The 54,371-nt window shown below is 30.4% G+C and carries 40 protein-coding genes (1 of these 40 running past the window's edge); 8 read left to right on the top strand and 32 right to left on the bottom strand.

Annotated features, from left to right (window positions below; translation table 11 throughout):
• Positions 1 to 26 precede the first annotated feature (26 nt).
• From fusA to rpsL, 3 genes are all read right to left on the bottom strand, one after another.
• Positions 27 to 2,102, bottom strand: a complete 2,076-nt coding sequence (gene fusA, locus HMPREF3045_RS07555) for an elongation factor G (RefSeq protein ID WP_070738364.1) — start codon at positions 2,100 to 2,102, stop codon at positions 27 to 29.
• 8 nt (positions 2,103 to 2,110) lie between these two features.
• On the bottom strand, positions 2,111 to 2,581 hold the full coding sequence (gene rpsG, locus HMPREF3045_RS07550) for a 30S ribosomal protein S7 (protein ID WP_004818603.1): 471 nt from the start codon (positions 2,579 to 2,581) through the stop codon (positions 2,111 to 2,113).
• Positions 2,582 to 2,719: 138 nt separating this feature from the next.
• The gene (rpsL, locus tag HMPREF3045_RS07545; RefSeq protein ID WP_004838162.1) at positions 2,720 to 3,130 is read right to left on the bottom strand and encodes a 30S ribosomal protein S12; all 411 of its coding nucleotides are present in this window, start codon (positions 3,128 to 3,130) and stop codon (positions 2,720 to 2,722) included.
• Between the two features lie 194 nt (positions 3,131 to 3,324).
• Here rpsL and HMPREF3045_RS07540 point away from each other — a divergent pair, with 194 nt between their 5' ends.
• Positions 3,325 to 4,491, top strand: coding sequence for an aldehyde ferredoxin oxidoreductase N-terminal domain-containing protein (locus HMPREF3045_RS07540; protein ID WP_083316597.1), 1,167 nt, complete (start codon positions 3,325 to 3,327; stop codon positions 4,489 to 4,491).
• On the opposite strand, the gene HMPREF3045_RS07535 is transcribed toward HMPREF3045_RS07540, so the two are convergent.
• The 14 genes from HMPREF3045_RS07535 to HMPREF3045_RS09340 all read right to left on the bottom strand — a co-directional run bounded on the left by HMPREF3045_RS07535 (position 4,483) and on the right by HMPREF3045_RS09340 (position 20,212).
• A complete protein-coding gene (locus HMPREF3045_RS07535; protein ID WP_257244390.1) occupies positions 4,483 to 5,064 on the bottom strand; it encodes an ATP-binding cassette domain-containing protein in 582 nt (193 codons plus the stop codon). The genes HMPREF3045_RS07540 and HMPREF3045_RS07535 overlap by 9 nt on opposite strands.
• Positions 5,036 to 5,698, bottom strand: coding sequence for an ABC transporter permease (locus HMPREF3045_RS07530; RefSeq protein ID WP_070738362.1), 663 nt, complete (start codon positions 5,696 to 5,698; stop codon positions 5,036 to 5,038). The genes HMPREF3045_RS07535 and HMPREF3045_RS07530 overlap by 29 nt, the downstream gene beginning before the upstream one ends.
• A 1-nt stretch (position 5,699) precedes the next feature.
• Positions 5,700 to 6,599 (bottom strand): ABC transporter substrate-binding protein, encoded by a 900-nt coding sequence (locus HMPREF3045_RS07525; RefSeq protein ID WP_070738360.1) that lies wholly within the window; start codon positions 6,597 to 6,599, stop codon positions 5,700 to 5,702.
• A gap of 9 nt (positions 6,600 to 6,608) precedes the next feature.
• Positions 6,609 to 8,504 carry a molybdopterin biosynthesis protein gene (locus tag HMPREF3045_RS07520; protein WP_070738358.1) on the bottom strand — a complete coding sequence of 632 codons (1,896 nt, stop codon included), beginning with the start codon at positions 8,502 to 8,504 and terminating at the stop codon, positions 6,609 to 6,611.
• On the bottom strand, positions 8,501 to 9,718 hold the full coding sequence (locus tag HMPREF3045_RS07515) for a molybdopterin molybdotransferase MoeA (protein WP_070738356.1): 1,218 nt from the start codon (positions 9,716 to 9,718) through the stop codon (positions 8,501 to 8,503). The genes HMPREF3045_RS07520 and HMPREF3045_RS07515 overlap by 4 nt, the downstream gene beginning before the upstream one ends.
• A 7-nt stretch (positions 9,719 to 9,725) precedes the next feature.
• Positions 9,726 to 10,424, bottom strand: coding sequence for a formate dehydrogenase accessory sulfurtransferase FdhD (locus HMPREF3045_RS07510; RefSeq protein WP_070738349.1), 699 nt, complete (start codon positions 10,422 to 10,424; stop codon positions 9,726 to 9,728).
• On the bottom strand, positions 10,411 to 11,031 hold the full coding sequence (locus HMPREF3045_RS07505) for a molybdenum cofactor guanylyltransferase (RefSeq protein WP_070738347.1): 621 nt from the start codon (positions 11,029 to 11,031) through the stop codon (positions 10,411 to 10,413). The genes HMPREF3045_RS07510 and HMPREF3045_RS07505 overlap by 14 nt, the downstream gene beginning before the upstream one ends.
• Positions 11,031 to 11,531: a ferritin family protein gene (locus tag HMPREF3045_RS07500; protein ID WP_070738345.1), complete on the bottom strand. Its 501-nt coding sequence runs from the start codon at positions 11,529 to 11,531 to the stop codon at positions 11,031 to 11,033. The genes HMPREF3045_RS07505 and HMPREF3045_RS07500 overlap by 1 nt, the downstream gene beginning before the upstream one ends.
• Positions 11,524 to 14,220 carry a formate dehydrogenase subunit alpha gene (gene fdhF / locus HMPREF3045_RS07495; RefSeq protein WP_070738343.1) on the bottom strand — a complete coding sequence of 899 codons (2,697 nt, stop codon included), beginning with the start codon at positions 14,218 to 14,220 and terminating at the stop codon, positions 11,524 to 11,526. The genes HMPREF3045_RS07500 and fdhF overlap by 8 nt, the downstream gene beginning before the upstream one ends.
• Position 14,221: 1 nt before the next feature.
• Entirely contained in the window at positions 14,222 to 15,166 is a 945-nt protein-coding gene (locus HMPREF3045_RS07490; protein ID WP_070738341.1) for a 2Fe-2S iron-sulfur cluster-binding protein, read from the bottom strand.
• Positions 15,167 to 15,170: 4 nt separating this feature from the next.
• Entirely contained in the window at positions 15,171 to 16,709 is a 1,539-nt protein-coding gene (locus tag HMPREF3045_RS07485; RefSeq protein WP_070738339.1) for an NADH-ubiquinone oxidoreductase-F iron-sulfur binding region domain-containing protein, read from the bottom strand.
• 7 nt (positions 16,710 to 16,716) lie between these two features.
• Positions 16,717 to 17,217: an NADH-quinone oxidoreductase subunit NuoE gene (gene nuoE / locus HMPREF3045_RS07480; protein ID WP_070640638.1), complete on the bottom strand. Its 501-nt coding sequence runs from the start codon at positions 17,215 to 17,217 to the stop codon at positions 16,717 to 16,719.
• A 2-nt stretch (positions 17,218 to 17,219) separates the two neighbouring features.
• Complete coding sequence (locus HMPREF3045_RS07475; protein WP_070738337.1) at positions 17,220 to 18,053, bottom strand: formate/nitrite transporter family protein; 834 nt, start codon at positions 18,051 to 18,053, stop codon at positions 17,220 to 17,222.
• A 350-nt stretch (positions 18,054 to 18,403) separates the two neighbouring features.
• Entirely contained in the window at positions 18,404 to 20,212 is a 1,809-nt protein-coding gene (locus HMPREF3045_RS09340; protein ID WP_070738334.1) for a G5 domain-containing protein, read from the bottom strand.
• A gap of 436 nt (positions 20,213 to 20,648) precedes the next feature.
• Between HMPREF3045_RS09340 and HMPREF3045_RS07465 the strand changes: the two genes are divergently transcribed.
• Positions 20,649 to 20,930 (top strand): hypothetical protein, encoded by a 282-nt coding sequence (locus HMPREF3045_RS07465; RefSeq protein ID WP_070738332.1) that lies wholly within the window; start codon positions 20,649 to 20,651, stop codon positions 20,928 to 20,930.
• Between the two features lie 29 nt (positions 20,931 to 20,959).
• Here the strand turns inward: HMPREF3045_RS07465 and rpoC are convergent, their stop codons facing one another.
• The 3 genes from rpoC to HMPREF3045_RS07450 all read right to left on the bottom strand — a co-directional run bounded on the left by rpoC (position 20,960) and on the right by HMPREF3045_RS07450 (position 29,010).
• Complete coding sequence (gene rpoC / locus HMPREF3045_RS07460; protein WP_070738330.1) at positions 20,960 to 24,520, bottom strand: DNA-directed RNA polymerase subunit beta'; 3,561 nt, start codon at positions 24,518 to 24,520, stop codon at positions 20,960 to 20,962.
• Positions 24,521 to 24,530: 10 nt separating this feature from the next.
• A complete protein-coding gene (locus tag HMPREF3045_RS07455; protein WP_070738328.1) occupies positions 24,531 to 28,241 on the bottom strand; it encodes a DNA-directed RNA polymerase subunit beta in 3,711 nt (1,236 codons plus the stop codon).
• A 340-nt stretch (positions 28,242 to 28,581) separates the two neighbouring features.
• Positions 28,582 to 29,010 carry a nitroreductase family protein gene (locus HMPREF3045_RS07450; protein WP_257244389.1) on the bottom strand — a complete coding sequence of 143 codons (429 nt, stop codon included), beginning with the start codon at positions 29,008 to 29,010 and terminating at the stop codon, positions 28,582 to 28,584.
• A 116-nt stretch (positions 29,011 to 29,126) separates the two neighbouring features.
• On the opposite strand from HMPREF3045_RS07450, the gene HMPREF3045_RS07445 reads away from it, so the two are divergent.
• Together HMPREF3045_RS07445 and HMPREF3045_RS07440 are read left to right on the top strand one after the other, a co-directional pair.
• Positions 29,127 to 29,753: a hypothetical protein gene (locus HMPREF3045_RS07445; RefSeq protein ID WP_070738326.1), complete on the top strand. Its 627-nt coding sequence runs from the start codon at positions 29,127 to 29,129 to the stop codon at positions 29,751 to 29,753.
• 87 nt (positions 29,754 to 29,840) lie between these two features.
• Positions 29,841 to 31,769 (top strand): fructose-bisphosphatase class III, encoded by a 1,929-nt coding sequence (locus tag HMPREF3045_RS07440; RefSeq protein WP_070738324.1) that lies wholly within the window; start codon positions 29,841 to 29,843, stop codon positions 31,767 to 31,769.
• Positions 31,770 to 31,816: 47 nt separating this feature from the next.
• Here the strand turns inward: HMPREF3045_RS07440 and HMPREF3045_RS07435 are convergent, their stop codons facing one another.
• Complete coding sequence (locus tag HMPREF3045_RS07435; RefSeq protein WP_070738322.1) at positions 31,817 to 33,055, bottom strand: synaptonemal complex protein 1; 1,239 nt, start codon at positions 33,053 to 33,055, stop codon at positions 31,817 to 31,819.
• A gap of 147 nt (positions 33,056 to 33,202) precedes the next feature.
• On the opposite strand from HMPREF3045_RS07435, the gene HMPREF3045_RS07430 reads away from it, so the two are divergent.
• Positions 33,203 to 33,997, top strand: coding sequence for a histidinol-phosphatase HisJ family protein (locus HMPREF3045_RS07430; protein WP_070738320.1), 795 nt, complete (start codon positions 33,203 to 33,205; stop codon positions 33,995 to 33,997).
• Between the two features lie 17 nt (positions 33,998 to 34,014).
• Here HMPREF3045_RS07430 and hydE read toward each other — a convergent pair whose 3' ends face one another.
• On the bottom strand, positions 34,015 to 35,049 hold the full coding sequence (hydE, locus tag HMPREF3045_RS07425) for a [FeFe] hydrogenase H-cluster radical SAM maturase HydE (RefSeq protein ID WP_070738318.1): 1,035 nt from the start codon (positions 35,047 to 35,049) through the stop codon (positions 34,015 to 34,017).
• A gap of 237 nt (positions 35,050 to 35,286) precedes the next feature.
• On the opposite strand from hydE, the gene HMPREF3045_RS07420 reads away from it, so the two are divergent.
• The 3 genes from HMPREF3045_RS07420 to HMPREF3045_RS07410 all read left to right on the top strand — a co-directional run bounded on the left by HMPREF3045_RS07420 (position 35,287) and on the right by HMPREF3045_RS07410 (position 36,997).
• Positions 35,287 to 36,105, top strand: coding sequence for an aggregation-promoting factor C-terminal-like domain-containing protein (locus HMPREF3045_RS07420; protein WP_070738316.1), 819 nt, complete (start codon positions 35,287 to 35,289; stop codon positions 36,103 to 36,105).
• A gap of 167 nt (positions 36,106 to 36,272) precedes the next feature.
• Complete coding sequence (locus HMPREF3045_RS07415) at positions 36,273 to 36,761, top strand: dihydrofolate reductase (RefSeq protein WP_070738314.1); 489 nt, start codon at positions 36,273 to 36,275, stop codon at positions 36,759 to 36,761.
• Complete coding sequence (locus tag HMPREF3045_RS07410) at positions 36,758 to 36,997, top strand: hypothetical protein (protein ID WP_070738312.1); 240 nt, start codon at positions 36,758 to 36,760, stop codon at positions 36,995 to 36,997. Before HMPREF3045_RS07415 ends, HMPREF3045_RS07410 begins: the two co-directional genes overlap by 4 nt.
• Positions 36,998 to 37,447: 450 nt before the next feature.
• On the opposite strand, the gene HMPREF3045_RS07405 is transcribed toward HMPREF3045_RS07410, so the two are convergent.
• The 10 genes from HMPREF3045_RS07405 to rpsD all read right to left on the bottom strand — a co-directional run.
• Positions 37,448 to 45,691 (bottom strand): InlB B-repeat-containing protein, encoded by an 8,244-nt coding sequence (locus tag HMPREF3045_RS07405; protein WP_070738310.1) that lies wholly within the window; start codon positions 45,689 to 45,691, stop codon positions 37,448 to 37,450.
• Positions 45,692 to 45,859: 168 nt separating this feature from the next.
• Positions 45,860 to 47,086: a diphosphate--fructose-6-phosphate 1-phosphotransferase gene (locus tag HMPREF3045_RS07400; RefSeq protein WP_070738308.1), complete on the bottom strand. Its 1,227-nt coding sequence runs from the start codon at positions 47,084 to 47,086 to the stop codon at positions 45,860 to 45,862.
• Positions 47,087 to 47,186: 100 nt separating this feature from the next.
• Entirely contained in the window at positions 47,187 to 48,086 is a 900-nt protein-coding gene (locus tag HMPREF3045_RS07395) for a DMT family transporter (protein WP_070738306.1), read from the bottom strand.
• Between the two features lie 29 nt (positions 48,087 to 48,115).
• The gene (locus tag HMPREF3045_RS07390) at positions 48,116 to 48,703 is read right to left on the bottom strand and encodes a ribonuclease H1 domain-containing protein (protein WP_070738304.1); all 588 of its coding nucleotides are present in this window, start codon (positions 48,701 to 48,703) and stop codon (positions 48,116 to 48,118) included.
• 5 nt (positions 48,704 to 48,708) lie between these two features.
• On the bottom strand, positions 48,709 to 50,154 hold the full coding sequence (locus HMPREF3045_RS07385; protein WP_070738302.1) for an alpha-amylase: 1,446 nt from the start codon (positions 50,152 to 50,154) through the stop codon (positions 48,709 to 48,711).
• Positions 50,155 to 50,796: a deoxyribose-phosphate aldolase gene (gene deoC, locus HMPREF3045_RS07380; RefSeq protein WP_070738300.1), complete on the bottom strand. Its 642-nt coding sequence runs from the start codon at positions 50,794 to 50,796 to the stop codon at positions 50,155 to 50,157.
• Positions 50,786 to 51,886, bottom strand: coding sequence for a PP2C family protein-serine/threonine phosphatase (locus HMPREF3045_RS07375; protein ID WP_070607409.1), 1,101 nt, complete (start codon positions 51,884 to 51,886; stop codon positions 50,786 to 50,788). The genes deoC and HMPREF3045_RS07375 overlap by 11 nt, the downstream gene beginning before the upstream one ends.
• Before the next feature lie 667 nt (positions 51,887 to 52,553).
• Entirely contained in the window at positions 52,554 to 52,895 is a 342-nt protein-coding gene (gene rplQ / locus HMPREF3045_RS07370; RefSeq protein ID WP_004838127.1) for a 50S ribosomal protein L17, read from the bottom strand.
• 9 nt (positions 52,896 to 52,904) lie between these two features.
• Complete coding sequence (locus HMPREF3045_RS07365; protein WP_019118177.1) at positions 52,905 to 53,861, bottom strand: DNA-directed RNA polymerase subunit alpha; 957 nt, start codon at positions 53,859 to 53,861, stop codon at positions 52,905 to 52,907.
• A 33-nt stretch (positions 53,862 to 53,894) separates the two neighbouring features.
• Positions 53,895 to 54,371, bottom strand: partial view of a 30S ribosomal protein S4 gene (gene rpsD, locus HMPREF3045_RS07360; RefSeq protein WP_004838125.1) — the 3' portion only. It continues 117 nt past the right edge of the window; 477 of the gene's 594 nt are visible here — the last part of the coding sequence; its start codon lies off the right edge, out of view; it ends in the stop codon at positions 53,895 to 53,897.

The following is a 54,371-nucleotide window of genomic DNA, read 5'->3' as shown; positions in this document are numbered from 1 at the left end:
AATTGTGCTTTACTCATTATTTCCTCCTAATTTTTATTTAATACTTCTTCTTTTACACTTTCAGGTACTTGAGCATAGTGATCAAATTGCATTGCATATGTTGCTCTACCTTGAGTTTTACTTCTTAGATCTGTTGCATATCCAAACATTTCTGAAAGTGGTATGAAAGCATTTAATACATGAATTCCATCTTTTGGATTCATTCCATCAATCTTACCTCTTCTTGATGAAACATCTCCCATTACATCTCCTAGATATTCATCTGGTGTAGTAATTTCAACTTTTTCCATTGGCTCAAGTAAAATTGGTTTAGCTTTTGCTACTGCGTTTTTAAGAGCCATAGATCCTGCTACGTGGAAGGCAACTTCTGATGAGTCTACTTCGTGGTATGAACCATCGAATACTTCAACGTGCATATCAACCATTGGATATCCACCAAGTATACCTTGAGTAGCTGCTTCTCTAACACCTTCTTCAACTGGTTTGATGTATTCTTTTGGAATTGCTCCTCCGACGATTTTGGATTCGAATGTGATTCCTGCTCCTTCTTCGCCTGGCATAATTCTAAGAACAACATCTCCGTATTGACCAGAACCACCGGATTGTCTTACAAACTTACCTTGTGCTTCTGCAGGTTGTGTTATAGATTCTCTGTATGCTACTTGTGGGTTACCAATGTTAGCTTCTACTTTGAATTCACGAAGTAATCTATCAACGATAATTTCAAGGTGTAATTCTCCCATTCCTGAAATTATTGTTTGTCCAGTTTCTTCATCTGTTTTTGTAACGAATGTTGGATCTTCTTCTGCAAGTTTTTGAAGTCCTATTGCCATTTTATCTTGACTTGCTCTTGTTTTTGGCTCAATAGCAACTGAGATAACTGGATCTGGGAATTCCATGTTTTCAAGAATTATTTGGTCATCTTGAAGGCAGAGTGAATCTCCTGTTGTTGTATTTTTAAGTCCAAGAAGAGCTACTATATCTCCACAATAGCCTGTTTCGATTTCTTCTTGTTTGTTTGAGTGCATTTGTAGGATTCTTCCTACTCTTTCTTTTTTACCTTTTGTAGCATTGTAGATGTATGAACCTGATTCAATTGTTCCTGAATAGATTCTTGCATAAATTAACTTACCTACATAAGGGTCTGTTACTACTTTAAATGCTAAGGCAGCTAAAGGTTCGTTATCTCCAGCTTTTCTTTCAAGAACTTTTTCTTCATCTTTAGGGTCAGTTCCTTGAACTGCTGGTATATCAAGTGGGCTTGGCATGTAATCAACTATGGCATCAAGAAGTGCTTGAACACCTTTGTTTTTATATGCTGATCCACATAGACATGGGAAAATTTTCTTTTCAATTGTTCCCTTTCTTATAGCAGCTTTAATTTCTTCTTCAGAAACTTCTTCACCTTCTAGATATTTCATCATTATTGTATCGTCAATTTCTGATAATTCTTCTAAAAGATTTGCTCTATATTCTTCAGCTTTTTCTTTTAAATTTTCTGGAATTTCGCCTTTGATTGGGTGAGCTCCTAAGTCTTCTGTTTTATATGTTACAGATTCCATTGTTACTAGGTCAACTACACCTTCAAATTCTTGTTCAGCTCCTATAGGAATTTCTATAGGTACTGCATTTGCTTTTAATTTTTCTTTTATTGTATCTACAGACATGAAAAAGTCAGCGCCTGTAGCATCCATTTTATTTATGAAACAAAATCTTGGAATGTCATATTTGTCAGCTTGTCTCCAAACTGTTTCAGATTGTGGTTCTACACCACTTTTCGCATCAAAAAGTGCAACAGCACCATCAAGAACTCTTAGAGATCTTTCTACTTCAACTGTAAAGTCAACGTGGCCTGGTGTGTCTATGATGTTTATTCTGTGATCATTCCAGTAACATGTTGTAGCAGCAGAACCAATTGTAATTCCACGTTCTTTTTCTTGGTCCATGGAATCCATTACTGCTGTACCATCATGGGTATCACCGATTTTATATATCTTTCCTGTATAAAACAACATTCTTTCTGTTACTGTTGTTTTACCAGCATCGATATGCGCCATGATACCAATATTTCTGGTTGCTTTTAATGAGACATCTCTTGACATTGATCCCCCTAATATCTATAGTGTGCGAAAGCTTTATTAGCTTCTGCAGCTCTGTGCATTTCTTCTTTACGTTTAACGCTGGCACCAGCATTGTTTGATGCATCTAAAATTTCTTTAGATAATCTTTCTACCATAGTTTTTTCTCCACGTGCTCTTGAGAAATTAACTAACCATCTTAAACCTAAAGTTTGTCTTCTTTCTGGTCTAACTTCCATAGGTACTTGGTAGTTAGCTCCACCTATTCTTCTTGCTTTAACTTCAAGTGTTGGCATAATATTTTCTAAAGCTTGGTAGAATACTTCTAATGGATCATTTCCTGAAGTTTCTCCAACTATTTCGAAAGCATCATAAACTATTTTTGTAGCAACGCCTTTTTTACCATCAAGCATAACGTTGTTGATAAGTTTTGTTACAACTCTATCGTTATACTTTGCATCAGGCATTACCTCTCTTTTTGGTATATGTCCTTTTCTTGACACTTTGCTTCCCTCCTTTACCAATTTTAGTAATATCTTTAGTACTCGACCATAAGGCCTTAAAAACGACCTTAAAGCCGTTCGTGTGCACATATACTTTTATTTTAATCTCAGTACATTATGCACTACATCTAAATACTACTAATTATCTTTTTTAGCTCCGTATTTAGATCTACCTTGTTTTCTTCCTTCTACTCCTGCTGTATCAAGAGTACCTCTTATGATATGGTATCTAACACCTGGAAGGTCTTTTACTCTTCCTCCTCTAATTAGTACAACAGAGTGTTCTTGAAGATTGTGTCCGATTCCTGGTATATAAGAAAGAACTTCTGCACCATTAGTAAGTCTTACTCTGGCAATTTTTCTCAAAGCAGAGTTAGGCTTTTTAGGTGTAACTGTTCTTACTGAAGTACAAACTCCACGTTTTTGTGGTGATTGAGATTTAGTTTGTCTTCTTTTAAGAGTATTGAAGTTATAACCTAAAGCTGGTGTATCTGATTTTTCCTTAGTAGTTTTTCTACCTTTTCTAACAAGTTGATTAATTGTAGGCATAATGCACCTCCTTTTTTTCTAAATTTTAATCATCTTAAAAATTGGCCTTACGCCAATCCTTATTAATTTTACACTCTTAGTATATATATGTCAAGTAATTTAAAGGCTTTTAGATATTTAAAATTATTTTTGATTTAATTAAATTCTTACAATTTTTTTTATAAATAGTACAATGTAATCAAAAAGAGGAAGATATGGAAAAATTTTATAAAATATTATTGCTAGATCTAGAAAAAAAGAAATATGAAATTGAATATATTGATAAAAAAACTAAAAATTTTTATATGGGTGGATTTGCTCTTTCTTTGTTTTTTTTAAATAAAAACAAAAATTTTAAAAATCCTTGGATGATTTTTACATCTTCAATCATCGAATATAAAAATCCAATTTCTAAATTTATAATTATGGGAAAAAATAATTCTGGTAAAATTTTCTACAAAAATATGGGAGGAGATTTTTCTTATTTTCTTAAATCAAATTCTTATGATGGACTTGTTTTGTTAAATAAGTCTGATTTTCCTGTGGAAATTTATATTGATAAAGATAAAATTTTATTTAATGAAAATTCTAATAAAAATTATTCAAACTCTTCTACTTTTAATTATTTAAGGAAAAAATATGGAGATAATTCATCTTCTATTTATATTACAAATTCAACTATAAAAAAAGATAATTTGGCGAGACTTGTTGAAGATAAATATCGTGGTTGTTCAAAAAATCTTTCAAATCTTTTGTATGAAAAAAATGTAATTTCCATTTCAGTTAAAAAAAATAATTTAAGAAAGATAAATATCCCATCAATTTTTAAAAACAATCCCAATAGACAATGTGATGGATGTATTTTGGGTTGTTTTGATAAAAAATCTCACGAAAAAGAAAATCTTTTTTCAATTAAAAATTCTTATAGTGATGATGATTTAGAAAAATTAAACAAAATAAAAACTAGACTTGATGAGTATGGAATTGATATTTATGGCTTATCAAAAAGCATAGAATTTTCATATAAATATTTAAACCATATTTACAAATTCGAAAATTTAAATATCGACCAATTGGATAATATTACAAAAAAAATCGTAAGTGATAAAAAAGATGAAATTTATAGTGATTTGGCTTGCGGTAAAAAATATCTAGAGAAGAAATATAAAATAAAATCTTTATCAGATAAAAAAAGAAAAAATATTCCTAAGGATTATCTAAAAATAATTGATTCGGCAGGAATGTGTTTGTTTGCTACAAACCCAAAAGATTTATCAAATATTGTAAATACCATAAATGAACTTTCAAATTTAAATTACAGCATTGATGATGTTAAAAATTTAATAAAAGAAATCGGAAAATTAGAAAGCAGCTTAAATTAATTTAAGCTGCTTGTTTTTTAATTCTATGTGATAGTCAAAGCTATAATCGTCTAAATTATCATGACTTATTATAATTATCATCCTATCTTCTTTTTCTTTTAGCCACTTATCCAAAAATATATTTGCATCAATCCTTGATTTTTTATCCATTTGAGAAAAGGGTTCATCTAGTAGCAAGGTCTGATTTGCTTTTAACATAGTCCTTAAAAAAACTACTTTTTCTTTTTCTCCTCCTGATAAGCTGTCTATATTTTGGTCTAATAAATTTTCTATTGCAAAAAATTCCAAGTCTTTTTTTATATTTTCAATATTTTTTCCTATTATTTTAAAATTATCTCTTGGAGTTTTTTTGAAAATAAAGGGATTTTGAGCTTGATAAACTATATTTTTATCATTTTCAATACTTCCTTTTACAAAGGTATTTATTCCAATAAAAGACTTTAATAATGTCGATTTGCCCGCTCCATTTTCTCCAGTTAAAATATATTTTTTTCCATCATAGAAAGTGAAATCTTCTATGTGAAATAATAATTTTTCGTAAATTTCAGCTTGTACGTTTTTTATTTTTATCATCATTTCTCCTAGAAAAAATCATTGCAAAAATAGAAATTCCAAAGGAAATTACCATAAGAATAATCCCAAGTTTTATACTCATAGAATAGTTTCCCTTATTATTTTCAAGAACTATTGCGGATGTCAAAACCCTAGTTTTATATCTTATATTTCCTCCTACAATCATTACAGCTCCTACTTCTGATATAGCTCTACCAAATCCTGTTATAAGCGCCGAAGAAAGCGAATAGGTGCTTTCTTTTAGCAACTGCCTATACATTTTGAATTTTGAAATTCCAAGTCCTAAGCAAGTTTCTACAAATGAATTTCTAATTTCTTCTACTGCTGGATATATATTTGCACAAATTATTGGTGTTACTATGAGAATTTGGGCAATTATTATAACTTTTTGCGTATAAAGCCAAGAAAGTTTTCCAAATATTCCATTTTTTGAAAATAAAATATATACAAAAACTCCTGCTATTACTGGTGGCAAAGATGTGAAAGCATTAATAATTATTTTTAAAATTTTTATAAATTTATTTTCATTTAATCCAAGGTAAAATGCCAAAAAAATCGCAAAAATTCCAGATATTATCGTTGAAATTATACAAATTTTTAAGGTCAATAAAACGATGGAATAAATTTCATTCATCCTATTCTCCTAAAAAGAAAAGTTGTTGACCATATTCCTCTTTTCCGTATTCACTAATTAATTTTTTTGCCTTATCTGATAGCATCCAATCTTGGAATTTCTTAGCTACATCTGGGTTTGTGCCTTTTACTTTGTCAGGATTTACTATAATAATTGAATAAACATTTTTAAGAGCATCTGATTGGTCAACTAAAACTTCCAAATCCAAATCATTTTCCATGGTTAAAAATGTTGATAAATCTGTTAAAGTATAGGCATTGTTTTCTGATGCAAATGTTAAAGTTGCTCCCATTCCATCTCCAAGTGAGTTGTAGTTATCTTTTTTTGATAATTCGTCAACATCAACGCCTGCTTTTTCCCAAATTTTTAATTCTTTGTTGTGAGTTCCTGACTCATCTCCTCTTGATACAAATTTTTCGCCCTTTTCATTTATCAATTTGAAGGCTTCTTCTGCATCTTTTCCTTTGATTCCTGCTGGATCATCTTTTGGTCCAACTATTACAAAGAAATTATGCATGAAAGATTTTCTTTCAAGTCCATATCCTTCTTCAATAAATTTTTCTTCCGCATCTTTTGAGTGAACCAAAATTACATCAGCATTTCCTGCCTTTGCATCTTCGATTGCAGCTCCTGTTCCTTTTGAAACTATTTCCATTTCAAGACCTGTGTCTTTTTTGAAATCATCTCTTAAATAATCCATTAGTCCTGAATCATTGACTGAAGTTGTTGTTGTAAGCTTTACAATTTTTTCTTCGCTTGTATTTTCATCTAAGCTTTCCACAATTTCATTACTTGTAGAATTTACATTGGAATCTGTTTTTATTTCTTCCGTATTTTTTCCACATCCTGTTAGTCCAAATAACAAAGCAAGTGCCAATAAATGTAATTTTTTAATTTTCATATTATCCTCCTATAAAATATTTCCACTTTCCTTAGTATTATACCCACCAAGAGTCTTCATTTTACTTTTAAATTCCTTTGATTTTAAAACTTCAACCAAGTCCTTGATTGATTCAAGTTTTAAATTCTCTTTTTTTATTATAAATTGATATTCTTCATCTTTTAAGTAAATAAAATCTATGTCCATTTTTATGGCTGCCGATTCAACTCCAATTGAAAAATCACAATCTCCATTTTTTACTGCAAGCGCTGCTGACAAATGAGTAGTCACTTCGTTATCGTAGCCATTTATGATTTCTGGATCAACATTTTTCTTTTTTAACAAATAATCAAACAACAAACGGGTCCCTGCTCCTCTTTGCCTGTTGACCATTTTTTTATCTAAAAGGTCTTCTATTTTTTTGATTTTTAATGGATTATTTTTTTGAACAAAAATCCCCTGCCTACGTCCAACCACATTTATTTTTGAAACTTCTTCTTTTTCAAAAAATAAATCAATGGCCTCGTTGTTATATGTTCCATTTTGATCTAGCAAATGAGAAGGTGCAAGCATACAGTCGCCTTGGCTTAGGGCCTTAAGTCCCGCCAAAGAGCCAACATGGGATGAGGAAATTCTTGTAAGTTTCTTATCTTTTGCAAATAAATCATTTAAAATATCTAAAACTATATCATGAGATCCAATCGAAACCATCCTGTTTTCAAAAACTTTTTTTGGAATCGGCCTATGAAGAGTGACTTCTACTAAATCTCCCCTGTTGTATCCTTCAATATTTCTATCAATAATTAAATAACCGTCTGATTCTGATAGGGAAAACAAAGAACCTGCCTTTCTATCAAGAGGGGTTACAATAATTTCTCCATCAACCAAGCCAATTTTTACCCTTATATATTCCCTGTTTTTTAGAGAGGAAATTACAGGCTTGGTAAGTTTTGCCTTAATTTTAATTTTATCATCTGAAATAATTCTCATTTTTTTAAGAAGAGTAGGAAGAACAATTTTATCAAAAACTATGTGGGTTGAAACGGGATAGCCTGGAAGTCCTACAAAGGGAGTTTGGGAAATTTTTCCAAGAATTGCTGGTTTTCCTGGTTTTATTGAAAGTCCATGGACAAAAACCTCTCCAATTTCTTCTACAATTTCTCTTGTATAATCCTTGCTTCCTGCCGAAGTCCCTGCAATTAATGTTACAAAATCACATTCTTTTTGAGCCTTAATAAGGGCATTTTTAATTTGTGCTTTTTCATCTTTTACAATGGGATAAATTATTGTTTCAAACCCACACTCTTTTGCCATAGATTTTAACATTGAAGAATTTGATTCGATAATTTTTCCCTTAACTAAGTCTTCTTTGTTATCAATTATTTCATTTCCAGATGGAATAATTCCAATTATTGGTTTTTTTAAAACTTCGACTTCATTTATTCCTGCAGAAATTAAAACTGAAAGATCAACTGACCTAAATTTGTGGTAAGATTCAAAAATCAAATCTTTTTCGATTACATCTTCTCCTTGAATTCTTATATTTTCCCAAGCATTTACAGGTTTTAAAATTACAATTCCTTTCTTTTGAATTTCCACATCTTCTATCATTATCACTGCATCATAGGGTTTTATTAAGGCGGAACCCGTATTGCAATAAATAAAATCTTCATTTTTTAAAAACAAGGGTTTATTTTCTCTTGCAAGTTTTGTCATCTCACTTTTTACCATAACCCCATCCATAGCTGATGAATGGTAGGCTGGTGATGAATATTTTGCAAAAACTGCATTTTTTGAAACTCTTCCAAAGGCATCCTTAGAATCTATAATTTCACATTTTTCATCTGCAAAAAATTCTCCAATATTTTCGTGAAAAATCTCTATTGCCTCTTCTAATTCTTTTGTATCTAAATAAATATTTCTCATCTAATAAGATTCACCCACACTTTTTCATTTTCTTTTATTCCTTCAACATATTCATCAATCACAATATAACCCTTGGCTTTTTTTAGTAGGGAAATATTGTTGGAAAATCCAAAAATAGGACTTGCCACAAGCTCATCTCCTTCATTTTTAATTTCTACAAGACAAATCATTGTTTTTGCTGAAGTATTTGCAATATTTCTTTCGATTTTGCATTTTATTTTTAAATTTTCGTCAATTTTAAAATATTTTTCATAGGCTTTTTGAAAAATCGTCCTAAAAACTGCATAGGCACTGATAGGATTTCCAGGAAGTCCCAAAATCATAGTATTGTTGTTTTGGCTTAAACTTGTCGGCTTTCCAGGTTTTATAGAAATTCCATGGTAGATCATTCCAGGATTTAACTTTTTTGAAATCTCTGGAACAAAATCCTTATTTCCCTTTGAGGATGATCCAGAAATTATTATCAAGTCCAAATCTTCTTCAAGCTCTTTTTTTATAAGATCTTTTTTATCTTCTAGATGTTTCATAGAAATAACATCAATTCCAATATTTTTAAGCAGTGAATAAAGCATATAAGAATTAATATCTCTTGATTTTCCTGGGACTAGTTTTGCATTTACTGGAATAATTTCATCTCCAGTTGATAAAATTTTACATTTTAATTTGTCATAAACTTCAATTTTTTCATAGCCCAAGCTTGCAGCCATGGCTATTGTTTCAGGATCTATGATTTTTCCTTCTTTTTCGTAAATATCTCCAACTTTTGAATCATCGCCAATATCTATAATATTTTCCATAAAAACCACAGGCTTACTGATTGAAATTAATTTTTCGGACAAAATTTCTGTAAATTCTATGGGTAAAACTGCATCTGCTCCTTCTGGAACCATACCTCCAGTATAAATTTTTGAGGCCTCGCCTCTTTTTAATTTTTTTTGGGGAATATTACCCATTTGGATTTCTTCAACAACTTTTAACATTGAAGGAATAGAATCAGTCGCTCCTAGGCTATCCTTATAATTTATGGCATAGCCATCCATAGTACTTTTTCTAAAACATGGCAAGTCATCTTTTGAAATCAAATCCTTAGCCAAAATATAGCCTAAAGAATTGCAAGTTTTCATTTGGATTTTTTTCTTGTATCCAATTTTTTCCATCAAAGAAACTTGTAAGTCAATAGCCTCATCAATTTTTACAACATCTAATAAATCCATACCAACCTCATATTATCGAAAGATTTTCATTTTTATTATAAATGTTAAATCTTTCTCCTCTTGCAAAACCTATTAAATTTATATTTTTCTCCCTTGCCAAATCAACTGCAAAACTTGTTGGGCATGACTGGGAAATAAGAAGGTTAAAACCTATATTTGAAATTTTTTCCAAAATTATTTCACTAATCCTACAAGATGTAAAAATAAATTTATCAGATAGGTCAATTTCATTTTTTAAAATATAGCCAATTAATTTATCAACGGCATTGCTTCTTGAAACATCTTCTTCAAATTTTATAATCTCATAATTTTTTACAAGGGCACAAGAATGAGCTCCACCTGTTCTTTTAAAAATTTCGGACTCATTTTGAAATCTTTTGGAAAAATCAAATAATTTTTCCCTATCAATCGTTTGATTTTTAATTTCCCTAGTCTTCTTTTTAGATTTTTCTTTGTATAATTCAACATAGGCTTTGTTCTCTTCTATTTTTAAATTTTTAATATCACTTATTGAATTAATAATATTTTCGCTATAAAGATGGCCTATGACAAGATTTTCTGTTTCAACCGGAGTACAAGTTAATCTTGTAAATTTTTCCCCATTTACATAAATTTCTATAGGGTATTCAACAATGACCTCATCCATCAAGTTTAAATCCACATCTTTTTCAATTTTTTCAATTTGGAATTTTTTAACTGAATTCATTTTTACTCTCTTCTATAAATTTTTTCCAATCATCAGGATAATTTAGATTTTTAAAAATTTTATCGAAATTTTCAATATTTTTTATCTCTTCTTTTTTTATCACAGTAGGAGAAATTTCTCTTAAAAATCCATTCAAACTGCGTCCGCCATTTTTTATATATTTTTCCAAATCTTTTGCCAATTCTTTTTTATAAAGGGCAAAAAATGGCTCATAATATTTTTTATTTTTGTAGGCCAAAATTTTTTCATAGGATTTTTCCTTTAAAAAATCAATATAAGCCTGATTAAAATATGGCATATCGCAGGCAATCAAGAAATTATCCTCATTTTTTGCATAAATAAGGCCACTATACAATCCTGCACAGGGGCCAATATTTTTTATTATATCTTCTTTTATTAGTATATCATTTTTATAATTTTTATACCTATTTTCAAAAAAGTTTTTTTCATTTGACAAAATTATGATTTGATCAAAATTTTTTGCCAAGTTTTCTATAATGGTGTCAATCAAATAGACACCATTGTAGGATAACTTTTGTTTATCAACCCCCATCCTTGTACTTTTTCCGCCGCAAAGAAGGAGAGCCGTCATTTTTTTATTTCCCATCAGCCACCCCAGCTAATGTTCATGTATTGATCCATCAACTTATCATATTCTTTTTTGAAAATATTTGCGTGTTCATCTTCCCAACTAGAAAAATTTTCCAAAATTTCTTTTAATTGTCCATCATCAACTTTTTTTGCCATTGATTTATAATAATCCCTAAAATCTTCCTCAATAAGATATGCCATTCTTAAAACATTCATATCAGGAATCATGGATTGTTCCAAATTTTGGTCCAAATTTTCGCTTTCTTTTCTTTGGTCAAAAAATTCTTCCGCATTGTCTTTTGGCAAAGTCAAATCTTTTTCATCAACATCCTCTCCCTTGTATTTGGAAAGAAGATTTTTTAGATATTCATAATGACCCCACTCAATTTTTGATAATTTTTTAAAAACTGCTTGAGTTTGTAGATTTTGACTTTTTTCTGCATTATCTTTATAAAAATTGTGCCCATATAGTTCCATTTCCATGGCAAGGCTAATTATTTTTATTGGATCATACATAAGAGCCCCTTTCTATTTTTTCAATCATAACACTTGCAACTTTAAGCTCAGGAATTTTTGCAATTGGATCAAGAATTGGATTTGTCAGCCTATTTGCTGGTCCATCAACATAATGGAAAGGCATAAATACAACTCCTGGATTTATTTTTTCCGTTACTTTCGCATAAGATTCCACACTTCCACGTCTTGATGAAACTTTAATTTTTTCACCATTTTTTATATTGTAAATTTTTGCAGTTTGTGGGGAAATTTCTATATAAGATTTTCCTGCAATTTCACTTAATCCTTCAATTTTTCCTGTCATAGTTCTTGTATGATATTGGTAAAGCATTCTTCCAGTTGTAAGAATCAACGGATATTTTTCATCTGGCAATTCCTTGCTCTCTTCATAATCAATTGGTACAAAAAGTCCCTTGCCCCTTGCCATTGTATTTTTGTGTAAATATTTTGTTCCAGGGTGGTCTTTGTTTGTACAAGGCCATTGAAGAGATTCTTTTTTAAGTCTTTTGTAAGAAATTCCACCGTAAGAAGGTGTGCAAGCTGCAATTTCATCCATAATTTCACTAGGATTTTCATAATATTCTTCATATCCCAAAAGAGTAGAAATTTCCATCAAAATTTGCCAGTCAGCTTTGGAATCTCCAATTGGATCAATTGCCTTATTTATTCTTTGAATTCTTCTTTCTGTATTTGTAAAAGTTCCGTCTTTTTCTGCAAAGGATGCTGCCGGTAAAACTACATCAGCAAATTCTGCTGTTTCAGATAAGAAAATATCTTGAACAAGTAAAAAATCTAATTTTTTCAAGGCTTCCTTGATATGATTTTGGTCTGGATCTGAAATCATAGGATTTTCTCCCATTATATATAAAAATGAAAGATCTCCTTTATCTGCCGCATCCATCATCTCTGTAATTGTTAGGCCCTTTTTATATGGAAGATCTCTTTTCCAAAACTCTCCCATTCTCTCTCTTACAGGGTCAATAAATACTTTTTGATATCCTGTATAATCTGTTGGAAGAGCTCCCATATCGCAAGCTCCTTGAACGTTATTTTGTCCTCTCAAAGGATTTATTCCTGTTGACTCAAAACCAACATTTCCTGTAAGCATTTGTAGGTTTGAAGTTGACCTTACTCCGTTTGTTCCTGAAGAATGTTGGGTAATTCCCATTGAATAATACAAAGCTCCCTTGTTTGCTTTTGCATACATTCTTGCAGCTTTTATCAAATCATCTTTGTTTATGTGGCAAATTTCTGCAACAAGATCTGGTGTATATTTTTCTACAGTTTTTCTAAATTCTTCAAACCCTTCGCATCTTTCATTTATATAATCCATATCGTGAAGATTTTCTTTTAAAATTATATGCATTAGGCCGTTTAAAACCGCAATATTTGTTCCAGGTTTTATTTGTAAATAAATATCTGCATAATCTGCAAGTTCAATTTCCCTAGGATCTATAACTATAAGTTTTGCCCCTTCTTTTACTCTTTTTTTGATTTTTGTTCCAATAACTGGGTGATTTTCTGTTGTATTTGTTCCAATTATTATAAAGGCATCTGTTCCTTCAATTTCTGAAATACTGTTGGTCATTGCTCCACTTCCAAGAGTGTTTGCAAGACCTGCCACGGTTGAGGCGTGGCAAAGACGAGCACAGTGATCGACATTATTTGTTTTGAAAACTGTTCTTACAAATTTTTGGAAAAGATAATTTTCCTCATTTGTACATCTTGCTGAAGAAAATCCACCAAATCCATCTGGACCTTTTTTCTCCATTGTCTCATCATATTTTTCTTTTATTAATCTGTAGGCTTCTTGCCAAGATGCTTCAACTAATTTTCCATTTTTTCTGATAAGAGGTTTTGTAAGTCTATAAGGATGGTTTACAAATTTGTGGGCAAATTTTCCCTTTACACACAAAAGTCCATCATTTGGAATTGTATTTATAGGTTCAACCTCAACTATCCTATTTCCTTTTATAAGTAAATTTATTTGGCAGCCTACTCCACAATATGAGCAAGTTGTTTGAACTTTACGAACTTCCCAATACCTAAACTTATCTTCTTCATATTTTTTCTTAGGATTTAAGGCTCCAACAGGGCATGCTGAAACACAATTTCCACAAGAAACACAATCTGAAAAACCAAGTCCCTTATCCATTGGTGTTCCAATATATGTATCAAATCCCCTATCAACAAAACTTATGGCGTTGCTATTTTGGAGATTATTGCACACACTTACACAAATCCCACATTTTATACATTTATTAGGATCGTAAGAATAAAATTTATTTGAAAAATCAATTGGTAAATCTTTTATCTCTCTTTTAAAAGATCCCTCACTTATTCCATACTCGTAGCAATAATTTTGTAATTTACATTTTCCAGACTTATCACAAGATAAGCAATCATTTGGATGGTTTGAAAATAATAAATCCAAAATTTCTCTTCTCATTTTCATTATTTTTTCACTGTGAGTGTAAATTTTCATCCCATCTTTTATTTTTTGTGAACAAGCTGTAACTGGAGTTTTGTATCCTTCGATTTCAACAATACAAAGTCTACAAGCTCCATTTGGCAAAAGTCTTTCATCCTTACAAAGGGTTGGAATTTCTATGCCAATTTCCTTACAAAATTCAAGAATAGTCTTAGGAGTATCAAGATTATATTCAAAATCATTAATTATGACTTTCATATTATTCTCCTTTATCTTCTATTTTTTCAATTTTTTTATAAACATTATTTAAACCTATGACAGTCATCCAATTAGTTTCTTTAAACTCTCCAGCCCCTTTCATGTATGGTTTATCTGGATTATCCAAAAACATCAATTCTGTCATCATTCTTCCCTTTAAACAAAGTGGTCTTCCAGGACCAGGTTTTTTTGCACTTACCGCAATATTTTTTCCATTTTTTGAATGAAGATTAAAATCACATCCATAATCGCAAACCTTGCACTTAACCTCCCTTGTTTCTCCTTCAAAATTTCTAATTTTTCCCATAAGTCTTCTATCAACCAAAGCTCCTACTGGACAAATTGAAACGCACCTGTTACATGAAACACAATAGGAATGAGCAAAATCATCTCCCAAATCACAAGCTATATAAGAATCATATCCCCTGTCGGCAAAAGATAAAATCGCTCTTTCTTCTACTTGTTTACAAATTTGTACGCATTTTCCACAAAGAATACATTTTGAATTGTCTTTATAAATATATGGGCTTGATAAATCATATTTTTCTTCTCTTTTTGCCCCATCATGGTCCCTGAATTTTACATCATATTCGTAGGCATATTTTTGTAGAAGACAAGTTCCAGCTTTTTGACAAGTTAGGCAATCATTTGGATGAGAATCTAGCAAAAGTTGCAAAATATTTCTTCTTTTTTCTCTTAATTCTTCCGTTTGAGTTTTTACTTCCATCCCATCATTTGCCCTTGCTGAACAAGATGTTTCGATTTTACTTCTACCGTTTTTTGTAATTTCAACTATACAAAGTCTACATCCACCAAAGGCTTCAAGACTTGGATCATAGCAAATCGCAGGAATTTCTATCTCATTTTCTCTTGCTATATCCAAAACAAACCTATCTTTTTGAGTTTTTATTTCTTTTCCATCAATTTTTATTGTAATATCTGTCATAAGATCATCCCTTTACTACAGCTTTTGGTTTTATTGGACAAACATTATAGCAAGTTCCACACTTGATACATTTTTCTTGATCAATTGTATGTTTTTCTTTAACTTTTCCACTAATACATCCAACAGGACAATTTCTCTTACAAGTTCCACATCCTATACAATTATCTTCGATTTTATAGGATAATAATGCCTTACAAGATCCAGCTGGACAGTGTTTATTTTCAATATGGTCTATGTATTCATCCCTATAATATTTCAATGTAGAAATTACTGGAAAGGCTGCTGATTTTCCCAAGCCACAAAGAGAAGCCTCTGTTACCAATTCGCTTAACTCTTCAAGCCTATCAATATCTTCCATTTTTCCCTTTCCTGCTACGATTCTTTCAAGAATTTCCAAAATTCTCTTTGTTCCCTCCCTACAAGGAACGCATTTTCCACAGGATTCATCACAAGTAAAGTCGAGGAAAAATCTTGCTATGTCAACCATACAAGTATTTTCATCCATAACTACCATTCCACCTGAACCCATTATAGAATTTAATTCTTTTAGGGTTTCATAATCTACAGATGAATCTAAATATTTTGCAGGAATACATCCACCAGATGGACCACCTGTTTGAACAGCTTTTAATTCTTTGTCGCCTTCAATTCCTCCGCCCAAATCATAAATAATTTCTCTTAAAGTTGTTCCCATAGGAACTTCGATCAATCCACTGTTTTTTACATCTCCAACCAAGGAGAAAACTTTTGTTCCAGGAGATTTTTCCGTACCAATGCTTCTGTACCAATCAGCACCATTTATAATAATTTGAGCTACATTTGCCAAAGTTTCTACGTTATTTATAACTGTAGGTTTTTGCCACAAGCCCCTAAAGGCTGTACGGTGGATTTTAACTCTTGGCATTCCTCTTTTGCCTTCAATTGATTCCATCAAAGCTGTAGATTCTCCACAAACAAAAGCACCTGAACCTAGCCTTAATTCAATTGTAAAATTAAAACCAGAATCCATTATATTTTTTCCTAGAAAACCTTTTTCTTCAGCATCTTTTATAGCATATTTTAAACTTTCAACAGCCTTTGGATATTCAGCCCTTACATAAATAAATCCTTCATCACTTCCAATTGCATAACCTGCAATAGCCATTGCCTCAAGAACTGAATGTGGATCATTTTCAAGAATTGACCTATCCATATAAGCACCAGGGTCTCCCTCGTCGGCGTTACAAATTATATATTTTTTATCTACATCATAATCATAAGCAGTTTGCCATTTTTTCCCAGTAGGAAAACCAGCTCCACCTCTTCCACGAAGCATTGAATTTGAAATAATTTCAATAATTTCTTTCCTATCCATTTCTGATAAGGCCTTATGTAGGGCAAAATATCCGCCCCTTGCTATGTACTCATCAATACTTCTTGGATCAATAACCCCACAATTTCTAAGGGCAATTTTAACCTGAATATTATCAGTTTTTTTAAGTTTTTCTGGGTGAGAAACTTGTGTATTTTCTTTTATTTTTTCAAGATATTCCAAATTTAACATAATTCACCTACTTATTTTCTTCCAAAACTTTAGAAACATCATCTTTTGTAAAATGTTCTACTTGCTCGCCATTTATTTCAACAACTGGTGCTGCCCCACAATTTCCAAGACATCTTGTCTCTGAAATAGAAAATTTTCCATCAGGAGTGGTCTCGCCCTTTTTTATACCAAGTCTTTGTTCAAATTCATTTAAAATATCCGCAGCCCCTTTTACATAACAAGCTGTTCCAAGACATATATGTATATCAGTTTTTCCCTTTGGTATAAAGGTAAATTGTGAATAAAAAGTTGCAACCCCATAAACTTCTGCTAGGGGAATATTTAGTTTATTTGAAATAAGTTCCATCATCTCATCTGGCAAATATCCAAATATACTTTGAGCCTCTTGTAAAATTGGCATCAAAGGACCTTTTCTATCCTTGTTTTTTTCTATAAATCTTTTAAATTCATTAATTTTTTCCCTGTTTTCTTCTTTATCAAAAACAAAATTTCCTTTTATAGTTTTCATATTTAATCCTCTTTTTTTCTCAATGATAACCAATAAGCTAAACCTACAAAAATTCCTCCACCAACAATATTTCCAAGTGTTACTGGGAGTAAATTATGGATGAAAAATCCTGACCAATTTAGTGTGTTAAGTCCATCACCAAGTCCACTTGCAGCCGCATAAGCTGGAACTGATTTTGCAAAAATTCCTGCTGGAATGTAATACATATTTGCAATACTATGTTCAAAACCAGAAAGAACAAATAACATTACTGGGAAAAATGCACAAAGCATTTTGCCAACTTGACTATCAGATCCAAAAGACATCCAAACAGCCAAACAAACTAGCCAGTTACAAAAAATACCAAGGATAAAAGCCTCAGAAAATCCAAGATTTACCTTAGAATTTGCAATCAAAATTGTTCTTGCCCCAAGCATAGAATCGCATGCATTCCATTGACCTGATTTCATCATTAAAAATGCTACAAAAACCGATCCAATAAAATTACCCAAATAAACAATACCCCAAGCTCTCAATAGCTCTTTTATATTGATTTTTTTGTCATATACAGAAATAAGCATTAAATTATTTCCAGTAAAAAGCTCAGCCCCTGCAATAAGAACAAAAATTAAACCCGGAGTAAAGCACAAGCCTTGAACTAATTTGCCAAGTCCCAAAGTATCTTTATTTGCCAACAAATTAAAAGATGCATAGCTTGATCCTGCCGCTGCAAAAGCGATGAAAGCTCCTGCTAAAAATGAAAGGATAAAAAGTCTTTTTGTGTTTGCCCTAGCCTTTTTTACATAAGCATTACTGACCTTGTCCAAAATCTCATCTGGTCCTAAAATATTTGCCATAGCTCCTCCTTTTTATTTAAAATCATATAGACATATTTTTATATATTAAAACTATACTTAATTAAATTTTAAATCTTTTCAATGATTAAGTCAATCGATTTCATTAAATCTTCATATATGTTTTAATTTTAACAATTAATTTATATTTATATCTAAGAAATCTTTTTCCTAAATCGGTATTTTTTACGAAGTGAATTTTAAACTATCAGCCAATCTTATGATTTTACTTTATAAATATCGCTTTTAATCTACCAAAATGAAAAAGAGGCAAGACAAACTTACCTCTTAATTTATTATTTTCTTATTTATTTTTAACTTATTATATAGTTTTACATACTTAATTTTTCTTTTTATTTAGCTTCTTTAACTTTATTAGTTTCTTCAGTTTTATCTTCAGCTGGAGATTCAACTGGAGCTTCTTCTACAACAGTTTCTTCAACCTTTTCAGGTTCTTCTTTAGTTTCTTCTACTGGTTTAGCTTCTTCTACTACGGGTTCAGCTATAGTAGATGGTTGTTCTTCAACTTTTTCTTCTACAACAGGTTCTTCTTTTTCTTCTGTAGGTGTTTCTACAGGTTTTTCTGGTTCTGGAGTAGGGTTTTCTTCCTCTGGGAAGTCTGGAGTATCTTTTGTATGCTCTTTTTGGTCTCTATCAAAGATAGGTTGACTTTCCTTAGAAACTGAGTATAAAGAATAATAGGTATAATTACCATTATCGTATGCTCCTATATACCAATCTTGACCATAACCTTTCTCTTTATCATAAGTCATTTGAAGTTTATGTTGAGGAGAGTTCTTTAAGCCCTCAATTACAGTACTTCCGTCATCTCCTGTCATTCTTCTAGCTACAACCTCATTATACTCACAGTAATGACCAAATGTATCATTATCTGCCATCATCTTAGCATATGTTTGGTCGTAATGAATATTAGTTTTTAAGCTTAAAGATGCTCTGAAAGCTATTAAGTCTTGAGCTACTTGCATAGCTGCTTCTTTTTGCCATCCTAGTTTTCTTTCTCCCAATGTTCCAACAGCTTTAAGACCAATTACTGGATCTACAACATTTTTATTTGTTTCTGACCAATCAGAATACTTAACTGTACCGTCTGAGTAAACTGTTTTTGTTCTAGAATAAGTATAAGTTGTGTAACCTTTAGCACCCTCTTCTAGAATCTTTGTTTGACCTCTTGGCATAGTGTCATCTTCTATTTCATTATAATAAAAGTCTACAAAATCTTTATCTTCTGTTTTTGTCTCTGTTTCAGTACTTACAACAGTAACTTCTGGTTTTTCTGGGTCTACAGGTTTTTCTTCTTTAGTACCCACTACTTTTATTCCATTTACTGGTTTTATAACTTGTTTATTTTCAATAGTCCAATCTGAATACTTAACTGTGCCATCTGAATAAGTGTCTTTGCTTCTTTTCATAGTATAGATTGTGTAACCTCTTACACCCTCTTTTTCTATTCTTTCTTCGCCTTTAGCAAGAGTATTATCTTCTTTTATAGTATATGTGAAATCTTTATAATCTCTTTTTTCAGATTTATTTTCAACTTCAGATTTAACCAACTTAACTTCTGGCTTTTCTGGTGTTACTGGTTTATCTGGTTTATCTGGAGTTACAGGTTTATCAGGTTTAGCTGGTTTTTCTGGCTCTACAGGTTTCTCAGTACCCCCTTGAGATGGGTTACTTGGATTTACTGGCTTACTAGGTTTATTAGGTGTTACTGGTTTGCTTGGATTAGCTGGTTTTGATGGTTTATAGTAATTATTTCCACTATTACCAGTTTTTTTAGTATTTACAATACCTGAAATTGTTCCATTATTACTAGAATTTGCTCTTGCAACTTTCTTATTTTCATTTACTATAGAATTTACAGTCTTATTATCTTTGTTTTCATCTTCTTTAGTTTTTTTATTATCTTCTTTTTCTTCTTTCTTATTCTCATTTTTCTTGTCATTTGATTTAACATTACTATCATCAACCGAATTGTAATCCAAATTACTACTTAATTTATCAGATACTACGCTAGGCTTATTATCTATTTTTTTATCCTTAGTCTTATCTGTTCCATCAAGAAAACTACATCTTGAAAATAAGCCAATACTTAACAAAACTGCTGCTGGAATTATTATTTTTTTCTTATTCTCTTTTTTCATAAAATTCTCCTTATTATAATTTTATAAATTAATTTCTTACCACTACACCAAAATCCATTGTTGAAATTGAAAAGTTTTTAAAAATAAATTTTAAGTAGATATTTACTTTTCATCCACAAAACATTATGCAATAATTTGTTTATTATATTATAATGTATACATATATATATATATATATGCTTTCATTTCTATTGTTTATATTTTAAATCTTTTTAATATACTTGTCAATATCTTTCTTAAAATATTTACTATATGCTTTATCTTAGAATATTAATTTAAAATTTTTGCATAAAATAAATTATTCTTAATATTTTTATAAGAAATAAAAGCGGCTGTTGCAAAATAATTTATTCATATTTTGCAATAGCCACTTAAAATTTAATTTGTCTATTAATAACAAATCCCCTATAATGAATTTATAGGAAAGGAGAATTTTATGAATTCTAAAGAAAATTACAGACAATATATTCACGCTCTTCCTTGTGCTGCAAGTTTAGTTTTGCTTATTCAATATTTGGCTTTTTTTTACATTTATAAAAACAGTCAACAAGAATCTTTGACAAGATCATTAATTTATTCCCTAGGATTTTTGATTTTTTCCATATTTCTAGCAAAAGTTCAAAAAGTTAATTTTGATTTAAAAAATATAAAATACAAAAAACTAACTATAATTTTATTATCGGTATTTATAGTTTTAAATTTAATAAACACAATATAAAAGAGCCAGCTTATGCTGGCTCTTATTTTTTATTCATTTAGAGCTTCTTTTTCTCTATTTTCTACTTCTTCTATATTCATTTGGATTTGTGCATCTTCAAGGTCTTTATTTTCATAGTTTATATCAAAGTCATTGTAGACTTTCATTCCTGTACCTGCTGGTATTAGTTTTCCTATGATTATATTTTCTTTTAGTCCTTTTAAATCATCAACTTTTCCTTTTATTGATGCATCCGTAAGAACTCTTGTTGTTTCTTGGAAAGATGCTGCTGATAACCAAGATTCTGTAGCAAGTGATGCTTTTGTAATTCCTAGAAGTTGTTGAGAATATTTACATGGCTTTTTGCCTTCTTCTTCCATTTGTTCATTTGCAATTCTTACTTCTCTAATTTCTTGCAATGAACCTGGTAAAAATTCTGTATCTCCAGCATCTTCTATTTTTACTTTTTTAAGCATTTGCTTTGTAATAACTTCTATATGTCTATCGTCAATTTCTACACCTTGAAGTCTGTAAACTTTTTGAACTTCTTTGGTTATATAATCTTGAACTCCAACTTTTCCCAAAACTTTTAGTACATCGTGTGGATCAAGGGAACCTTCTGTAAGTTGTTGTCCTTTCTCAACCACATCTCCTTCTGATACTAATAGTCTTGCTCCAAATGGAATATTATATTTTTTAGAATATCCATCTTCTGATAAAATTTCAACATCAGTTTTCTTTTCATTTTGAATTAATGAAACTGTACCAGAATTTTCTGCAATGAAAGCAAGTCCTTTTGGTTTTCTTGCTTCAAACAACTCTTCAACCCTTGGAAGACCTTGAGTAATTCCTACTCCAGCGATTCCTCCTGAGTGGAAGGTTCTCATTGTAAGCTGAGTACCTGGTTCTCCGATTGATTGAGCAGCTATAATTCCTACAGCCTCTCCAATATTTACTTTTTTGCCTGTAGCAAGGTTTCTACCATAACATTTTTCACAAACGCCATGTTTAGATTTACATTCTAGGACTGAACGAAGTTTAACTTCTTTAATTCCATTTGCTACAATGTTGTCAGCCTTATCTTCGTCAATAATTTGATTTTTACTAACTATAAGTTCCCCATCATTATCATAAATATCTTCAAATGATGTACGTCCTACAATTCTTGTAAATAAATTTTCGATTAATTCGTTGCCATCTTTAAATTCACGAGCAACTACATATCCATCTGTACCACAATCATCTTCTGTTACAATAACATCTTGAGAAATATCTACCATTCTTCTTGTCAAATATCCTGAATCGGCAGTTCTTAAAGCTGTATCTGTAAGTCCCTTACGTGAACCGTGGGTTGAAATAAAGTATTCTTGTACTGAAAGTCCTTCACGGAAGTTAGCCTTTATAGGAATTTCTATGATTTTTCCATCAGCTCTTGACATAAGTCCACGCATTCCGCCTAATTGTCTAATTTGGTTTGTAGAACCACGGGCTCCAGAATCTGCAAATATTTTAATATTATTGTCAGATTTTAATTCATCAAGAAGAGCTGCTGTTACTTCATCAGTTGCTTCTCTCCAAATATCAATAACTTTTTCATATCTTTCGTTATCAGTTATAAATCCACGTCTATAAAGTTTTTCATATTTATCAACTTCTTCATCAGCTTTTGAAACTATATCCCATTTTTGATGTGGAATTGTAACGTCTGACATAGAAACTGTTAGTCCTGATAAAGTTGAGAACTTATAGCCTGTTGATTTTATATAATCTAGAACTGAAGCTGTTTTAATATTTCCATGTTTTCTAAAGCAGCGATCAACAATTTCTTTTAATACACCAGATGATGTAACTTGATCAACTTCTAGAGAATATGGATCTTCTTTTCTATTTACATATCCTAAATCTTGTGGAATTCCTTCATTGTAGATAAATCTACCAACTGAAGAATTTACAATTTTTCCAGGATCTTTTTCATCTTTTTTAATTCTTACTCCAACTTTTGTTTGAAGGGTAACATCATGATTTAAAAGAGCTTTTTTCATTTCTGAAATATTTTCAAAAATCATTCCTTCGCCCTTTGCACCTTCTTTTATAGTTGTTAGATAATATGCACCAAGAACCATATCTTGGGATGGAGTTGTAATTGCCTTACCATCTTTTAGACCAAGAATATTGTTTGTTGACATCATCAAAAGTCTTGCTTCAATTTGTGCTTCATTTGATAAAGGCAAATGTATTGCCATTTGGTCCCCATCAAAGTCCGCATTAAAAGCAGGACAAGCAAGTGGATGAAGTTTCATCGCCTTTCCTTCAACCAAAACCGGTTCAAAGGCTTGGATACCAAGTCTGTGAAGTGTAGGAGCACGGTTTAATAATACTGGATGGTCTTTTATTACATCTTCAAGTATTTCATATACTCTTGGATCTTTTTTCTCTACCATTTTCTTTGCAGATTTTAAATTATGAGCAAAATCTTTTTCTACAACCTTATTCATTATAAAAGGTTTAAATAATTCTAGAGCCATCTCTTGTGGCAAACCACATTGGTTAAATTTAAGATTTGGACCTACAACTATTACAGAACGGCCTGAATAATCTACCCTTTTACCCAATAAGTTTTGTCTAAATCTACCGCTTTTTCCCTTTAATAAATCTGATAGAGATTTCATATTTCTATTTGATGCACCTGTTACAGCACGACCACGTCTACCATTATCTATAAGAGCATCGACAGCTTCTTGGAGCATTCTTTTTTCATTTCTTACAATGATTTCTGGAGCTCCAATATCAAGAAGTCTTTTTAATCTGTTATTTCTATTTATAACTCTTCTATATAAATCATTTAAATCACTTGTTGCAAATCTTCCACCTTCAAGTTGAACCATTGGTCTAAGTTCTGGTGGCATAACTGGAAGTACATCAAGTATCATCCATTCTGGTTTATTGCCACTTGTTAAAAATGCGTCGACAACTTCAAGTCTTCTTGAAATCCTTACTTTCTTTTGTCCTTTTGCATCTTCAAGTTCTTTCATTAAAGATTCATATTCTTTTTTAAGATCCATGTTAGCAAGAAGTTTTTTAACAGCTTCTGCTCCCATTTCAGCTTGAAATTCTGTATCATCTGGATAATTATCTAGAGCCTCTGAATATTCGCTTTCAGATAATTCTTGTTTTTCGTAATATTCAGTTTCTCCTGGATTTATTACTACATAGGATGCGAAGTATAATATTTTTTCCAAAACTCTTGGACTCATATCTAATAGTAAACCCATTTTTGAAGGGATTCCTTTGAAATACCATATATGACTTACAGGAGCTGCAAGTTCAATATGTCCCATTCTTTCACGTCTTACTTTAGATTTTGTTACTTCAACACCACATTTTTCGCAAACAACACCCTTATATCTAATTCTCTTGTATTTACCACAAGAGCATTCATAATCCTTGGTTGGTCCAAAAATTTTCTCACAGAATAAACCATCTTTTTCAGGTTTAAGTGTTCTGTAATTTATAGTTTCTGGTTTTTTTACTTCGCCATGGGACCATGATCTGATTTTTTCAGGAGATGCTATTTTCATCCTCATAGCACCAAATTCTTGTAATTCTGACAAAAAATCCCCCTTAATCTTCTAGCTCTTCTATATCTTCATTAGTAGAATCAGTTACTTCTACTTTTTCCTCTTCTTTTGCTGAAAGATTTGCTCCACTGAGTTTTTTTGATTGACTTCTAATTTTTGATGCATCAATCTTTTCAACTTCTGAGAACTTATCTTGTTCATCTATATTTTCTTTAATTTCAATTACGTTTCCATCTTCATCTAAAAGCTCAACATCTAAGGCTAGAGATTGTAATTCTTTTACCAATACCTTGAAAGATTCAGGTGTGCCTGGTTCAGGAACATTTTCTCCCTTAACAATTGCTTCGTAAGTTTTAACTCTTCCTGTAACATCATCTGATTTTACAGTCAACATTTCTTGAAGAGTATGGCTTGCTCCGTATGCTTCAAGAGCCCAAACTTCCATTTCTCCAAATCTTTGTCCACCAAATTGTGCCTTACCACCTAGAGGTTGTTGGGTTACAAGTGAGTAAGGTCCAATACTTCTAGCGTGAATTTTTTCTTCAACCATGTGATGAAGTTTTAGCATATACATAACTCCAACTGTAACTGGATTATCAAATTCTTCTCCAGTTCTACCATCACGAAGTCTGATTTTTCCAGTTTTATTTACATAAGGAGCTGTCTTTTGAGCTTCTTCTAAGGCTTCTTCTATTTCTGTATCCAAAGCGCCATCAAATACTGGTGTAGCAATCTTCCATCCCATAGTTCTTGCAGCAAGTCCCATGTGAACTTCTAAAACTTGTCCGATATTCATACGTGAAGGAATACCTAATGGATTCAAACAAATTTGAATTGGAGTTCCGTCTGGTAGGAAAGGCATATCTTCTCTTGGCATAATTCTTGAGACTACACCCTTGTTACCGTGTCTACCACACATTTTATCTCCAACCATAATTTTTCTTTTGGTTGCTACAAATACTCTTATTACTTTGTTTACACCTGGAGATAACTCATCTCCATCTTTTTTGTTATATTCTTTTACATCAACAACAATACCACTTTCTCCGTGTGGAACTGTAAGTGATGTGTCACGAACTTCACGAGCTTTTTCTCCAAAGATAGCTCTTAATAATCTTTCTTCTGGAGATAGTTCAGTTTCTCCTTTTGGCGAAACTTTTCCTACCAAAATATCTCCACTTTTAACTTCAGCACCGATTCTTATAACTCCATTTTCATCAAGATTTTTCTTCATGTCATCGCCAACATTTGGAATATCTTTTGTTATTTCTTCAGCGCCAAGTTTTGTTTCACGAGCTTCGCATTCATGCTCTTCTATGTGAACTGATGTAAGAACATCATCCATTACTAATTGTTCATTTAAAAGCATAGCATCTTCGTAGTTATATCCTTCCCATGTTGTAAAAGCAATGAGAATATTTTTACCAAGGGCAAGCTCTCCTTGTTCTGTTGAAGGACCATCTGCAATTATTTCGTTTGCGTCAACATGTTCTCCAAGTTTTACAATTGGTCTTTGGTTAATTGTTGTTCCTTGGTTAGCACGTCTAAATTTAAGAAGTCTATAATAATCAATTTCTCCATCCGAATCTCTTTTGATTCTAATTTTTTCATCTCCAACATATACAACTTCTCCAGCATTTTTGCTTACTACACAAACACCAGAATCTTTTGCAGCCCTATGTTCAATTCCTGTAGCAACTATTGGTGCTTGGGATTTTAAAAGAGGAACTGCTTGTCTTTGCATGTTGGCACCCATCAAAGCACGAGTTGAATCGTCGTTTTCCAAGAAAGGAATCAAACTAGCTCCAACTGATACGATTTGTTGAGGAGAAACGTCCATGTATTCAACTTTTTCTCTTGGATAAATATCATTTTCTCCATTTATACCACGTCCTGAAACACGGTCATTTATAAATCTATTATTTTCATCAAGTGGCTCGTTAGCTTGGGCAATTATGAAATTATCTTCAACATCTGCTGTTAGATAATCTATTTCATCTGTTACGTGTCCATCTTTTCCAACTTTTCTGTAAGGTGTTTCAATAAATCCATATTTATTAATTCTTGCATAAGTTGTAAGAGATGTGATTAGACCGATGTTTGGTCCTTCTGGAGTTTCTATTGGACAAATTCTTCCGTAGTGGGAATCGTGAACGTCCCTTACTTCTACTCCTGCCCTATCTCTTGAAAGTCCACCTGGTCCTAAAGCTGATAATCTTCTTTTGTGAGTTAGCTCACTCATTGGATTTGTTTGATCCATAAATTGTGAAAGCTGACTTGAGCCGAAAAATTCTTTTATTACAGCTGTTACTGGTTTTATATTTATAAGTCCTTGAGGAGTTGCAAGGTCAGGATCTTGAGTTGTCATTCTTTCTCTTACAACTCTTTCCATTCTTGCAAGACCAATTCTAAATTGGTTTTGTAATAATTCTCCAACGCCTCTAACTCTTCTATTTCCTAAGTGGTCAATATCATCAACATCGCCTATTCCTTCAAAAAGGTTAAATTGATAATTTACTGCAGCAAGAATATCAGATTTTACAATATTTTTTGGACAAAGTTCTTTCTTTCTTCTTTCAATTTCATTTATAATTGATTCTTTATCTTCATTTTCATCAAGTATTTCTCTCATTACTGGATAATATACTTTTTCTGATAATTCAAGATCTTCAAGATCAAATCCTTCTAATTCTTCAAAAGAATCAAGATAAACAAAGTGGTTTCCACAAATTCTTAATTCTTTGTCCTCACCGTTTTCTTGTTTTACAATTATGTCTACAACATTAATTCCGCTATTTTCTATATTAAGAGCAGTTTGTCTATCTATCATTTCTCCAGCTTTTACAAAAAGCTCGCCTGTTTCATCACTTACTACATCTTTTGCAGAAATTTGATCAATAAGCCTTTCGTGTAAAGCTAGTTTCTTGTTGTATTTGTATCTTCCTACTTTAGCAAGGTCATATCTTCTATCATCGAATAAAAGATTATTTATTAAATTTTGTGCAGATTCTAGACTGGCAGGGTCTCCTGGTTTTAATTTTTTGTAAATTTCTATTAAAGCTTCTTCGCTTGTTTCTGAATTTTCTTTTTCAAGAGTGTTTCTTAAATGTTCAGTATCTCCTAAAGCTTCAATTATTTCTTCATCATTTTCAAAAAGTAAAGCTCTTACAAGAGTTGTAGCTGGAAGTTTTCTTGTACGATCAAGTCTTACATTTACTGTATGAGATGCATCAGTATCAAATTCAATCCATGCTCCTCTGTTAGGTATAACTGTTGAAGAATACATTTTATTTCCTGATTTATCAAGCTCTGATGCATAATAAACTCCAGGACTTCTTACAAGCTGACTTACAATAACTCTTTCAGCACCATTTATTACAAAAGTTGCTGAGTCTGTCATCATTGGGAAATCTCCCATAAATACTTCTTGCTCTTTTACTTCTTCAGTTTCCTTATTAATAAGCCTAGCCTTAACTTTAAGGTCTCTAGAATATGTTGTGTCTTTGTATTTTGCTTCTTCTATTGTATACTTTGTTTCATCATCAAAATCATATCCAACAAATTCAAGTATTAAATTGCCATTATAATCTTCGATTGGGGAAATATCTTCCAAGATTTCTCCCAAGCCTTCTTCGACAAACCACCTATAAGAATCCTTTTGAACTTTTAATAGGTTTGGCAAATCAAGAACTTGAGGAAATTTAGAAAAGCTAACACGTTCAGTTTTACCAAATAACTCTTTATGATATTGCACTATAAATTACTCCTTTATCTTGCTTTTAGCCTAAAACTTTGCTTATGACCTTTTATGTAATTTCTAGGCTTAAAATAGAAAACTAAGCCTTTTTTACATAAATAAAAAATCTCGCTAAATTAGAATTCTAGCAATTGTTTATTATATCACTACACGCTAGTAAATGTCAAATAATTTAGGAGATTTTTCAAATTATTTTTTAATCTCTATTTGATTTTCACTTACTATATATTTTTTTGTAAATTTGTCAAATAAATCAGTATATATAATTTGTTTTTATCTTATGATTTTTGCCTTGTAATTTTTCTTTAGGATAACCAAGTATAAGACCATGAACTGGCTAGAAATTTTCTTCTAAATTTAATTTTTTGATAAATCTTGCATCTTTATCGAATCTTTCAAACATTCCTCTTATATAACAAGAGCCTATTTCAAGATCTGTTGCTTTTAGTGCCATATTTTCTATAATGCAAGCTGTATCTTCAAGTCTTGTTATGTGACCTTCTTTTGCTGAAATTATTATTAAATATGGAGCTGAATAAATCGGATTTGCTTTTGGATCATTTACAATTTCTCTAGCTTCTTCTAAAATTTCTTGAATTAAATCCTTATTGCTTATTACAGTTATTGCCATATTTTCGTATAAGCTATTTCCAACTGGGGCTTTTACTCCTGCATCTACAATTTTTTCTAGATTATTTTTTTCAATTTTTTTATCTATATATTTTCTTGTTGAAACTCTTGCATCTATTACCTTGTCAAAATCCATAAATATCTCCCTTCTTTTCTTTTATTATACTATAAAATTTTTTATCAAAAATCGTTTTTTATAGATAAGTAGATTTTGTATATTTGTGGTATAATTAATTTAAATAGGAGGATTTAATGAAAAAAATTAGTAAGTTTTTTTTAGGACTAGCATCAATTTATTATTTGTTTATTAGCTTGGCACTTTTTTTGGCAAGTTTGTTTTCTTTATTGGTAAATAGGAATTATGTTTTTGCCATTTTTGATTTGTTAGGCTTTTCAAATATTTCGCTTGAAATAATTAAACCTATTTTGTTTGTGATGCTTTTTTTGTTATTTATATTAATCGCATCTGTAGATAGGAAGATTTTTAAATCTATAAAATTTGGGGAATATTTTTTATTTAATATTTTTACAGGATTTTTCTTTATTTTTATTTCTATTATCGGCCATGTGTTTTTTAGGGATAAAATTTTTGTTGTATCTTATCTTTTTAATATTTTCCTTATTATTGGTTCTATGATTGGTCTTAGGGAAAAAAGCAAAGTTTATTATGATGAAGAAAATTCCAATGAAATAAATCTTGATGATAATAAAACTTTTGAAAAAATAAATGAAGATGAAAAAGAAATTGAAATTTCTGATAAAAATTCCAAAGAAAATAAGATAGAAGAAAATCCTCAAGTTTTTGTTAAAAAAGATGAGGGAAATACAAATCAAAAAGATATTGTAAGTAATAGAAAAGAAGATACAGAAAATAAGTAAGTTGTTTTGAATTTAATATAGGTATAGAAAAGAGAAAAAGTAAGGTTAGCCTTGCTTTTTTTTGAAATTATTATGAAAGGGTTTGTTATGAACGAAAAATATTTAAATCTTCTTAGAGAAAATTATCCAAGTAGGACTCATTTGGTTGATGAATTAATTGGTTTAAACGCAAAATTATATCTTCCAAAGGGAACTGAGTACTTTTTTTCTGATCTTCATGGAGAGGCTAAGGCTTTTATTCATCTTTTAAGGTCGGCTGCTGGAAATATTAGAGATAAGACTAAGCAATATTTTGGCGATACTCTTATCAAAAAAGACCAAGACGATTTGGCAAGTTTGATTTATAATCCGGAAAGAGAACTTGTAAGATTAAAGGAAGAAAATATTGTTGATGATGATTGGTACACAATTAATATTCACAGACTTGTAAATTTGTTTAGGTTTGTTTCTACAAAATATCCAAAAGATACAGTAAAAGAAAAATTTCCTACAAATTACAAGGAAATTATCGATGAACTTTTGTACACAAATGATTCTGAATTTAATAAAAAACTATATTATGAAAAGATAATTGAAAATATTATAAAATATAAGGCTGCTGATGATTTTATTATTGTTTTATCAAGCCTAATCCAAAGAATTTCTGTTGATAGCCTCCATATAGTTGGAGATATTTACGACAGGGGTCCTGAGCCTCATGTTATTATGGATGAATTGATTGCTTTTCCTAATGTTGATATACAATGGGGAAATCATGATCTTGCTTGGATGGGAGCTGTTAGTGGAAATAAAGCTTTGATTGCAGCTTGCCTTTGCAATGCATTTTCCTACAATAATTTTGACTTTATTGAAGAAGGTTATGGAATAAATTTAAGACCACTTTATGAATTTTCGATGAAAACTTATAGGGATGACCCATGTGAGAGATTTATGCCGAAAATTTTTGAAGAAAATATTTATGACAAGGTAAATAAGGATGTGGCTGCAAAAATGTATAAGGCTATGAGTGTAATTAGGTTTAAACTAGATAGCTTGCTTATTGAGAGAAATCCAGATTTTAATATGGATGATAGAAATTCATTAAAACATATTAATTTTGATGAAATGACCTATAAGGGAGCAAAACTCCTTGATACAAATTTCCCAACTATTGACCCAAAAAATCCTAGTAAATTAACCTATGAGGAAGAATTTATTATAGATACCCTCCAAAAAGAATTTTCAAAAAACCTTCTTTTAAATAAGCACATTAAATTTATGTACACAAATGGTTCAATGTACAAAAAATCCAACGGCTCACTTTTATTTCACGGCTGTATTCCAATGGATTCTGATGGAAATTTCCAAGAAGTAATTATAAATGGCAAATCCTATAAAGGAAAAGCCATGCTTGATATTTTTGATAAGCTTGCAAGAGATGCTTATTTTTCAAATGATTCAAAGAAAAAAGAATTTGCTCAAGATATTTGCTGGTATTTGGTTTGTGGCAAAAAATCTCCAATTTTTGGCAAAAGTCAATATTCATATTTTGAAAATTTATTGGTTGATGATAAAAATTTAAAATACGAAGAAATGAATGCCTATTATGATTTAAATAAAAAAGAAGAAATTTGCGATAAAATTTTGGATGAATTTGATTTAAAATGCGAAAGAAGAAGAATCATAAACGGCCATGTTCCAGTAAGAGTCAAAGAAGGTAAAAAACCCGTAAGAGCAAACGGTAAATTATATGTAATTGACGGTGGAATTTCAAAACCCTACCAAAAAAAGACAGGCATTGCAGGCTACACTTTGATGTATAATTCCCACCACGTAGCCCTTGCAGAACACGTTTCATATTCACACATTAGAGATAACATGGGAGCCTACACTCCAAAAATTTACGAAACAGAAAAACTTATTCCAAGAATGCTTATAAAAGATACAGACGATGGAGAAAAAATAAGAGCAAGGATAGAAGTTTTGAAAGAATTATTGGAAGTTATAGATAAGGGCAAAAATATTTCAAATAAATAATAAACAAGAAAAAAATCTTCAAGTTTTGCTTGAAGATTTTTTTGTTTTTATTTTTTGCTTTTCTTTGATAGTAAGAAGTATCCAGCTCCTGCAAGGATTAAAACTACAAGAACTATACCTGCTGATTTTACTCCTGTTCTTACAAAGGAACGACTTCTTTTTGTAGCTCCACCTTTTTTTGCAACTTGAATTTTTCTTACTCTTGCTGTATTCGCTATAGCTTTTTCTATTTCGGATTTTAATTTTTTTATGCTATCCATATTAGAATCAGCCTTATCTGGTAATCCATTAATTAAATCAGCATATTTTTTTTGATTTGATGCAGATAATTTGCCCTTATTTTTTTCAAAATAATCAACAAGTTTTTTGTGTTCAGCCATAAACTTATCTCCATTAAGATTGTTGTAAGCTGTATTATAAGAATTTACCAAATCATCTATATTATTAACTTCTTCCTTGTTTTGAAGTCTGCTGTAAGCTTTCTTTATAGCATCAAGACTTTGATTGAAATTATTTTTCAAACTTTCATCTGATTTTTTATAAAAATACTCACTTTTTGTTTTTTCTTCTTCATCTATAATTTCTTTTAAGGTTTTAAGATTTTTTTGTCTATTTTCTTCTTTTACTTTTTCATTGTAAGCATCAACTTTTTTATTTAATCTTTCAATGGCTTTTTCTACTTTTTCTAGATTTGAATTAGCATCATCCAAAACTGATTTTTCTGCTTTTAAATCAATGTCAAAGTTTTTATTTTTTTCTAAGCCGTCTTTTAAGATGTCCTTGAACTTTTTTAAGTCTTTATTGTAATTTTCAATGTTTGTTTTAATAGTTTTAAGATTTTCTATTTGTTTTTTATAATCTTCATAAGTACCATCGGCATCTTTATAGGAATCAAGTTCTTTTTTCAAATCATCAGACAAAGATTCAGCTTTTAAGTTGAAAACTTCTTTTTTCAAATCTTCGTATTGTTTTTTTATATAAGTTAATTTAATACTATCAATAGATTTTAAAATTTCTTCTTTTTTCTCTTCTACATTTTCAACTTTTAAATCTTCAATTAATTTTTTATATTCGTCTTGACCTTCTTTTGTATATTGCTTAAATTCTTCTGAATTTACAAAGTCTTTAGCTTTTTGTATAAACTCCTCTGGACTTAATTCTTCTTTTTTATTCATCATCTCTTCAGCATAAGCAACATTTGCCTTATTTGAAATCATGCTATTAATTGGCGAAAATGCCAAAGACATACTTAGAGCCAAAAATAATATTTTTTTACTTTTTTTCATTGTTCCCCTCTCCTGTTTAACTTCTATTTATGATTATATCAAATTTTCAAAAAAAATTGTAGTAGAATAGGAAATTTATCACAAAAATAAAAAAGTTTTGTATTATTGTGTTATTATATAAAAAAGAATAATAAAGAAAGGAACAATATGATAGATTTACATTTACATTCACATTTTTCTTTTGATTCAAATACAAATCCAGAAGAAAATGTAAAATCAGCTATAAAAAATAAAATAAAAATAATGGCATTTACAGACCACTTGGATAATTTTTGCCAAAATGACAGGGACATTTCCTTTGATCTTGATGAGTATTTTTCTACTATATATAAGCTTAGGGAAAAATATAAAAATCAAATAAAAATTTTGGCGGGAATTGAAATAGGATTGGCTTATGAAAATGCAGATAAAATTGATAAATTTATTGACGAAAATCCATTTGATTTTGTAATAGGCTCAATCCATGCCGTAGAATTTAAAGATGTTTGGTTAAATAGAAAAAATATAGAAAGTAATCCAAAATATTTTTTTAAAAAATATTATGAATATATGCTAGAATGCGTAAAATCATGTAAAAATTTTTCAAGCTTAGGCCACATAGACTACATTGATAGGTATGTCCAAGACAAATCGGTAATACCAGAATTCTCACTTTATGCAGATTTGGTAGAAGAAATTTTAAAAGAATTAATAAAAACAAATAGAGCTTTCGAATATAATACAGCAGGTTTTAGAAATAATTTGTCCTACGCAAATCCAAAAGATGAAATTTTAGAAAAATATAAAAATCTAGGCGGAAAAATCTTAACCCTAGGCTCAGATTCCCATTTCCCAGACACAATTTCCTACAAAATAAATGATGGAATAAAACATTTAAAAGATTTGGGCTTTGACCACATTTCATATTTTGAAAATAAAAAAGAAAAAATTATAGAAATTTAAAGGCTCACAAAGAGCCTTTATTCATACATTTTTTTATAAGAAGACACATCTCCTCTGTGGGTTACTATATTGTAGCCTGCTTTTTTTATTCTTAATTCTAAACAATTTCTACACTCTGCCGCCTCATCGCCCGTACAAATTTTATTATCATATAAGGAATAAAGTTCTCTATAAGATGTTGGAGATAAATTTGGCATTAGGACATTTGCCCCAGCCTTCAAGCCTTCTTCTCTTCCAAATGGATTTATTGTTCCAAGTGCCGTAGTAGCTGGTATCAAACAATAAGGAAACATCAATCTTAAAATAGAAATAAGTCTTAAAGTTTTTTTGTACGAACCATTTTTCATATTTTTAAATGGAGTATCGTGTTGAGATAAATATGGACCTATCCCTATCATATCCGGTTTTAATTTTTGTAAAAATCTCAAATCCGAAATCAAATCTTCATCCGTTTGATAAGGAGAATCCACCATAAAACCTCCCCCAACTTGAAATCCAATTTCTTTTAAATCAAAAAGAGCCTTTCTCCTATTTTCAAAGGACATTTCTTTTGGATGGATTTTATAATAATGATCTTTGCTTGAACTTTCTTCTCTTAATAAAAACCTATCAGCACCAGCATCAAAAAATTTCTTGTATGATTTTTTTGACCTTTCCCCAATTGACAAAGTGATAGCACAATCAGGATGAATTTTTTTGATTTCCTCAACAATTTTACAGATATCTTCATCTTTATAAGATAAATCTTCTCCGCCTTGAAGAACAAAAGTTCTATAACCCAATTTGTAACCAATTTTTGCACAGGTAATAATTTCATCAAAAGAAAGTCTGTACCTTTCTACATTTGAATTTGATTTTCTAATCCCACAATAATAGCAATCATTTTTGCAAAAATTTGTAAATTCAATTAGACCTCTTACATATACGTCTTTGCCATAAATTTCTTGTCTTACCTTGTCGGCTTTTTTTGCCAAATATTCGTTGTATGATTCATCTTTTATAAAATTTAAAAGTTCTTGGTCAGTAAAATTTTCTGCTTTTACAAAGCTCATTATTAATTCACTCCTTTTCATATTTTTATATTATAACAAAAAATAGTTTTTTATAAAACTTGAAAACAAAATTTATTTTTTCTACATATTTTCTACATATTCTTCGGATATTATAATGCTTGTAAAAAAGAGTTGTAATTATTTTGTAACTATTGTTACGAAAAAGAAATGAAAAACATAAAAAAACTATTAATTAGTTACAATAAATTAAAAAAACACAAAAAAGGAGTAATCATTATGACAAATTTAAAAAAATACGCTCTAGCAGCGGCAATCGTACTACCAACATTATTTACAGTATCAAATAAGGCTGAAGCTTCATCTGCAGTTAAAGATGCAAGCAAAGCTAATGCTGTTAATGTAAGAAGTGACGCTAGTGAATCAAATAATATAATTGGACTTATAACAGATGACAAATCTTATGAAGTTCTAGGATCAACAGATGGTTGGTTAAAAATCAAATTCAACGGTAAAGAAGCTTACGTTGGTGGTCAATGGTTTAATATTACAGAAACAGCTAAAATTTTAAGCCCAGCAAACTTTAGAAAATCTGACAACTTAAATTCAGAAGTTTATCAAGTTCTTAAAAAAGATGAAAGTGTTGAAGTAAAATCAGCAGCTAACAACGGATTCGTTAAAGTAGTTTTTGAAGGTAAAGAAGGATATATCCACAATAGTTTACTAGGACTTTCTAATGATTTTATAAATAAAAATTATGCACCAGTTCAAAGTCAAGAAAGTAGCTATCAAGCATCTGCACAAACATACCAAGCACCAGCTCAATCTTATCAAGCACCTGCTCAAACACAAGCACCAGCACAAAATTATACAGCTAATAATTCATCAGCAAAACAAATTATAGCACAAAGAGAATCTGGTGGATCTTACAATGCTAGAAACGGACAATATATTGGAAAATATCAATTGTCAGCAGCTTACTTAAACGGAGATTATTCTCCAGCTAACCAAGAAAGAGTTGCAGACCAATATGTAGCACAAAGATATGGTTCATGGGATAATGCCCTAGCATTTTGGAACAACAACGGTTGGTACTAAAATTAAATAATAAAAAAATTAGAACTTCAAGCTAATTGCTTGAAGTTTTTTTGTGAATATTTTTACTTCCATTCCCCCATTACTTTTGATATATCAATTTAAAAAATTCAATTTTTTTATCAAAAATGATAGAATAAAAGAAGATTATAAATTTACAAGGAGCAATTATGAAAATAATTTTGGCTGTAGATAGAGATTTTGGGATAGGAAAAGATAATAAACTTCTTTTTCATTTAAAAAAAGACTTGGCTCATTTCAAAGACCTTACCCTAAATAATATAGTTATAATGGGAAGAAAAACTTATAAGTCCATGAATGGAGCTCTTCCCAAAAGAGAAAATATAGTTTTGACAAGAAATAAAGATTTAAAACTTGATGATGCTTTAGTCTTTAATAGCCCACAAAATCTTTTAAAATATGTAAGAGAAAATAAAAATAATAGAGAAATTTTTGTAATCGGCGGAAAAGAAATTGTAGACTTGCTCTTAGATTTTTGTGATGAGGCAATTATTACAAAAATTGATGCAAAAAAAGACGCTGATACCTTCCTTCACAATTTTGATAAAGACGAAAATTTTGAAATTGTAAATAAATCAGAAGATTATTACGAAAATGACCTTAAATTTAATTATATAACTTATAGGAGAAAAAAATGATAGAAATATTTGTTAGCAAACTTTGTCCAGATTGCACTGAAATAATTGAAGATTACAATAATGATTCAAAAAATTTCCAAGGATGTGAAATCATAGATATAACTGATTCGATGATAAATCTCAAAAGATTTTTGGCATACAGGGATAATTTAAATGCTTTTGAAGAAAAAATCAAAACAAATCAAGTGGGAATCCCTGTAAAAATCACTGACAAAAAAGAAGTTGAATTTCTATAAAATTAATTTTTAACTAATTAACAAATAATAATTTAAAAACAAAAATCCAATCTATATTTTCAAAAGCTTATTGCCTATTGAAATTTATAGATTGGATTTTTTTTGCAAAAAATAACCCTAGTTAGACTGTTGACAAACTAAAATTTTTTCCATTTCGACCAGATAAACAACCGTTGATTTCGGTTGTTTATCCCGATTCATCGTGTGCAACGAGCGGAGAAATCTCATGGGATCTCTCCATGCGTTCGTTACACTCACACTAAAACACGTTTGCTTCGCAAACTTCTTCGTGCTTTCGCACTTAGTTTTAGGGATGATTGTGCCAAATCAAGGCACAATCATCTAGTCGAGATGGGCTGTGGCGTAATTTTATTTTTAAATTAACAATAAATTACTAAACTAACTTTGTAAACAGTCTAACCCTAGCTTTAGCTAGGGTTAGGAAAAATTTTACTTATTTTTCTTTTTTAGGATAAATAATCCAATTGTGCTTAGTCCAATTGTTGATAAATAGAATCCTAAATTGCTTTCAATTCCTGTTTTTGGCATTTTTGTGCCTCCAACATTTGAACCTTTTTTATCATCTCCACTTACTTTTTGTAATTTACCATCTTTATCCTTTTCATTGCTAGAACTTGGTTTTTCTTTAGAAGGTTCTGTGCTTGATGGTTTAGATGGTTGTGGTGGATCTTTTGGTTCTTGTGGCTTAGGATCTGCTTTTTCAATTTTTTCATACAAGGCAGTTACTATTATATTATTATTAATTACTGTCTTATCATCTGTATCCCATCCTTTTACTTTGTAGTCTGTTTTTGCTACAATTTTTGGATGAGTAATTTCTGCTAAAGTTTTTCCAGCTTTTGGATTTACATAATATTTTGTTATTCCTTCAAGGTCTCCATGATCTCCTTTTTCAAAAATCACTTCAACATATCCATGAGGTTTATCATTAATATTACCATTTTCATCAACTTCTGGAATTACATCAGGAAGTTTAGCAAATGTTCCAGTAACTATTTTATTTTCTTTGTATTGAACAAATTGTATTGTATCAAAATCCCAACCATTAAATAGGTATCCAATTTCAACATTTAAACTTGGTGGTGGAAGAATAACTTCTTTTTCTGGATTTACATAGAATTTTGTAAATTGTCCATCCATTATTGAGCCACCTTCGCCTTGTGTTACAAAAGAAACTTCAACATATCCTTCTACAAGTTCAGTGCTTACATCATTCAATTCGTTGAAATATGCTGTAATTGTTGTATCAACTCTATAAACACTTGGCATACTTGCATCATGATCCCACGCTTCAAATTCAAATCCAGTATTTGGACTTGCTTTTGGAATATCAAGCGTAACTTCTTTTGTAGGATTTACAAAATATGATAATTGTCCACTTAGACTTCCATTACCATCAGTTTTAAAATCTACTTTTACATAGTCTTTTGGCTTTTCATGGTTTCCATCATTTGGAATCACATCATCAATAGGCTTTGAGCTTGCCTTTACAACTATGTCTTGATCTTTTATCTCTAAAGTTTTTTCTTTATCCCAAGCTTCAAATTTATATCCTAAATTTTCTCCAACACTTGGCCATTTCAAATCACTTAATTTGATATTTGAATTTTTCTTTACAGCATAATTTTGTGTGCCGTCCAAATACAAACCATTATCATTCGTAAATGTTACGCTTACATAGCCATCAGGTATTTCTTCCGGATCAGGAATAATATTTTTCTTGGTTTCTTCTATTTGCCACGCTTTAAGACTATATTTTGCTATTATTTCTGTGTCTTTTTCAAATTTTGCAATAATATTATTGCCCTTATTCCATTTTCTTTGATTTTTATCTAGATTTTCTTCCCATCTTATAAAATCAAATTGATGTTTTTCTCCATTTAATCCTGCTTTTTCTATTCCTTCTGGATTATTTACTGGAATTGTTACTTCTACATTTTTTCTTACTCTGTAGTATTTCTTTGTTGGATCTTTTGCTTTGTCTGTTGGATCTACTGTTACTAGGATATAATCTTTGTAGTCTTCTCCTGGATTTGTATTTGGATCTGGTACTTCTTTGATTGTATCTAATACTCTTACTGGTACGTCTACAAAGTATTCTTCTCCTGTTCTGTAAACTACTTTTACTGTTTGGTAATTTTTGTAAACTTCTTTTGTTGGATCTTTTGGATCTTTTATTTTTGTATCTGCATCTAATATTTCTTTACTTACGTCTGGTTTTTTATCTGTTACTATTTCGCAAGCTGTGATTTCTGCATTTTTTCCAGCTTTTATTGCTTTTTTGTAGTCTTCAAACTCTGGATATTTTCCTACATAGGTTGTTATCATTTCTGCACTTGGTTCTTGTGCTAATGGTGTAAGCTCTTTGCTATATCTTGCTGTGACGATTATTTTTTTGTCTATTTCTGTATTATCGTCTTTATCCCATCCGTATTTTTCGTATCCATTGTTTGCTTTGATTTCTGGATGCTTAATTTCTTTTAATTTTTTTCCTACTGTTGGATTAACGTAGTATTTTGTTATTCCTTCTAGGACTCCGTGTTTTCCTTTTTCAAAGATTACTTCTACGTAGCCTTTTGGTTTGTCGTTTGGTTTTCCATCCTCATCAATTTCTGGGATTATGTCGGCTATTTTTTCAAATGTTCCTGTTATTATTGTTTCTTTTTCTGTATATTGGGTTAGTTTACTTGTATCTTTATCCCATCCTTTGAATTTATAGCCTATTTCTGTTTCTAGCTTTGGCGATGTTACTATGACTTTCTTTTCTGGATTTACATAGTAGGTTTCTACTTCGCCTTCTTTTATTTTTCCACCTTCTCCTTTTATTTGGAATATTACTTTTACGTAATCTTCTATTGGTGTTTCGCTTACATCATCTAGTACTTTGAATTTTGCTGTGATTGTTGTATCTTTTTCATATTTTGTTGGCTTGGTTGCATCTTTGTCCCATTCTTTAAACTCATAGCCTATCTTTGCTTTTGTTTCTGGAACTTTTAGTTTTACTTCTTTGGTTGGATTTACATAGTAGGTTGTTACACCTTTTAGTGTTCCATTTCCGTCTGTTTTGAAGTCCACTTTTACGTAACCTTTTGGTTGTTCTTCGCCATCTTTTTTTGGTATTACATCTTTTAATGGGTTTGATGTTGCATTTACAACTATATCTTTATCTTTTATTTCTAAATCTTTTTCTTTATCCCATTTATCGAATGTATATCCTACTTTTTCTTCTATTTGTGCCCATTTTATATCTTTCAATGTTATTCCAAGATTTTTCTTTACGAAATATTCTTGAATTCCACTTAGTGTTAATCCGTCATCGCTTGTGAATTTTACTCTTACATAACCTTCTGGTTTTTCTTGTGGATTTTCTGGGTCATTTGGTATTACATTTTTCTCTGGTTTTTCTTGTTCCCACGCTTTAAGACTATATTTTGCTTTTATTTCTGTGTCTTTTGCGAATTTGCCTGTGATTTTTTTACCTTTTTCCCATTTTCTTGGTTCGGTGTCTTCTTTTTCTTTCCATTTGGTAAATTCGTAGCTGTGGCTTTCACCATTTGTACTTGTTATTTCTTTTCCTTCTGGATTTTTTGATGGAATTGTTACTTCTACATTTTTTCTTACTCTGTAGTATTTCTTTGTTGGATCTTTTGCTTTGTCTGTTGGATCTACTGTTATTAGAATGTAATCTTTGTAGTCTTCTCCTGGAATTGTATCTGGATCTGGTACTTCTTTGATTGTATCTAGTACTTTTACTGGTACGTCAACTAAGAATACTTCATCTGTTTTGTAGATTACTTTTATTGTTTTGTAATTTTTGTAAACTTCTTTTGTTGGATCTTTTGGATCTTTTATTTTTGTATCTGCATCTAATATTTCTTTGCTTACGTCTGGTTTTTTTCTTTCTGGTTCTTTTTCTTCTACTATTTCATAAGCTTCGATTTCTGCAAATTTTCCAGTTTTTCCAATTTCTCCCGCTTTTATTGCAGCTTTGTAGTCTTTTAGCTCTGGATATTTTCCTACGTAAGTTGTAATCATTTCTGCACTTGGTGGATATACAATATCTTTTGGTGTTTTTGAATATCTTGCAGTAATTACAGTTTCTTTTTCAAAGATATGAAGAGATTTCATATCGTAATCTTTTCTAGCTTTTATTTGCTCTTTAAGATCTGCAATATCATCTCCGCCTGTAGTCCATTTTTCAAATGTCCAGTCATTTTCTCCTTCTGGATCATTTTCTGGAATTTTTACTTGAGCTTTTGGATTTACATAATAAGTTTTTATTTGTTTATCTTTAGCCTTATTTGTTGGAACTACATCAACTTTTACAAAATCTTTCAAAAATTCGTCGTTTTGAACTATATTTGGTTTAGATTTACTATCCAATGCCCTATAAATATTTTTGTAAATTTCTAAAGGAATTTCAAAATCTTTGTAAGTATCATTTTTGAAATTAACCCTTACTTTAATTGAATCTTTTTTAGGTTTAACATCACTTGGCTTATTATTGTATTCTTCATTTTCTTTTACCTTATCATAGATTTTTTCTTCTTCTAAGACTTGGTAATCTTTGTATTTTTCAAGTTTAATTAAGTCGCTAATAGATTCTTCTATTTGGGCATTTGTTGGAATAAAATCATTGATGAATTTTCCGCCATCATCTTTTGATGATTCAAAAACTTTAATAAGTTTTACTTCTGGATATTCATCTTCTACAAAGTCAATTTCAAATTCATAACTCTTTTTGATTGAAGTATTTTCATCAAGTAAACCATTTAATTCTTTTCCATCTTCTCTTCTTCCACTCCATGAACCAATGTTGTAATTTTTGGCTGGAGTAATTTTTATACCATTTTTCTCTTTATCTGTTGGTACAGGAATATTTGAGAAATTCAAACCATCTATTACATCATAATAAAGTTCTTTTATTTCCTTGCCATTTTCGTCTGTTCCAAATGAACCATTGTCAAGTGCCTTAAAGGTAACTCTGTGATAGCCCTTAGGTATTGGTGTCTTTGGATTTTTTGTTTTTAAAACTCTGACATCTTTATAATAGAAATTTATATCTTTTGTTTTTACTCCATTAATATCAAGTAATTCGTGAGTATCTTCATTAATATTAAAGAATAATTGAGTTTGTGGAGGACTTACTAATTTGAAACCTCTTATTTTTCTATAGTTTACAGAATCAAAGTGCCTGTTTCCATTCAAAACTTCTTCAGGTTCTATTACATTTTCAAATTTGTCCCCTTGACTTCCAACTGCTTCAAACTTATCTTGTCCATCTTTTGCTAGTAGATAATTTACTGTATATTTTCTATAACGATAAGGTCTGTAGTAGAAGTGGAATTGATTTTTAAATTCCAACTTTATTGGTTGTTGATTATCATCAAGTGTTGTATTATCATCTTCAGCTTGAACAACTTGGTTTTGATAATAAGTATTTTTTCTCTCAGTTTCTTTTTTATAAGCTTCATATTCATTTTTTGTATCTTCACTTACATTTTTATTATCAAACTCATCATCATTAGCCAAGATGTATTCTTCACCTTGCATAACACCATAAGCTGTAGTGTTTGTTTTAACTCTTTGATTTTTTATTACGCCATCAACTAATTTTACTTCATTAAAATCTTTATCAAGCAAGTGATGGTATACTTTTACATCAACTAAACTATTTTTTGCCCAAATTGCTCTAAGATGAAGATCTGATATAATTTCGTTTCCAAAAGAATAAAGTCTTGGTACTTTATATTTATCTTTATAAGACTTATCTTCACTACCATCTTCATTATAAGTTACAAGCTCCCAGCCCAAGAAATCATAACCATCTCTTTGTGGTTTTGGTGGCTGTTTTATTGTCATTCTATTTGCTACATCAAATACTTGAACATTGCCTTCATTTTCAAGTTTTTCAGGAACCTTGTATGGAACTTTTCCAAATTCAGTTGATATTTTAATTCTTTCGCCATCTTTGTGAGTTGCAATATCATTTTGTTCAATAGAATTAATATCTCCACCATTTGGATCAAATTTTACCTTATAATTTTTGTCAGGTTCGCCCCATTTTGCATAAAGGACAACATCATAATTAGGCATGTTAGCATCAGCATCATCTAGCTTAGACTTTAACTCTTTTATTTCATTTTGTAACTTAAATTTCTTTTCTTTGTCATTTGAATTTTTTTCAAGTTCTTTATATTTTTCAGCAATTTGAGATTCAAGCTTTTCAGCCTCTTTAATAGTATCTTTAATAAGCCTGCTACCTTGAGCATCCAATGCCCAACCCTTAAATACATAATCATCAGGAAGATTTTCAGGCTTATCAGCTTCTGTAAGCTTATATTCTTCATCAAGATTTAATTTTCTAAGAGGTATATCATAATATACATCAGATATAATCGCTTCTTTACCATTTGAAAATGTCTTTCCAGAAAAATCAGCATGTGCATTTACATCTGATGGATCTGTATCAAGAAATAGTTTATATTTTTCACGTTCATAAGTAAATGCAAAGCGGTATCTAGGAATGTCCTTAAAAGGAACTCCATTAATTCCATTTTCAGCTATAGGATCAAAAAATGACTTTTCATCCTCTGGTCTTTTTTCCTCATATTTATCTAATTCATTTTTAAGTTCATCAAAAGTTAATTTTGAAAGATCTTGCGTATATCCTTCTTTTTTTGCAGGACGTTTTTTTGCATCTTCAACAGGATTAATTTTCTCATATTTAGGTGTAAATCCTACAATACCTGGAGAAGGATATGGGTATGGAACAATTGTGTCAATTTTTGTATATGACATATCTGGATTATAGTGGAGCTTGCCATCAAAGCCCTCAAACAAATATTCCATATAGTAGATAGCAAATTGGAACTCTTCACTTGAACATGGTCCAAGAGAAATTGTTCTTTCAGGTAATTTTTCTCCTGTTGAAGTTGAGTGAGTTGCAGGTCTTACCGCTGGATCTAGTTCTGTAAAATCTTTATCTATAAAATCCTTTGATGTTAGCCAGTATGGTGGAGTATCAAGATATAAACTTTGATCTAAATTTCCATTATTTTCTGAATTTAATTGCCATCCTATAAAACTACGATTTGGATCAAAGTCAACCCCGCCTTTTTCTATAAGCCACATATCATTAGGCCATTTTGTCAATCTCTCGCCAAATTTTGCTGTAAATTTATATGGTTTGTTCACTTCTTTTGTAGAATCATATTTTCTTCCATCAGGAAGTACCATTTTTGCTTCTTTAGCTGGAAAACCAGCATCAGGTTCATCAATACAGAATTTTTCAAATAGCATTGTATATGTTTGACGATCATAGTAAATGTTATAGGTAGTTGAGCTATCAGAATGAACTTTTTTTACAACAACTTCACTTGTTCCATCATCATTTTTAACATTTTCTGTATTTTCTTCTTTTATTTTTTTTGTATTTCTAACATAATATTTATTAAGTTCTTTTTCTTTTCCCTTATTTGTAAGATCTTTTTCTATTTCAGGGAATTTGAAACCTTCTGGTAACATTTTATCTAAATCTGGACGAGAGTTTGTGTCCACATTTTTTATTACTTTTGCTCCAATAAAATCATAGCCATCAGATTCAGCTTTTTGAGTCCAAAATTGAATCTTATAATCTGCTTTTGGTTTTTCATCCCATACTGCAGTAAAGGTTATGTTTTCTGCTGGCATTGCCTCTTTTAGGCCATCTGGATAATTTTTCATGTCTATAAGATCGCCTTTTTTTATTTTTATTTTGCCATCAGAAGTTTCTAAATCTTTATTAGATTTCCATCCTATAAAATCAGACGCACGTTTTGTTGGTTTGTAATCAAAATATGGAATAGTTTGACCATAGTATAGGGTCATATTTGGTACATAAGATCCACCATCAGAATCAAAATCTACTTGGAAAGTTTTTCTATTGTAGTGATAAATTAATGGAGTATCACTTGCATTTTCTGGAACTGTTACCTCAAGATTGTTTTGTTCTGGTTCAAATCCTTTTGCATACTTTTCACTATCTTTTTCATTTAATTCTGGGATTTTAAATTTATCTCCAGTTTTTGCCTTATATTCTCTGATTAATGGTTTTTCTTCATCTTTTGGATTTTCATATATTTCATGATCATATAAATTTTGGAAAAGATATTTTACTTGTATTTTTCCTTCTTTTGGTTCATATTTATAATCAGTATTTCCATAAAATATAAAGCTAGCTTTTTTTGTATCTTGGGCATTATTCTTTACAAAATCATAAGTAACATCATAGGAATCAATGCCATTTGGTTTGTCGTAGCCTTTTATTTCAGGCAAGTTTATAGTTTTTAAAACTTTTTCCCTTTCTTCTGGGCTTGCATTTTCTCCTACGCTTGCTATGTATGGTTGAAAAATGATTTTATCCTTATCTAAACCATTTTCTTTTACACCAATTTTGTAATCCCACCTATAGGTGTAAATGTTAGGATATTTTGGATTTTCTAATTGTTTTTCAATATCCTCTCCCTCATTAAGCTCGGTAGGTTTTTCTACAATTTTGTCATTTATTTGGTCTATATAAAAATCATCGCTATCGTCATCACGATTTTTATACGCCAAAGCCATATTTGTACCGAGCAAAATAATAGCTAGTAACAGTGCTGAAATCAATATTTTTTTCTTTTTGATTTTCACTAAAAAACACCTCCCTTTTTTCACTATATTATTACCTTAATTATATAATAATAATCAATGAAAGAAAAGGTTTTTTTACAAAATAAATACATATTATTGAAAAAATTTTCTACAAAAAAAATCAGCACAAGATTTATTCTTAATGCTGATTTATTTTTATTAATTTATTTAATTATTTTTTGTAAAATCTTCCAATTTTATATAATCAAAAATTCCATCTGTAAATTCTTGGTCTATTTCTCCTTTTATTAATGGAAGAGTGTAATTTGTAATTTTTTCTTTTAAAATCTCTCTTGATTCTAGCCATTCTTTTGGGATTTTTTTCTCTTTATTTGCTATATTTGATGGTTTTGTTGTAAAATATTTTACTTTGTAATCCTTAGAATTTTCTCTTTTTAATATGGGAACAAGATTTGTTTTTTCCTTCCCATATTTTATTGTCAAATATCCCAATTGGTAAGCCTCATTTGAATCGGTTTTTGAAATTAGAAAACTTGTTCTTTGGACAATATTTAATTCAACTGAACGAGTTTTTACCTTTAATTTATCGTGAATATAGTCTGAAATTTTTAAGCCAATGCCTGCAATTATTGGATGATTGAAACCTTTATCAAATGATTTTTGTTTTTCATTTAAAAGTTTTCCATCTTTGTCCATAAAGCCTTCTGAAACTGCTATTAGCAAATTATTATCTTCCTTGAATTTTTCTTTAATTTCTTTTTCTATATCATCTAATGATTTTTTATCTTCTGGAAGATAGACTAAATTTACTATATCTTTTTTTCTTTTATAATTTGCAAGATAAGAAGTTGCTGTAAGCCAGCCTGCATTTCTTCCCATAATTTCCACAAAGGTAACTGATTTTATTGGATATATATCGCAATCAAGCCTAATTTGTCTTAGGGCAGAATTTACAAATTTTGATGCAGATGCAAAGCCAGGCGAATGGTCCATTTCGCACAAATCATTGTCAATTGTTTTTGGACAGCCAACTACATTTACCCAATCAATTTTATTTTTTTCTATGTATGAATTGAGTTTCATAACTGTATCCATTGAATCATTTCCACCAATGTAGACAAAAGTTGAAATCTCATATTTTTTTAAATTTTCAAAGATTTTTTTATATTGCCAATCTTTCAAATCATCACTTAATTTAAAACGACAAGAACCAAGAATAGAAGAAGGCCTTTTTCTAAGCCTTTCATTTGCATTTTCCTTTTTAAACAAATCTTTATCAACTTTTTTAATATTTTCACTTAAAAGTCCTTCAATTCCATTAAGTGAAACAAATACATTTTCAAAATCAAAATCAATCCCAGCTTGGATAGCACCAGCCAAGGAAGAATTAATAACAGCGGTAGGACCACCTGACTGACCAATTAAACAATTCATATATCCCCCTTAAATTTTTATCCTTATATATAGTACCATTTTATTTAGAAATTTTAAGGCAAAAATAAAACAGAAAAGCTTTTTAACTTTTCTGTCTTTTTTATAATTCAAATTTATTAATTTTATTATCAATTAAACTATCATTCACTACAAATATTGTACCAATAATCATAAAAATCAAAGCTAACAAAAACTTTTCATCTGGTCTTTCTCCATTTATTATAAAAGCCAAAAATGCTCCGACAAATGGTGCTACTGAATAATAGGCGCTTGTTTTTGCTGCTCCAAGATCTCTTTGTGCTCTTACGTATAAAAATATGCTCAAACCGTAAGCTACGAATCCTAAGATCATTGCTAAAAATATATATTTATAATTAATTATTTTTTCTTTTAATAAAAGACCTATAAAAAGTGAACCCAATCCTGAAAAAATTCCTTTTAATGTTACTATTTGATAAGTACTTTTTTCAGAAATTTTTTTTGTGCAATTATTTTCAAGTCCCCAAGAAATTGTGGCTAATAAAACAAATATTGAACCAATTGAAAAATCAAGGCTAGTTTTACCATTAAATGTCAAAATAAAACTTGAAATTATTATAAAAAATATAGCAATCCATAGCCTAGATGAAACTTTTTCTTTGAAAATTATAAGTGCAATTAGGCTTGTTGCTACAATCTCAAAATTTTCTAATAATGATGCATTTGATGCTGAACCAAGTTTTATTCCAACCATCAAAAGTAAGGGGGCAAGTATATCAAGTCCTATCATGGCGATTGTATATTTAAAATCTGATTTATCTAATCTCAAAGACTTGTCTTCTTTTTTGTAGTTAAAAATATACATTATTCCTACGCCAACTCCTGCTCCTAAATATAAAAATGCTGCCATAAAAGTAGGTGGAATATTTTCCATTAATTTTTTTGATAGGGGTGTGCTTATTGCAAATAAAACTGCTGCTAATAAGGCTGAAATTATTGCTTTTATTTTCTTGTTTTTCATTTTGTATCTCTACTAAATCTTAAAATATTTTATCCTTCTATCCCCAAGGATTTTTTCGCCAAGGCGTCTGCCATGTCGTTGTATTTGTCGTTTGAGTGGGCCTTTACTTTTATGAAATGTACGTCGATTTTTTCTTTTGCTTTTTGGAAAAATTCGTAGTATCTTTGGGTAAGTTCGTTATTTCTTTTCCACTCTCCTTTTGCCCATGATTCTATGCCTTGATAATCGTAGTGGATATAGATTGTTTTTTTGCCTTCAGAAATTGCCTTGTTGATTGCTCCAACACTTGCCTTTACTTCTCCTGCAACATTTCTGTGGATATGAAATTCATCATCAAAATCTTTATAAATTTCTTCGATTTTTTCGTCTGTTATGTAGACTATTCCTACTCCGTATTTTTTATCTTTTTTAGAATAGGAACCGTCTATATAGGCAATTACTGAATCTTTGTCAGCTTTTATCTGAATTTCTTTGTCTTCCAAAAAATCTTCTGCATCTTCTTTTTTCTTAAAAGACTTGTATATTGCTCCCTTGTAACCTTTTACTTCTTTTAAACACAAATCCCAGGATGTGTATATCCCAGGATTTCTGCCTTTTTTTACTGCGTAATATTTCATTTGTTTTAATTTTCCTTTGCTGCCCAATATGAAACTGAACCAGGTCCAACATTAAAAATTCCGTTTCCATTTTCATCGATTGTAACTTCGTTTTTGTTGTTGCCTGACAAATCTATATAGGTTTTTCCAGCTTCTTCTTCGCCTACAAACATTTGTTTTTCAGCCATATCTCCTATGGAAATTAAAACTGCAAGAGAAGATGTATCAGAATCTGTTCTTCTTACCCAACCTACAACTTGGGGATTATCAAAATAATCATCTTGATCGCCATAAGAATATTTTTTTCTCACATCAAGCATCTTATCTATCATTTCTTTTAATGGATCTTTTTTGATTTCTCCTTTTAGTCCATAATAATCTCCTGCAAAAATACAAGGATAACCATCTTTTCTAAATAAAATCAAGGAGTAGGCGATTTCTTTAAACCAATCTTCAACCCAGGAATCCAATGACTGACCTGGTTGGGAATCGTGATTGTCGACAAAGGTTACTGCTTGGAGGGGATGATTTTTGACAATTGTATTATTAAAAATATTTCTCATATCATAATTTCCGTTAGATTTACTAGCTTCTTCAAAGTGAAAATGAAGTGGCACATCAAATAAGTCTATTTTCCAATCAGTATCGTCCAAATATCCATCAATTTGACCTTCGTCATATTGCCAATATTCCCCGAAAAGATAAAAATCATCTTTCTTTTTTTCCATTATATGATTTGATAAATCATAAATAAATTCATCAGATATGTGTTTTAATGCATCATACCTAAAACCATCAACCCCAGTTTCTTCCATAAACCAATCAACCCATTTGAAAATTTCTTCTCTTACTTCCGGATGGGAATGGTCTATGTCAGCGTTCATAAGATAATCAAAATTTCCTTTTTCATCACTTACGCCCTCATCCCAATATTTTCCTTCTCCAAGGACTCTAAAAATTGCTTTTGTGTCGGTGTTTGAATCGTAATCAACGCCTGTAAAATGATAATAATGCCAAACAAAATCAGAATATTTGCCAGATCTTCCTGGAAAATCAAAACCAGTCCAAGCTTTTATTTTCATATCTTCTGATACGTCTTTTTCTCTGTTATTTTGATCTACCATTCTCGCCATAAATTCTTCTTCAAAATCGGCGTTTCCCTTGTGATTTAAAACAACATCAGCATAAACTTTTATATGGTTTTTGTGAAGCTCATCAATTGCCTCTAACAATTCTTTTTTCGTTCCATATTTGGTTCTGACTGTGCCTTTTTGGTCAAATTCTCCCAAATCCCACAAGTCATAAATTCCATATCCAACATCTTGGTCGCCCCCGCCCTTACACATTGGCGGAAGCCAAAGAGCATCAATTCCTGCATCCTTTATTTTCTTTGCATTTTCTTTCAAAAAAGCATAATAGCCTCCGTCAGCGGGACTGTCCCACTCGAAGGCTTGCATCATAACATCGCTCATTTATTTTTCCCCTTCAACGATGGCAATTGATGCTGAACAACCAAGTCTACTTGCTCCAGCATTTATCATCTCCATTGCCTCATCATAGGTATGGATTCCTCCACTTGCCTTAACTCCCATTTCTTCCCCAACAGTTTTTCTCATAAGAGCCACATCTTCTTTTGTAGCTCCACCCGTAGAAAATCCTGTAGAAGTTTTTACAAAATCTGCACCAACTTCTTTGGAAAGCTCGCACACTTTAATTTTTTCTTCATCATCAAGTAGGCAAGTTTCAATAATAACTTTTAAAATTTTATCTCCACAAGCTTTTTTAACTTCTTTTATATCTTCCAAAACGTAAGCATAATCTTTATCTTTTAATCTTCCTACATTAATTACCATATCAATTTCATCAGCGCCGTTTTTAATAGCATCTTCTGCTTCAAAAACTTTAGCCTTTGTAGTCATTGCCCCCAAAGGAAAACCAATAACAGATGTAATTCTAATATCCTTATCCATATCTCTAATCATAGAAACATAAGAAGAATTTACACAAATTGATTTAAAATTATATTCTAAAGTTTCCTCTACAATCTTTTTAACTTCATCTTTTCTTGCATCAGCTTTTAATAAAGTGTGGTCAATATATTGATTAATTTTCATTTTTTTCTCCTTTATAATCGATTAGGGCAAGACTAATATCGTCATCTTGTTCGCCCCAAGTAAATTTTTCTAAATCCTCTAAAATAGAATCAAGATTATTTTTATTTTTTAATTTTTCCATCAATCTTTCAACAGAATACTCGTTTTTTTCAATATCCTTACTTTCAATAACACCATCAGTATAAAATAAAATCCTGTCTTTAGGATGAAGTTTAATAGTAACTTCTTGGTAAATATTTTGCTCAATAATATTAGAAATCATCCTACCAGAAACAACAAGTTTATTTACACGATTTTTATTTTCAATAAGATGAAGAGGTGGGCAATTATGTCCAGCATTAGAAAAAGTAAGGCTATCATTTAGGCTATCAAAAATTCCAACCCAAACTGTAAAATACTGGGATGAATTCATATCAAGTTTTACAAACTTTTCCCTAAGTTTTTTCAAAACTTGACCTGGAGAATAATCACTATGTCGTTCAAAAATTCCGCTTATAGATAATTTTACAAACATGGTCATAATAGAAGATTTAACCCCATGACCCATAACATCGGCTATATAAAAGGCATACCTATTTTCATCAACCTTAATAATATCAAACAAATCCCCCGAAAGATCATTTGATGGAATATATCTTCCCTCAAGCTTTATATCCCCATAAGTTTTATTTTTTGGCAAAATACTTGCTTGAATTTTTCTAACAAATCTAATATCTTCAAGCATCTTTCTATTTGCATTAAAAAGGTCAACTTTCATCCTAGATTCGCTAGTTATATCCCTATAAACTTCAATAATTCCCATAAATTCATTGCCATTATAAAGGGGAGAAGATTTAATAGAATAATATTTACCATTAATGAGTTTTTCTTCTTCAATTGTAGTATTTTTAAAAATATCAGCCTTTTCACTAAGTTTTTCTATATCAATATTTTGCTCAATGAGTGACCTGTCAAGATGAATATCTCGTTTCATTTTTTCATTAATAAAAACAAGCCTACCATACTTATCAAGTATCCTAACCCAGTCATCCATTGAGTTTAAGACATAGAAATTATCATCCCTAAATTTTTCTATATTCGCCTTACCCATAAGAACCTCTTTATAAACATTTATTCTCTTTTTATGGTAACATTTATAGGATATATTTTCAATTAATTAAGTAAACTAATGAAATTTTTATTAAAAAAATTATTAACAAAAACTAAAATTTAAAGAAATTATCGATAAAAAGAAAGGCAAAATTAAAAACTAAATCCAAAAATAAAATCCATAATAAAAATCTAAATCAAATACAAAACAAAATTCATTATAAATTTCTACATCAAATACAAAACAAAAATCAAAATTCAAAAGCAATACTATAAAATATCAATAAAGCATTGAAAACTTCACATAAAATCTAAAAAAATTTTTAAATTCCATTTAGAAAAAAATTAATTAACTTATTTAAATACATTGATAATGAATCTATATATCATTAGCCAATCTATATTAAAAATTTATATTAATTTAAAATTCCTTTTACAAAAAAATAAATTAACTTATCTAAGTCCGTTGATAATGAATCTATATTTCATTTGCTAATCTATATAAAATATTTATATTAAATTTAAAATACACAAAAATTTTCATTCTAAAATAGAAGACTACTATCCAAAAATAAAAATCAAATTTTAATTCTTCATTTTATTTTGAAAATTAAAAATTACCACAAAAAAAGCACCTTATTTTCATAAGATGCTATAGAGTAAGTTTATTATACAAGTTCTATTATTGCTCTTTCAGAACCATCGCCTCTTCTTGGTCCTAATTTTAATACTCTAGTATATCCACCGTTTCTATCTTCATATTTTGGTGCAATTTCGCCAAATAATTTTTGAACTGTAGATGGTTTGTATATATATTGAGCTGCTTGTCTTCTTGTGTGAAGTGTATTTTTCTTACCTAATGTAATCATACGATCAGCCATTTTTTGAGTTTCTTTTGCTCTTGTTAGTGTAGTAGTAATTCTACCATTGTCTAACAAAGAAGTTACTTGATTTCTAAGTAGGGCATTTCTATGATCTGTTCTTCTACCAAGCTTTCTTTTATTAGCCATCATATCCTCCTATTCTTCTCTTAAACTAAGTCCTAAACTGTGGATTTTATCAATAACTTCTTCTAGTGACTTTTTACCGAAGTTTTTGATATCCTTTAGCTCAGATTCACTTTTTTCTATTATCTCACCAACAGTATTATATCCTGCTCTTTTTAGACAATTGAATGATCTTAATGAAAGATCTAATTCCTCAATAGTTTTTGATAATTCCATTTGATTATTATCTTCTTCTTCGATTTCTTCAATTTCTTCTTCCTCATCTTCTGGTGGGAATTGTTGACCTGGTAGGTCTTTGAAAAATCTTATATCTTCCATCAAAATTGAAGCGCCTTCTGATAAGGCTTCTTGTGGAGTGATTGTTCCATCTGTCCACACTTCAAGAATTAGTTTATCATAATCAGTAGACTCACCTACTCTAGTATTTTCAACTGTAAAGTTTACACTTTTTACTGGTGTAAATGATGAATCTATAGCTATTGCTCCTATTGGGTCAGTATCCTTTTTGTTTTGTTCAGCTACCCTATATCCTTTACCATCTGTAACGTCAAGGGCAATAAACAATCTTCCTTTATCATTAACTGTTGCAAGATAATGATCTGGATTTGCCACTTCGATTTGGGCATCTGTTTTTATATCTTTAGCTGTAACAATTTTAGGTCCTTCTATATCTAAAAATAGTGTTAGATCTTCTTTAGTATGTTTTTTAATATCAATACCTTTGATATTTAATATTAATTCAGGTACATCTTCTACAACTCCAGGAATTGTGGAAAATTCGTGTAGTACCCCGTCTATAAGAATCTTTGAGACGCTAGAACCAGGTAAGGATGATAAAAGCATCCTTCTCATACTGTTTCCTATGGTTGTACCATAGCCTCTTTCGAGTGGATATAGGACAAATTTACCGTAATTAGTTTCTTCGTCTATATCTAAAATTTCAATCTTTGTATCTAATTTTTCTATCATTGTATCTCCTTAGTTCTAACAATTTAACTAATTCTATTTAGAATAGAACTCAACAATCATACGTTCTTCTACAGGTATATCAATATCTTCTCTTGTTGGGAAGTTTGTAACTTTTACCTTTAAGTTTTCTAAATCTGAATCTAACCATGAAACTACTCCAAATGATTGGTTTGTTTCTTTTATAGCTTTAAATAATTGGCTTGATCTAGATTTTTCTTTTACTTCAATAACATCTCCTTCGTTTACAAGAATTGATGGGATGTCAACACTTTTTCCATTTACTAATAAATGTCCATGTGTTACGATTTGTCTTGCTTCTCTTCTAGTTCTTGCAAGTCCAGATCTAAATGCTATATTGTCAAGTCTTCTTTCACAAAGGATTATTAGGTTTTCACCTGTTTGTCCTTGCATTTTTGAAGCTTTTTCATAATAACTTCTAAATTGTTTTTCACTTACTCCGTAGATGAATTTAGCTTTTTGTTTTTCCCTTTGTTGCATACCATATTCACT

Origin of the sequence: Anaerococcus sp. HMSC075B03, from assembly GCF_001815585.1 — a bacterium.
Classification (GTDB): Bacteria; Bacillota; Clostridia; order Tissierellales; family Peptoniphilaceae; genus Anaerococcus; species Anaerococcus vaginalis.
The sequence above is the reverse complement of the archived record's forward strand: the minus strand, read 5'-3'. Positions and strand labels throughout refer to the sequence as shown.

Coding starts and splice junctions, on each gene's coding strand:
- fusA (WP_070738364.1), bottom strand. CDS start 2,102: ATGTCAAGAGATGTCTCATTAAAAGCAACCAGAAATATTGGTATCATG.
- rpsL (WP_004838162.1), bottom strand. CDS start 3,130: ATGCCTACAATTAATCAACTTGTTAGAAAAGGTAGAAAAACTACTAAG.
- HMPREF3045_RS07540 (WP_083316597.1), top strand. CDS start 3,325: ATGGAAAAATTTTATAAAATATTATTGCTAGATCTAGAAAAAAAGAAA.
- HMPREF3045_RS07535 (WP_257244390.1), bottom strand. CDS start 5,064: ATGATAAAAATAAAAAACGTACAAGCTGAAATTTACGAAAAATTATTA.
- HMPREF3045_RS07530 (WP_070738362.1), bottom strand. CDS start 5,698: ATGAATGAAATTTATTCCATCGTTTTATTGACCTTAAAAATTTGTATA.
- HMPREF3045_RS07525 (WP_070738360.1), bottom strand. CDS start 6,599: ATGAAAATTAAAAAATTACATTTATTGGCACTTGCTTTGTTATTTGGA.
- HMPREF3045_RS07520 (WP_070738358.1), bottom strand. CDS start 8,504: ATGAGAAATATTTATTTAGATACAAAAGAATTAGAAGAGGCAATAGAG.
- HMPREF3045_RS07515 (WP_070738356.1), bottom strand. CDS start 9,718: ATGGATTTATTAGATGTTGTAAAAATTGATGAGGCTATTGACTTACAA.
- HMPREF3045_RS07510 (WP_070738349.1), bottom strand. CDS start 10,424: ATGAATTCAGTTAAAAAATTCCAAATTGAAAAAATTGAAAAAGATGTG.
- HMPREF3045_RS07505 (WP_070738347.1), bottom strand. CDS start 11,031: ATGGGAAATAAAAAAATGACGGCTCTCCTTCTTTGCGGCGGAAAAAGT.
- HMPREF3045_RS07500 (WP_070738345.1), bottom strand. CDS start 11,531: ATGTATGATCCAATAAAAATAATTAGCCTTGCCATGGAAATGGAACTA.
- fdhF (WP_070738343.1), bottom strand. CDS start 14,220: ATGAAAGTCATAATTAATGATTTTGAATATAATCTTGATACTCCTAAG.
- HMPREF3045_RS07490 (WP_070738341.1), bottom strand. CDS start 15,166: ATGACAGATATTACAATAAAAATTGATGGAAAAGAAATAAAAACTCAA.
- HMPREF3045_RS07485 (WP_070738339.1), bottom strand. CDS start 16,709: ATGTTAAATTTGGAATATCTTGAAAAAATAAAAGAAAATACACAAGTT.
- nuoE (WP_070640638.1), bottom strand. CDS start 17,217: ATGAAAACTATAAAAGGAAATTTTGTTTTTGATAAAGAAGAAAACAGG.
- HMPREF3045_RS07475 (WP_070738337.1), bottom strand. CDS start 18,053: ATGGCAAATATTTTAGGACCAGATGAGATTTTGGACAAGGTCAGTAAT.
- HMPREF3045_RS09340 (WP_070738334.1), bottom strand. CDS start 20,212: ATGAAAAAAGAGAATAAGAAAAAAATAATAATTCCAGCAGCAGTTTTG.
- HMPREF3045_RS07465 (WP_070738332.1), top strand. CDS start 20,649: ATGAATTCTAAAGAAAATTACAGACAATATATTCACGCTCTTCCTTGT.
- HMPREF3045_RS07450 (WP_257244389.1), bottom strand. CDS start 29,010: ATGGATTTTGACAAGGTAATAGATGCAAGAGTTTCAACAAGAAAATAT.
- HMPREF3045_RS07445 (WP_070738326.1), top strand. CDS start 29,127: ATGAAAAAAATTAGTAAGTTTTTTTTAGGACTAGCATCAATTTATTAT.
- HMPREF3045_RS07440 (WP_070738324.1), top strand. CDS start 29,841: ATGAACGAAAAATATTTAAATCTTCTTAGAGAAAATTATCCAAGTAGG.
- HMPREF3045_RS07435 (WP_070738322.1), bottom strand. CDS start 33,055: ATGAAAAAAAGTAAAAAAATATTATTTTTGGCTCTAAGTATGTCTTTG.
- HMPREF3045_RS07430 (WP_070738320.1), top strand. CDS start 33,203: ATGATAGATTTACATTTACATTCACATTTTTCTTTTGATTCAAATACA.
- hydE (WP_070738318.1), bottom strand. CDS start 35,049: ATGAGCTTTGTAAAAGCAGAAAATTTTACTGACCAAGAACTTTTAAAT.
- HMPREF3045_RS07420 (WP_070738316.1), top strand. CDS start 35,287: ATGACAAATTTAAAAAAATACGCTCTAGCAGCGGCAATCGTACTACCA.
- HMPREF3045_RS07415 (WP_070738314.1), top strand. CDS start 36,273: ATGAAAATAATTTTGGCTGTAGATAGAGATTTTGGGATAGGAAAAGAT.
- HMPREF3045_RS07410 (WP_070738312.1), top strand. CDS start 36,758: ATGATAGAAATATTTGTTAGCAAACTTTGTCCAGATTGCACTGAAATA.
- HMPREF3045_RS07400 (WP_070738308.1), bottom strand. CDS start 47,086: ATGAATTGTTTAATTGGTCAGTCAGGTGGTCCTACCGCTGTTATTAAT.
- HMPREF3045_RS07395 (WP_070738306.1), bottom strand. CDS start 48,086: ATGAAAAACAAGAAAATAAAAGCAATAATTTCAGCCTTATTAGCAGCA.
- HMPREF3045_RS07390 (WP_070738304.1), bottom strand. CDS start 48,703: ATGAAATATTACGCAGTAAAAAAAGGCAGAAATCCTGGGATATACACA.
- HMPREF3045_RS07385 (WP_070738302.1), bottom strand. CDS start 50,154: ATGAGCGATGTTATGATGCAAGCCTTCGAGTGGGACAGTCCCGCTGAC.
- deoC (WP_070738300.1), bottom strand. CDS start 50,796: ATGAAAATTAATCAATATATTGACCACACTTTATTAAAAGCTGATGCA.
- HMPREF3045_RS07375 (WP_070607409.1), bottom strand. CDS start 51,886: ATGGGTAAGGCGAATATAGAAAAATTTAGGGATGATAATTTCTATGTC.
- rplQ (WP_004838127.1), bottom strand. CDS start 52,895: ATGGCTAATAAAAGAAAGCTTGGTAGAAGAACAGATCATAGAAATGCC.
- HMPREF3045_RS07365 (WP_019118177.1), bottom strand. CDS start 53,861: ATGATAGAAAAATTAGATACAAAGATTGAAATTTTAGATATAGACGAA.